The sequence below is a fragment of the Spirochaeta isovalerica genome, assembly GCF_014207565.1.
GTDB classification, from domain to species: domain Bacteria; phylum Spirochaetota; class Spirochaetia; order DSM-2461; family DSM-2461; genus Spirochaeta_F; species Spirochaeta_F isovalerica.
The window spans coordinates 57,672-98,787 of record NZ_JACHGJ010000012.1 but is presented as its reverse complement, the minus strand read 5'-3'; the positions used below and the strand labels follow the sequence as shown (position 1 = coordinate 98,787).

The following is a 41,116-nucleotide window of genomic DNA, read 5'->3' as shown; positions in this document are numbered from 1 at the left end:
ACTGCTGATACCAGGATAGAACTGAAACAGAAATCAGAAAGGAAGTCTGCATAAATATTTCAAAGATCATACTTCATCTATGTTGACACATTCCGCCCCCCCATTTTTAGTGGGCTTCATTAGTAGATTTGCCCTAGCAATCGGTGTTTTAATTCTTGGTGGAACGCCTCCTATTGCTGAATGTGGACGTTTATTATTATATGTCCAGAACCAATCAGTAGCAAGCTTTTGAGCATGTTCAATTAATTCGAAGTTCACAAGATCAAGCCATTCATGACGGACCGTTCTAATGTGATTTTTGCGAGTCACTCAGCATTGCGGACAATACGAAATCCTATTCCGAAATCCCCATAATTTGTTTTCTCAGCACTGCGGAATGTCGTTCGGGCATATTCAGGAGCATATGTTATACTTCCACCTCGTCTGACTTTTTCTCCTCCATAGGTCGTATCGATCTCTTTCTTTTCAGGACCGATGGGAAATCCGATAGGTGATGATTGATAATAAGCTTCTTTATACCAATCAAAACAGAATTCCCAGACATTTCCACTCATATCGTAAATACCCAGTTCATTTGGTTTCTTCAGGCCCGTTTCCATATTTCTATCAGTATTTTCCGAAGTCCAAGCTACTTCATTGCTGATATTTCCACCAGAAAATAAATATCCCAGACTATTATTTCCTCCCCGGGCTGCGAATTCCCATTCGGCTTCAGTGGGAAGCCGGAATCCGTTTTTAGAAAAATCACATGTCATCATAGTGTAGCAGGGATTCAAGTCAGCTTTTTCACTGAGCCAGTTGCAGAAAGCGGTCATATTCATCCAGGTTATATTTATGACCGGCATTTTACCACGGCCCCATCCATTGTCTTTGGGAAGAGATTTTTTCTTCTCCTGAGCATACAGGTCATAGAGTTCAAAAGTTATTTCATGAGCGGAAATATAAAATGAGTTTTCGATTTTCACCCTGTGCTCAGGACCTTCGTTATTGCTCCCCCCATTGCGACCCATGTCAAACTCTCCCTTTTCCACTAAAACCATTTCAAGTTTTTCGAGGGCAAGATGGATAGCTTTTTCCTCCTTGTTCAGACAACTCATTAATAGAGGGGATAGGGACAAAAGCAATAATAATTTTAAAAAGGGATTTTTTTTCTTCAGCATATTAGTAATTTTGATCAATTTGAAGAGAAGTTCAAATAAAAAATAGTACCCATAGGGTACGAGACGGATTATTGTTTTATTAGAATAATTCACATTTTCCAAATTCAGAACATAATTAATCCCACTTCGTAGGATGGAGAATGGGAAAAAGAGGACCTAACATTCGAAGTTAACATATGTATTTTAGACAATTAACAATTGAAAATAAACATTTCATCAAGGATGCTGCTGAACTGCTTCGTAAGGCATTTCCTCAATCATATTCAGATTCTGCAGATGAAGAAATTATATCGTGCCTTCAAGATGAGAAAGTCGTAATTGGCGCAATAGAAAATAATAAATTAATTGGGTTTGTTGGTGCCATACCGCAATACAACTAACTGCATGGGAATTACACCCATTAATTGTTAGTGAGTCTCATCACTTAAAGGGCATTGGAAGACAACTCTGTATAGAACTTGAAAAAATATTAAGAAGTAAAGGCTGTCTCACAATATATCTAGGTAGTGATGATGAAACAGGTAGTACTACTCTGGGGAATACTAACCTTTTTGAGGATACTTTTGAAAAAATAAAGAGCATTAAAAATATCAAAAAACACCCATATGAGTTTTACCCAAAAATTGGGTTACGGAGATTTTACATTTGAAGGAATAATCAAAAACAATCGATATGGAAATGTCAGTTATATATACTATGGCAAAAATACATCAAAAGAAATGTAATGGTTTATTGCGAATTGGTGATCTTCTTTTACAGGGTGAAGAAGTCTGTAAAACAACAGACTTAAGGCGCCCACATTCAAATATGGCAAATAATGGTTCTTTTAAAATTAAAGATATTTCGTCCATCTCAATTTCTTAATAAATTTCAAATTGTAATAATACTTACTAATCGGATAAAGCAAAACAAGCATTATAACCCATACAATATATGTATAAATAAGACTTAAGCTAAAGTGAATCGTGTCATAACCTAAAATATCACGAAAAGTAGCTGATACGAACAAGATCAAAAACAAGTGAACAATGTAGAAAAATAATGGAGTCCGGCCGAAAATTATAAATGGGTTGTTTTCTTGGGGTTTGAATCTTTCTAAAAAAATAAGCATAAGAAACATAGGTCCGATTGTCATCAGTAAATATAAAAACGATGGTGGGTATTTCTCTAAATTCAAAAAAGATATTATAGTAAAAACAAATGAGTCCTGAACCTGGAACGGAACTGGATTACCGTAGATATTGAATATTCTCAGTATTATAAATAATGCAATAAATATTAAACCTGTTATTTTAAGAAACTTTACTCTGGAAGATTGTTTCCAGAAAAAGATCTCACCTAAACTATATCCAAAAGCCATTACTCCAATCCATGGTATTAGAGGATATAAAACCATGATTTCATATTGAGAAGAAATTTTAATTACTCTGCTTTGATGTAAAATACTTAATAATAAATTTGAAAAAAGATCCGAAGATTGAAATTCTGGAATCAGGTTATGAAAACTTATTATTAACAAACCCAATAATCCGACCAATCTGGATGGGAAAAACTGTAATATAGATAATATTATCATAGAAACACCAATTACCCAAATCACTTGAAGCACAGTACCACCCCAGAAAATAGAAAGTACTGTTAATTCTAAAAGAATCAATAATAGACCTCTTTTAAAAAGTAAAGAGAAGCATAATTTGTTTGATTTTGAATGATATTTCTTTGATATGAATGCTGACATACCTGTCAGGATTACGAAAATCGGAGCGCAAAAATGTGTTATCCATCTGGTAAAAAATAAAGCTGGATAAGTATTAACAATATCTGTCGGATCGATTCCAGTTCCACCGTTCCATGAACTACGAGTGTGGTCCAAAACCATTAAAATCATTACAATAGCACGAAGAATATCAATAGATAATATTCTATTTTGCTCAAGTTCTAAAACGTAATCATTTGTTCGATTCAATTGGGAAATCCATTTGATAGCTTCATGAAGTTATAATTCTTTAATAGAATAATGCTATAGAATTAAGATATTATATCATAAATCGATATGATATATAGCCAACTATGATTTATAAATTTGCAATAAAAATCATAAAGTCCCCAAGACATCGTCGTAAGATAATAACATATATAGATCTTAGCCCCCTTTTCACCCGGAAGCAATCAGAGGTTCTGTTTTTTAAGTTGCTTTCCAGTAGCTGTGCATTACAATTTTAAATACGAAGCAGCGTATAAAGGTATTTCATATGAGCAAAAAACCTACATACCGGGAATTAGAACAACGAATCTTTGAACTTGAAAAAATAGTTTCCACCTCTGCACATAGCGCCGAGTCCAAAGAGGCGGAAATAAAAGTAGAATACATATCCTTAATGCAGCAGAGCATTAATTCTTTCATGCTCGATCAAACTTTGATTAATAATTATGAAGAACTGATAAAGTCAATTGTAGTACAAATAGATCAATTGCTGAGACCAGTTTTCACTGTATTCAATACTTTTAATCAGGAGACACATATCCTGAAAGTACAGGAAATCAAGGCAAACCATAATATCCTGAATCTGGCAGTAAAGATCGGAGGGGAAAGAATACTTTCGACCAGGACAAAGGTCGATGCGGAAATGTATGAAGATATTGCGTCTAAAAGGCTTAAAGTTATTTCAACATTATACGAGGCTACCGGCGGTACTATTTCAAAACCCATTTCATTAGCACTTGCGAAGGCAATGAAGATAAAATGTTTTTTAGGTTTTTCTTATTTAGTTGACAATCTCCTTTCTGCTACAACTCTCATTGCCCTTAAGGAAAAACCGGATGCATTCACCATGCATTTATTACAGAACTATACATATTTTACATCTCTATCAATTAAAAGAGTCCTTACGGAATCTTCGTTGAAACAGAGTGAGGCGAAATTCAGAGCAATCGTAAAGAATGCTTCACCTGTTGTTTTCACCATTAATAAAGAAGGGACTTTTCTCTTATCAGAAGGAAAGAGTCTGAAGGCTTTGGGATTGAAACCCGGACAGGTTGTCGGTATGTCAGCTTTTGAGATATATAAGGATTATCCTGCTATAACAAAAGGGATAAAAGATGCTTTAGCCGGCAGGATCTCCCGGGATGTTGTTCAGGTCGGTAATATCTTTTTTGATGTTCTATTCAGCCCGAATATAGATGATTCGGGAAATATAAACTCAATCTTAGGTATGGCTATAGATATAACCGAGCGAAAGCAGGCTGAAAAAGAACTTCAAAAAGCCAAGAATTACATCTCAAACATCATTGACTCGATGCCATCTGTTTTAATCAGTGTTGATGATAATGGCGTGGTAACGCAATGGAACAATGAAGCGGAAAACAAGACTGATTTTACGAGTAAAGAAGCTATCGATCAACCTCTTGCTCTGCTCATCCCAAGACTGGACTGTATACTAAAAAACATAGAGGAAGCAATGGAATCCGGTCGGGTTCACTCCTTTACAAGACAGGCCTACTATAACAAAGATGGTGAGAAACAATATGAAGACATTACAATCTATCCTCTTATCTCTGATGATGCTAAAGGAGCCGTCATTCGTATAGATGATGTTACTGAACAGGTTCGTGTTGAAGAGATGTTGGTTCAAAGTGAAAAATTATTATCTGTTGGTGGTTTAGCAGCTGGCATGGCCCATGAAATTAACAATCCGCTGGGCGGAATAATACAATCGGCAGCTGTTTTGCGAAGAAGATTGACTGATTCAAAAATGCCGGCGAATAAGAGAGCGGCAGAAGAATTTGATATCTCTATAAAAAAGATTATCTCATATCTGGAAGCCAGAGATGTTTTTAAGTTGCTTGACAGAATTGATGAATCGGGAATGCGAGCCGCCGGGATTGTTTCGAATATGTTAAGCTTTACCCGCAAAAGCGATATTTCTCATTCGCCTCATTACCTGGATGAGTTGTTGGATAAAAGTATAGAGCTCGCCGAAAGCGACTATAATCTGATGAAGAAATACGATTTTCGGCAAATCGAGATTTTTCGCGAATATGATGAAAATCTGCCTGCAGTACCCTGTCAATCAGGAGAAGTTCAGCAGGTATTCCTCAATATACTTCGAAACGGTGCCGAGGCGATGCTGGATCATATGACGGAGGACTCGGAGAAGAAGGCTCAGTTCACGCTGAGGATAGTTCTTGAAAAAGAAATTGTTCGCATCGAGATTGAGGATAAAGGTCCCGGTATGGATGAAAACACTCGCAAACGTATTTTTGAACCTTTCTTTACAACGAAGCAAACAGGTCAGGGTACAGGCCTGGGACTGAGCATCTCTTATTTCATAATCACAGAACACCATGGTGGTGAAATGAGTGTTATGTCCACACCCGGCGAAGGGTCAACTTTCATTATTTGTCTTCCTCTGAAAGGGAAATAATCATGAGTCATCCTAGTATGATAAAAACAAAAAGCGAAAACTTTTTTAGCATAACTGTAATGGTGTTATTTATATGTAATTCAATACTGAATATTGTTTTCGCTGATACAATTTATTTTACAAAAATATTAAAAATGCCTATTTATGGCACATCTCATTAACTGAGAATAGGAATGTAAAACAGATAGTGAAATATTTTGCTTCAGGAAAAATCTATAGTCTGATAATTATTGTTTTAGATTTCCTTTTTATTGCAAGGACAGTTTCTGGTATTATTTCTCATATAAAAGGCAACCGAATATTACCCATAACAGATCTTTCAGTAAATATTTCAGATATTGCAGAATTCTCCGTTTGGATTGCCAGTGGAGTGTCGCTGATGTTCAAAAAACAATTTGGATATTCATCGGTAATTGGAAATTTTTTTAACCAACCATGCAGTTTGTATCATGAGTTTGTAATGAATAAAAAAGAAGTTTTTTAAAATGTTATCGCAGAAATGTAAGCTGGGTATGCCTACTCTAATCGAATTGGATTCACTGTATGATAATGTGAGATTGTGCAATGAGTTAAATCTTGATTTATTAGAGATAAATATGAATCTTCCTCAATTTCAGTTGAAAGAAATGGAAGACTTGAAAATTGGCAGCCTGGAATACTCTATTCACTTACCGGAAGATCTCAACATTTGGGCCTTTAATGAAAATGTATTGGATGCTCATATTAAAACAGTCATAGATACTATTAGATTCTGTAAATTAAAGAAAATTAAGAAAATAAATATGCATATGAATCCAGGTATTTATTTCACGCTTCCTCAAAAAAAAGTTTTTCTATTTGAAAAATATTATGATACGTATATTCAAAACACAATTAATTTCGGAAAGATTGTCGAATGTGAATTGTCGGGTACTGAAATCGAAGTATTCGTAGAAAATACGGGAATATATCACTTATGGTTTATTAGAAAAGCAGTTGAGGAATTATTAAAAATTAATTGTTTTAAGCTAACCTGGGATGTCGGACATGAATTTTCCAGTGGTACAAATGATTCTGAATTTTTAGCAGCCAATAAGAAATATATAAATCATTTACACCTGCATGATGCAATCGGCAGTAACAATCATCTTCCTCTCGGTACTGGTCAAATCAATATTGATCGAATCATGGATATGGCCGGACAGTATATAAAATCAATAATATTCGAAACAAAAACAGTTGATGGACTGATCGAATCTGTGGAGTTTTATAGGAAACATATACATGACACAATTTAAATGTTTGTTATTGAATGATTTCATGTATAATTTCTGTTATGAGATTAAAAATATTATTAGGAATAATCGGATGGGTGCTGTTTCTTACTGTTGCTGTCCTTGAGTTTATTGAAATGTATAACTACAAAAGAATAAAAGTTGAGATCCTTGGATTGTCACTGCTTGCATTTGCATTGATTTTTGCATCGATTAAGATCAGGCCATCAGAATGATCCCGGGAGTGAAATCAGGTTCAGCCAGGCAAAGTCTCTTCCGGAATAAAGAGGTAGAGACACTGCAGACATAGGATGTTGTATAAATAACCAAGCTCTTCAACCATATGTGAAGATGCCGGTTTAAGAGGAAATTTTAAAGTGAAACAACTTATTGGAGAGAACAATAAAGTCAATTACGGGTGTATCGATGAACCTATTGAGTGGAATTACAGAGACTTCGTTCTCAGGGATTTCTTTAACCGGGAGATCAAAGGGCTCCGGAAAAAACGGGCTTATCATCAATTCAATTATATCGGCATCAGTGCGGGGAAATACATTGCCGGTTTTGCCATAGTGGATCTGGGGGCTGTAAAAAATGTCTTCGGCTTCCTCTATGAAATGGGCTCGGGAATCATTCTGGAATCGGACGACAAATGTCCCGGTTTTTCCCGCAAAATGGATTTCCCAAGGAATCCCGATTCGTACAAAGCCCGGTATGAAAGCAGAAGCACATCGCTTCTTATTGATAAAGATAAAGACGAAGGCGTCCTGACAATCGATTGCCATTTTAAAAAACGACTGAAAATTAAGGGGCGGTTTCCCTATTCCATGGAAAAACACAGGCCTTTGAGAGTTCTCAATCCCAATGATCCCAATCGTTTCACCTTTACGGAAAAATGCTCTCCCCTGAGAGCGGAGGATATCGAAATCTCCCTCGATGGAGAGAAACTGCCTTTTGACAAAGAGACGGTTACGGCAATATATGACTGGTCGGGGGGGTATCTGCGCCGGGAGACAATCTGGTATTGGACGGCTTTCAGTGCAATTCTGCCGGACGGGACAAGCATCGGAACGAATCTCGCCGCCTTTGTAAATGAAACTTTCTTTTCAGAAAACGCTTTCTGGATAGATAATAACAGAACGAGAGTGCCTCGTGTCATTTATGATATCGATCCTCTCGATCCATATAAACGCTGGCATGTCTACGATGAAACCGGCACCCTGGATCTGATTTTCACGCCTGAAGGCGAGAGAAGCGATAAAATTAATGGAGGTCCTCTTGCCAAAGCTATTTTCAGGCAATTCATCGGAATGTTTGAAGGCTATTTTCATCCTGAAGGTGAGAAGAGGATTGATTTCCATAATATAAAAGGATTTTGCGAGATCCATAGAGCTCTCTGGTAAGAGCGCCGCCCTTTTTTCTGGCCGCGTTTCTCTGTTACGATGCCAGGCCGAAGGTCAGGAGAATCTTCATCGGAGGGCTCTTCGCACTCGATCTTCTTATGATGCTTATATTCATACCTCTCGGCTGGATTTGATCAGGTAAGATCGCGGCTGAATATAGAAGGGCGATCCAATTTCATTCTCACGGGAGTCGGCGTGCTCTCTTCGCGGTAGAAAAGGGTTATCTCATCGGAATGCTCTTTTTTCATGCGCGAACTGACAGGTACAAACAGAATGGAATGGTTGAAGCTTCTTCTGGTAAATCCGTTGATTTCGTTCTCAAAGAGATTATAGGCTTCTCTGCGAATGTCCTTAATCCGGTTATCCACTTCCAATCTGATAAGGGGAGGGTAGCTCTGACCCGAAGCATGGGGGCACCAGTCGTACCGGAGAAGATCGATAAGGTATTCCCTGTCATCCGGGAAATGCTTCAGGCTCAGAAGAAACAGTGATTCAGCCAGTACAGGCCACTGTTTTGCCAGGGGGTTCTCAGGGGAATAAGAGCCCAACTCTTCAAAAAAAGTCCAGGGGTCGGCAAAGCGGCTCATGAGAAATCCTACAGTCCCGGGAAAATAGCCGCTGTTGTAATAACGGTTCAAATCCGCCTCTGTTCTGTAGAAACGCTGTATATCATCAAATGAAAATGATGATGTTTTTACAACTTCATAGGGCGGGAAGGGGGTAGAGACCAGTCCGAATTCCCCGGCTCTGGCAGCTAATGGTGTCCCGGGAAGTATTTTTAGAAAGCCCAGCTGAAAATCATCTGGACGGTGGTTGAGAATCTCATTAAATGAATGCCTGGCTTTTTGCGGTGTATCCAGCGGAAGAGCGACTATCTGGTCCAGGTGGGTATGAATATTTTTTAGAGAGCACAATCGATCGATATTCTCTTTCTCACCGGATCGGTTCCAGGGTCTGTCTACGGCTTTCAAAACATCTTTGTCGGTTGACTGAATCCCGACTTCGAAGAAGAACAGGCCTTCCGGGGCCTTGGCTAGTATGTTAAAGTCCTCATCTTCCAGAAAGACCGGATGGATTTCGAAATGAAAGGGAACGGGTGGATTCAGTTTGATCAGGAAATCCCAGATCTCTCTGGCGTAGGTCCTGTCGGAATTGAAGGTCCGGTCAACCATTTTGACGATCCTGGGATTGAGGTCTATCAGTTTTCTCATTTCCTTTTTTACGGTTTCAATGTTTCTGTATTCCGGTCTTTCCTGGCGGCAGGCGCTCAGGCAATAGGAACAATTGAAAAGGCAGCCCCTTGATGCTTCATAATAGACAAGACGGCCATTCAGGATTTCCCGGTCATTTTTATCATAGGGAAAGGGCACATTGTTTATAGGCGTGTGGGCGGAATAGTATACTTTCTCCCGGTAAGTCAGAAGATGGGGGATAAAGTCTTCAGCCTGTCCCGAAACAAGAATGTCCGCCCATGTCTTATCTTCCCAGTAAGCGATGTTGTGGCTAATCTCCGGGCCGCCGAGAATCATTTTTGCATCGGGTAATATTGCTTTAAGAAGAGGTATCATTTTCTCAATGTACTCTCTGTTCCATATGTATACGGAGAAAAGATAAAGCGTTCCGTTTTGAGAGGCCAGCTTCGCCAGAGCGTCGCGCCAGTTCTCATTTATCGTCAGTTCGATTAAGACCGTTTGCAAGTCCTTTTCTTTTTTCAGCATTTGTCTAATGGCGAACAGAGTGGGATTGCTATGTGATGAGCGGCTGTTTATGGCAGCCAGAATAATCTTTTTCATGTTTTTCCAAATGTTATTGTATATGAAAAATAGGAAATTTTCCTATAGATTTTGCTATCCATACAGTAGTACATTAGTATTAGATCGGGAGTAAATAGAGTAAAGCAGGTATGAGATGATAAAAGGAAAAGTCAGATTGAGCCCTCAGGGTCAGGATTATATTCACAATCCCTGTTGTTCTACAATCGTAAAATCTATTCTGGAATCAATAGACCAGTATTCTGCTGAAATCATAGATGTGGAAGATTCCATCATCAGAGTAAGGCTTCAGGAGGAAACAATTCCTGAAGAGTTTATAAGATCCAACAATTTTGCCATTCATAAAGAACATCTTATTATCTTTCAGTGATTCCCCGGCGCCTTACGAGTGCTTCATATGATCCATATACTTCAGTAGAAAAGCCGCAGTTCCTATTCCGAATATTCCGATAACCACGGGAGATGTCGAGAGGGTGAATCCTTTTGATATGGCTCCGATCAGAACCGGTCCGGCTGCCATGGCCCCATCGGAGAAGAAACGCCATAACCCGAGAAACTGTCCCGGAGATTTCTGAGGAGCCAGATCCGTTCCCAGTGTCATATTAATTCCGCTGCCCAGGCCGTTCCCGATATTAATCAAAACCATGGCCACCATAAATCCCGAAAGGGTCGCAGTCAGAGGAAGAATGAGAAAGCCTGCTGCCATAAGGACCGAAGCGGGAAAAAGTGTCCATTTTCGCCCCTTGTTATCCATGATCCATCCCGCGGGATAAAAGAACATCAACTCTACCAGCGCACCTATGCTGGTAACAATACCGAGTACGGAAATGGTGATTCCGATACTGTCAGCCCAGAGGGGGAGTATAAAATCCCGGGCGACTCTAAGCATGGAAATCCCTATGATTCCCACAATCGCAGCGGTAATGTTGCGGCGGTTCCTGGATATGTGTTCTTTCAGATAGGAAAGGGGTTCATTCGCTGATGTCGTAACGATTTTTCTGCCGCGGGGCAGCAGAATAAGTATAAGAGCGATAGCGAGAAGTACAAAACAGGCTTGAAGAAAGAACATAAGGGAATAGCCTTTCATGGTTATGAGAAATCCACCGGCTATCGGTCCTATTATCCGTGAAAGACGGAAGAGCCCCCCCATACCGGATAATACGCGGCCTCTGTACTGAATCGGAATATTATTGCGGATATAGGTCAGACGTGTCAGGTCCCAGATAGTGGCTGAAATTCCGAGAAAAAAACTCGCAATCAGGAGCATAAAGGGGGTTGATATGAGGCCTCTCATCAATGTTGATAGAAGAATTCCCGTTAGCCCCGCAATCATCAGAGGGAGAGATTTCCATCGTCCGATTATAAAACCCGCAGGTAAATTAAAGATCATAGCTCCCAGGCTTTTGCTCATGACAATCAGTCCGGACATAAATATCGTCGCGCCAAGCTCGAGCGAATACAGCGCTATGAAAGTTACGGACATCCTTAAACCGATCTCGACGAGCAGAGTCGGGATATAGATTGATATGATGAGTTTTTTTATTTCGCTGTTACTGATTTTGCCACATCCCCTGTTCTATATCGATGCGCCATACGGAGTAGTCGATTCTACCGCGGCTCCACGACAGTCTGATTTCAACATCACCTATTTCTTCTTTCAGGTCCATATCCCCGTCGGCATCGGAGTCCTCTTCCCATATATAGGTTTCCCCATCATATATCATTTCTATGCGGCATTTGAAAAGGCTTTCGGTCAGATCGGCATCAATTGCGTATTCTATTTTATGGTCTGTGCCTGACATATCCTGCCATTCTGCGCTGTGGGTTTTTCTATAAGGACCTGTCGTGCCGTTGGGATAGCGGTAGTTTTCCCGTATCAGCTGCTGCAGATCATAGATGATGGAATTGAATTGTCTCTGGTTAGCCCTGATGACCACTTCCTCTCCCGATTTGATGGAAAACGTTTCATCCCAGTCATGGAATCGCATTTCCGGAATATCCACTTCGCCGAAGGGCCAGTAATGGGTTCTGATCTCATGCTCACCCGGCTCAATCCTCTCAATGATATAGGGTGTTTTATTGTCTTCTTCCGTGTATCCGATGAATCTGTCATCGAGGTATATTTCCGCACCGGGTACCCAGCTGTAAAGCTTAACCCGTCCGGGGCTTTCGTCTTTCATGGAGATGATGGATCTGACAGAATCCTCATTGACGAAATTCATCTCCATTCCGGTCAGTTTCATGACCAGTTTCTCCGCCAGCATGTGAACCGTGTTTTCCGATGCTCCTCTTTCGCTCAGAACATATTCTTCCGCTGTGGCGGCATCGATCACCTTGATCGTTATAAGCACATCCCTGCCCAGATAGATATATTCCCCTTTCACGAGCCATTGGGCATCGAGGATTTTTCCGAATTCAACAATGTCTCCCTTGTTTTCCGTCAAACCGGAAAGACGGAGATTCTGTTCTTCGACCACTTCCTCAATTTCCGTCCGGTTAACCAGCCTGATATACTCATTCCGGGACAGATCGTAGAGAAGGAGCCCTTTGATTATGCCTCCCAGATAGTCGAGAGCAGGATCCATATTGATATTCTCAAAATCGAGAAAAGCCGTTTTGACGCCGGAACTGACGTTTTGTGAAAAGACAGAGCCGGGAAGAGCCAGCAGTAAAAATAGTATGGGGAAAAGACGTTTCATAGCTCACTATACTATGAAAAATCATTCACGATAAAGATCTTCTTTTCCCGCTGTGCGCTTTCGTTGTATAAATCTCTTATGAAAAGAAAAAATCTGATAATCTTCCTGATTTTCTCCATGATTCTCTGGGGCGGCACCTGGACTTCCGCTAAACTCGTTTCTGTCAATGCCCCTGTTGAATTGCTTATTTTCTGGAGATTTCTACCCACCGCCCTTTCAATGATCCCTTTTCTCCTGTTTTTCAAAACCGGTATTCGCGTTAAGGCACAGGAGCTTCTTCTGCTGGCTATCGGCGGCGGCGTTATCTTTATATACAATATTGGATTTTTTTCCGGTGTACGGGTCGGACTCGCCGGAGCCGGCGGCGTACTGGTTACGGGTCTCAATCCCGTTCTGACTTTTCTGCTTACAGTGATTCTCACAAAAGAAAAAGCTTCGCTCCGTCAGATTCTGGCCTTGATTATCGGTTTCGGCGGCGGGCTGATTATGCTGGAGATATGGACGTTTTCTCCGGAGCAGATTTTCAATAGCGGGAATTCCTGGTTCCTTTTTGCCTCTTTTACCTGGGCGGTTCTGACCATGCTGAGTCACCGCATACAGAGAACGGTTCATTTTCTGGTTTATGGTTTTTATATTTACCTTTTCTGTTCTCTTTACGCTCTTATTCTGGCTTTATCGAAAGGATCGCTGTCTCAGACTCCCGTCGATCTGCCTTTCTGGCTCAATATGGCTTATATTTCCATCGCCGCCACATCGCTTGCCACAACGGTGTATTTTTTGTGTACCCGCGAACTGGGCAGCCGCATTGCCAGCTCATTTATTTTTACTGTTCCAGTAAGCGCTCTGGTTTTCAGCTGGATGATTCTGGGAGAGGTTCCCGCTGTTCACACTGTTTTAGGCGGGGCATTGACTATCGCCGCCGTATATGTGATTAACAGCAGTCCGGGGAAAGGGAAGAGTCAGTAGTTTTCCTTTAGCCGACCGGACCGGCGAAAAGGTCAATCTGAAGTTTGCCGGGAATCAGTTCCGCATATACAGAATGTGAGAATCCCGACAAACGTCCAGTATTAATGAAGGGATCTCATTTCTTCAGAAACAGCAATAAGCCGCGGAAGAGCTTTCCGTTTGTCATAAGCAGCAAACCTTCCAGCATGTTTTCTGTGAATTTGTCTCCTCCCATCATAGCCAGACTTCTGAGCGGCATTTCATTAACCATACTCTCCACCATAAGCCTTGTGGAATCATCCATTTCTCCGAAACTCTGTGTAAAGTTTTTGGCAATCTGCTTCTTCATTTGCCGGCCGATAAATGTCCGGCTGATGTCGGCTATTGTCGAATTCCGGTGGTAAGGAGTGATCGGCGATTCCTGCGGAACGGGGGTGCCGAGAAGTTTTTCAAAGTCCCTGTTGCTTATGTTCTCGATATTATAAACAACTTCCCTGTAGATTCTGTCTGCGTCACTCTCAACAGCTGTATAATCCGATTCGACTGAAAGCGATTCTCTCAGTTTGATATCCCGGGAGGATGCTCCTATGAGTATTTCAAACTCTCCCGGTTCAACCTGCCAGACCCGGCTGACTGTGTCGTAAAAGGCGAAACTTCTCCTGTCGAGAACGAATGTTATTTCCTTTTCCTCACCGGCGGCCAGTTCAACCTTCTCAAATCCTTTCAATTCTTTTTCAGGTCTGTAAACGGTCGATTCTACATCTCTGACATAGAGCTGAACGATTTCCTTTCCTGTCCTGCTTCCTGTGTTTTTTACTTTGCAGCTTACATTTATAGTCTCATTATCCCCTATTTTTTTCTTAGGCAGCCTGATGTCGCTGTAGCTGAAGCTCGTATAGGAAAGTCCGTGTCCGAAGGGGAAGAGAACTTCTTTATCCGCCCTGTCGAAATAGCGGTAACCGACGTAGAGCCCTTCTTTATAGAGAACCTGCTTGGTCGATCCGGGGAAATATCTGTTCGAAGGAACATCTTTCAGTTCCCGCGGGAATGTTTCAGCTATCTTCCCCGACGGATTGACTTCTCCCAGAAGAACGTTTTTTACTGCTGTTCCTCCCCCCTGACCGCTCAGGTAGGATTCTACAATGGCTTCGCAGCGATCAATAAAAGGCAGCTCTATCGGCGAGCCGTTGGACAGGACGACGACCGCTTTCGAATCGACAGCCAGAACGGCATCGATCAGCTTGAGCTGATTCTGAGGAAGTGACATATGTTTCCGGTCAAATCCTTCTGATTCAAACGCCGGAGGCAGTCCGGCGAAAATAACAGTCTGGTCTGATTGAGAGGCAAGTGTGACGGCTTCTTTGATAAGATGGTCTTCAATAATGTCCATTTTCGTATTAAAGCCCTTGGCATATTTAACCGTGAAATCATTACCTGCGGCATTTTCAAAAGCTTTAAGGGCCGAGTCCAGCTTAGTCGGTTTTATCATGGAACTTCCGGCGCCCTGATAGCGGGGATTTTCAGCAAAATCTCCGATGATCCCGATCATGCCTTTCTTTTTCAGAGGCAGCCGGTTGTTTTCATTTTTCAGCAAGACGATGGACTGCTCCGCTACATTGACAGCCAGGTTATGATGCTCATCCTCGCTATAGCTGTATTCATCAGAAAGAACAGGTTCCGCTTTGAGAATCAGCTCCAGGATGCGCCGGACTCTTAAGTCGAGGACTGATTCATCCAGGTCTCCGCTTTTTACGGCTGCTACGATCCTGCGATCATTTATACCGCCGTTTCCCGGCATTTCCAGCTCTTCTCCCGCCTTGATTCCCTCAACTCTGTCATTGGTCGCACCCCAGTCTGTCACAACTAATCCTTCATGGCCCCATTCTTCTTTGAGAATATTTGTCAGGAGGGTTTTGCTTTCGCTGCAGAATTCTCCGTTTATCTGATTGTATGCGTTCATTACGGTCCAGGGCTGTGATTGTTTAACGGCCTTTTCAAAGCCTCCCAGATATAATTCCCTGAGTGTTCTTTCGTCAACAACAGTATCTATGGTCATGCGGCAGAATTCCTGGTTGTTAGCAGCGAAGTGCTTCAGGCTTGTTCCAATTCCCTTGCTCTGGACGCCGTTGATCAATGACGCTGCCAGTTCCCCTGCGATGTAGGGATCTTCGGAAAAGTACTCGAAATTTCTTCCGCAGAGAGGGTTTCTTTTGATATTGATACCCGGGCCGAGAAGGACAGACACTTTCTCCTGGAGACATTCTTCTCCAAGCGCCACTCCCACTTCCTCCAGAAGGTTCCGGTCCCAGGAGCTGGCCAGGGCTACAGCAGTGGGAAAACAGGTCGCGGGAACGCTGTCTCCCAGTCCCACATGGTCCCCTGATCCGGCCTGCTTTCTCAGTCCATGAGGACCGTCGGTGACCATTATCGAAGGTATGTTCAGCCGGTCTATTCCTTCGAGATTCCAGAAATCCTTTCCCGAACAGAGCGAGGCTTTCTCTTCCAGTGTCAGCTCTTTCATTAATTTATCGATTTTTTCATTCATTTGCAGTTACTCCTGTTTCTCAGTCCGTCTATCAGCAAATCCAGAAGGAGATCCGGCATTTTGTCCGTTTCGCCTTCTGTCGTTTCCACAAGCACATCGCCGCGGAGAATTATTCTCTGGTTCAGAGCTCTTACTCCGTTCAAAATGGTAACAAAGGCCAGATGGGAATCGATATCCTTGCGAATCGAACCATCTTCTTTCCCTCTTTCAATAAGGGTAATAAGCCTTTGAAAATATTCCGGTTTATCGAAAAGAATGAACTTTTTTTTCAGATCATCGGTCAGTCGAGTGCCTGAATAATAGGCATCGAACTCAGCCATCAATTTGCCTTCGAGGGTTTGCTCCCCTTCGATCCAGGTCAAGCGAATGGCTTCCTTCAGCTTGTCCAGTCCTGATTTCGACTTATCTTCTGCAAGCGCTTCGAACCGTTTCAGAAGAGTCTTTTCAAAACGGGAGAGACTTTTTTCTATAATTGTCAAAGCCAGGTCACTTTTGTCCCGGTAATAGCGATAGACTGAATTCCGGCTGAGGCCGGCTTTTTCGGCTATATCTTTTATTTGAGCCTCGAAGAATCCTTTTTCAAGAAATAGCTTTTCTGCAGCTGCAAGAATTTTCTCTCTGGTTTCATCGACTTGATAAATCATTCTTTTCTTCATAATTACCATCTTGTGTTACATGTGTAATATAACGTGTGTATTATCAGGTTTGTTCTATATATCTGTCAATATAAATACATTGCAACTTTACAGAAAGTAGACACCGTGGTATTAATTACTATAATTACTTACAGAAAGTAACTAAAATAGGAGATAAGATAATGAGCAAAGTGGCAGACGGGCAGAAATTCAATGCTGAAATGAGCAGCTGCACTCTCAAAGAAATTTTCAATCAGGATAATTCCAATCTCAATTGGCTGGCTATGGCCGATCTGAAAATACAGAACAGCCGGACAGCGGAAACAACATACAAAAAGGAAGAGGCCTTTATCGTCAATTTGAAAGGAGACGTAACCGTTTCTGTGGAAGGAAAGGATTTTAGGGTTAAACATTACGATATGCTCTATATCCCCATAGATACACCTTTTACCGTAAGTCACGCAGGGGATGAAGAAGGCTGGCTCTACATCTACAGAGCCGTGGGAGAGGTCAAGTACGAAGTCTACCATGCCGATTGGGAAGCCTGTCAGAAGGATGAGGAGAGAATCCGCCATCTCAACAGAAAGATCGTCTATAAAATGTTTGATGTTTCAGAAAATGCCAATAAATTCATGGTCGGTTACACATTCTATCAGGATAGAACACGGGCCTGGCCGCCTCATAACCATACAGACCAGGAAGAGGTTTACAGCTTTATCGAAGGTCACGGCGCTATGGAAGTATACGAAGAGGATGAGTTTAAAACTTTCGTACCCTCTGTAGAAGTCGGCGATCATATCACCATTCCCGTTCTCAACTACCATCCGGTTTTCAGCCATGAGGAGCCGCTTTGCTTCATCTGGTGCATATCCGGCGAACGCTACTGGGTGGGCGATAAGAATAAGGATTTTATGACGGCCAAAGTCGACAAACTGACCACATAAGTGATTTCCTATAATTCTTTTTTTACCAGGGGAATGAGGAAAAAGTTCGGCAGAGTGCCGATGACGTAGACGATAGCTGTTATGAAAAAGCAGAGAGCATAGTTGTTTTCGCCGATCAGAAAACCGCCTATCGCTGCCGATGCGTTCCAGAACAGCCCCCAGGCGACTGTCTGAAGGCTGTTCCAGAATCCCCTTCTGCTTTTGGGAACGAAGTCCATCATAATGGACCGGTTCAGAGGTTGGGAGGCGTTCATCAGGGCGCCTCTCGCTATAAACAGGGGAATGAGAAGCCAGAGCGGCGGGTAGAAGGCCATTCCGGCCAGGCAGGCGATGGAAAGACCCTGAACCAGAATTATCATCTGCGGGCGGCCTTTTTTAATCGAATGTTTTTGCGTGTAGATGCTGATGAGCCCGGTAATGAAAAATGATATGCCTAATATTATCTGGACGGCTATCGGTTTCAGTCCGTAAATATCCCTGAAGAATACGGGGAAAAATTTGACCGTCATTCCCGCGCCGGTTCCGATTATAAAGCTCGAGCTGATAAGAATGAGCGGAACGGCTTTCCGGCTTTTCAGTGAAAAACCGCCGGCTTTTTCATTATCGGTTTCTTCTGCCAGAATACCTTCGCTTCGATCGCCCATTTCATGGCGGTCTTTGAGAAAAATCATAATGATTATTGAAATGAGAGAGACAGCCAGACCGGCAGTCATTACCGTTTTCAAAATTCCCAGCTCCCATTTATCTCCCAGAATAAGAAAGAGAATGACATTCAGCACGGGGCCTGTTGCCAGTCCGAACTGACGGAGCATATGGATTCGGGCATAGGGACCGGAGCGCTCTCCCGAAGGGAGGGAGTTGGCCAGTATCGATTCAGCTGAAGGCTGGCTGAGTCCCTGAAAGACACCCCACAGAAACAGACCCGCCATTATGTGGTAAAGGGAAGTTGAAAATCCGATGAACAGGAGACCGCCGGTACCCACCATGGCGGCAAGAACCAGAGCTTTTTCCCGGGACCATTTGTCAGCGGCATATCCTCCGGGAATGATGGTCAGGATCAGAGCTATTCCCGTAATGGCCGATGTAATTCCCAGCAGTTCGTTGGGAGTCAGGCCGAGAATGCCCGTGCTTTTTTCCGATAGAAGAACAATATAGAGACTGAGGACATTCCCCATCCAGATTCCGCGGCCGAAAGCCTGAATCAGTGTAAACAAGTTGAATATCCGCAGATTCGGATTGGTCGTGTTCTTCATTTTATAATCCTTTTTTTACATTCTTCAGAATCATACGACATAAATTAAGGCAGTTCAACAAAGTTTGTTATAAGCTCAATGTAGAATAGATACTTGTAAATTTTCATTTAAGGAAACTGAGGAGGTTTTGATATGTTAAGAGGTATTGATCCGGTTGTCTCGCCGGAATTACTTGATGTCCTGTTCCGGATGGGCCATGGAGATGAAATCGTTCTGGCTGATGCTTTTTTTCCCGGAGACACATTCGGCAAGAGGGTTATAAGGGCGGACGGTATCAGAATCCCCCAATTGCTGAAGGGCATTCTGCCTCTGATAACCCTGGATAGCTATGTCGACAGCCCGTTGATTATGATGCAGCCTGTTGAAGGTGATGAACTCGATATGTCTGTGGAAAATGCCTATAGAAAAGCCATCGACGAAACATGGCCGGATACGCCGGCGATAGATAGAACCGAGCGCTTCGCCTTTTATGACAGAGCCAGGGAAGCTTATGCTATTGTTATGACCGGTGAAATCTCAAAATATGGCAATATTATCCTGAAGAAAGGCGTTATCAATAGATAAAGCAATATCCCGTGGTTAGGGATTGCCAACCACGGGATATTAATTGTTGGCTGATTTTCAGGCTTTGGGATCCCAGATAATGGGCTCCACATTAAAGTCTTTCATATAACGGCGCGCCAGCATAAAATAATAATCAGCCAGCCTGTTAATAAAATTTCCTATGCGCTGATCCAGTTCCACCGAACGGTGCAATTCCACAAAAAGCCGTTCGGCTCTGCGGCATACTGTCCGGCAGACATGAGCTGTCGCCACTCTCTGGTCTCCGCCGGGAATGATGAAATGAGTGAGAGGGTCGAGGCCTTCTTCCATTAAATCAATTTCTCTCTCCAGGAAAAGGGTATGCTCTTCTGTTATCTCGGGGAGAACGATCTTTTCATTCTCTTCGTCCATGGCAAGGTTCGAGCCGATGGTAAAAAGCAGGCTCTGGATCTTTTTCAGTACGCCTCTTGTCCTCTCATCGATGTCAAGTGAAGCGAGAAGTCCTGTGAAGGAGTTCAATTCGTCTATGGTTCCGTATGTGTGAATCCTGAGTTCGGATTTATAGACCCGGTGTCCGCTTACCAGGGAAGTTGTGCCTTTATCGCCGGTTTTCGTATATATTTTCATTTTTTTTGTACCTCATTTTCTGCCAGTATAGGATCATTGCTTCTTTTTTTCCAATTCTTAATTGACATAAGGAGCTTAATTTTGTATCTTCTAATCGTTAAATATATATCGATATATGACTATCGATATTGACAGTTCGGATAGGAGGTCTGATAATACTGAAAAACTTCTGAAAAGCGAGAGTTATTTAACTGATGAAAAGCATACCCCTGCCCGCTATACGCCGCTATCCACTGTATCTGAGGAGATTAAAATCCTACAGGATCGGAGGAACTATGTGGGTTTCCGCCACGACGCTGGCTGATGATCTGGGATTTTCATCGATTCTTGTCCGAAAGGATCTGGCATTAACCGGATTGGAAGGACGGCCTAAATACGGATTTGCCATCGATCCCCTGATTGAGGCGATCGAGGAGTGTCTGGGCTGGAATAACAGAACCGATGCCATTCTGGTCGGTGCGGGTAATCTCGGATCGGCGCTGCTCGGATACAGCGGGTTCTCTCAATACGGATTGGAGATAACAGCCGTTTTTGACAGCGACCCGGATAAGAGGGGAAAAAAAATCCAGGGGAAGTCCATTCTGTCTATGGACAAGCTTGCCGGTTTTATCAGCAGAACCCATATTCCCATGGCCGTTCTGACCGTACCGGCCGATTCAGCCCAGAGAACTGCGGAACTGCTTGAAGATGCGGGAATCAGGGGCATCTGGAATTTTGCGCCGGTTAAATTAAAGCTCTCCGATAAAGTCGTAGTTCAGCGAGTCGATCTGGCTTCCAGTTTTGCCGAACTTTCCTCCCGTCTGAAGAGAAATGAATTGTAATAAGCGGGAAGGTGACCAACAGTGCGGCTCATATCAAAACATATGAGCCTTTTTTATAAGTGCTATCGATAGAAATGTATCGATAGTAAAGTATCTATGAGGAGTTAGAAAATGAGTGAGAAAAAAAATGCAGATCAGGCGACTGACAGCCTTCGAAACCTGGATAAGCTGATCGAAAGCGTCAGTGCCGCCCAGACATTGTATTCTTCCTATTCTCAGGAACAGGTCGATACAATTTTCAGACTATCGGCCATCGCGGCCAACGAACAGAGAATCCGTCTTGCCAAAGAAGCTGTTGCTGAAACGGGGATGGGTATTGTCGAAGACAAAGTGATCAAAAACCATTTTGCATCGGAATTCATTTTCAACAAGTACAAAGATATGAAAACATGCGGCTTTCTCGAAGAGGACAACAGCTACGGGATTAAAAAGGTTGCCGAGCCTCTCGGGGTTATTTGCGGGATCATCCCCACGACAAATCCTACATCCACTGTCATATTCAAGGCTCTCATCGCTCTTAAAACGAGAAACGCCATTATCTTTTCTCCCCATCCCCGGGCGAGAAAATGCACGATCGAAGCGGCTAAGGTCATCAGGGAGGCTGCGGAAAAAGCAGGAGCTCCAGCCGGGTTGATCGGCTGGATCGAAGAACCGTCCATAGAGCTTTCAAATCATATAATGTCTCATAAAAAGATAGCCCTGATACTTGCGACGGGCGGTCCCGGAATGGTGAAAGCCGCCTATTCCTCCGGACGTCCTGCTATCGGAGTCGGTGCCGGAAACACGCCGGCTCTCATGGATGAAACGGCCGATGTGAAAATGGCTGTCAATTCCATCCTTATGAGCAAAACATTTGACAACGGCGTCGTCTGTGCATCGGAGCAGTCGGTTATCGTTCATCAATCCCTTTATGAAGAGGTTAAAAAAGAATTCCGGGAGAGAGGGGCGCAGCTGCTGACTGAAGATCAGACCGACAAGTTGAGAAAAGTGATTCTCGACCCCCGGCGGGGAACAATCAATCCGGGAATCGTCGGACAGAAAGCATCAAAAATAGCTGAGATAGCGGGTTTTTCCGTTCCTGAAGAAACAAAGGTTCTCATCGGGGAAGTCAAAGAGATTTCCCAAAGCGAGCCAATGGCACATGAGAAGCTGAGTCCCTGTCTGGCACTTTATAAATGCGATTCTTTTGAAGAAGGCCTGACAATGGCCCGCGATCTGGTCGTTCTGGGCGGGATCGGACATACATCGGTTCTTTATACGGACAAAAACAACCAGGACAGGATCAGGGCGTTCGGTTCCGAGATCAAAACGGGGCGCGTGCTCGTCAACATGCCTTCTTCTCAGGGCGCTATCGGCGATATTTACAACTTCAGACTCGAGCCTTCGCTGACCCTTGGCTGCGGAAGCTGGGGCGGAAATTCGGTCAGTGAAAATGTGGGGGTTAAACATCTGATGAATATTAAAACTGTAGCGGAAAGACGGGAGAATATGCTCTGGTTCAAAATCCCCTCTAAGGTGTATTTCAAGTATGGCTGTCTGCCGCTGGCTCTCCGCGAGCTCGAGGGCAGAAAACGATGCTTTATCGTGACAGACTCCTACCTTTTCGATCATGGGTTTGTGGACAGGATCATAAATGTCCTCAAGGATATCGGTATAGACTGTCAGGTGTTTCATCAGGTAAAACCGGATCCCTGCCTATCGACAATCAACCAGGGATTGGAGCAGTTGAGATCTTTCAACCCCGATGTCATTATCGGTTTCGGCGGTGGATCCCCCATGGATGCCGCGAAGATCATGTGGCTGCTTTATGAGCACCCTGAGCTGTCCTTCGAGGGACTGGCTCTCCGCTTTATGGATATAGAGAAAAGGATCTACTCTCTGCCCTCTACGGGAAAAAAAGCTTTCTTTACGGCCATACCCACCACATCCGGAACGGGATCGGAAGTGACGCCTTTTTCAGTCGTCACCGACGACAGGGCCGATATGAAGTATCCCATTGCCGATTATGCGCTGACTCCCGATATGGCTATCATCGACCCGGAGCTGGTCATGTCCATGCCGAAAAGCCTGACGGCCGCTTCGGGGATCGATGCGGTGACCCATGCCATCGAGGCGTTCTCTTCGGTTCTGGCTTCGGACTTTACGAACGGTCTGGCTCTCGAGGCCCTGAGAATACTATTCAAATACCTGCCTGTTTCCTACAGCGAAGGGGATAAAAACTCCAAAGCCAGGGAAAAAGTGCATAACGCGGCGACTATGGCGGGAATGTCTTTCGCCAACGCTTTTCTGGGAATCTGCCACTCCATGGCTCATAAGCTGGGAGCACGCTTCCATGTGCCTCACGGGGTGGCGAACGCCCTCCTTATCACTCATGTTATCGATTTCAACGCCGTGGAAAATCCTGTCAAACAGGCGGCTTTCCCTCAGTACGAATACCCGACCGCTGCTTCCCGCTATGCCCGCATAGCCGATTACCTGCAGCTGGGCGGTAAGAGCGATGGCCAGAAAGTGGCCAATTTGATCAAAGCAATTGAAGATCTTCGGCAGAAACTGGATGTACCGGCATCAATCAAACAGTATGGAATCTCCGAAAAAGATTTTCTTGAGGCGGTGGATGAGCTTTCGGAACAGGCTTTCGATGATCAGTGTACGGGTGCCAACCCCCGATATCCCATGATCAGCGAAATCAGGGATCTCTATCTCAAAGCCTATTACGGCAAGTAAAGCACAGCCGGAGAGTCCCGGGTTAGTCCTTTCCCGGGTCACTCTCCTTTTATCTGGAGGAAAGAGTATGAAAGTACAGATTGAAATTTGTATGGGCAGCTCCTGTTTTGCCCGCGGTAACAGTCGTCTCCTTTCCTTTCTTGAGGAATACATAGCCGGGGAGGGATTGGCCAGCCGGGTCGGAATAACAGGGCACCTCTGTATGGGGAATTGCTCTTCCGGGCCGGTCGTCCGTATTGACGGCATGGATTATTTTGATTTGAAGGAAGCGGATCTGGCGCGGCTTCTCGGGGAGGCTCTCGATGAGTAGCAGCAGGCAGCCTGTATATACGGAAAAGACAAAATGCCGCGATTGCTATAAATGTGTTCGCTACTGTCCTGTCAAAGCTATAAAAGTGGAGGAAAACAGCGCCAGGATCATCGATGATCTTTGCATTTACTGCGGACGATGTGTCGAGATCTGTCCCACCCATGCCAAAAAGGTTCGGAATGATGTGCCGGAAGTGAAGAAGCTTATCCGTTCAGGACGGAAGGTTGTTCTTTCTCTTGCTCCCAGCTGGACAACTGGTGTTTTCGGCTCCCGGGAGGAGTTGATAGCGGCTTTTCGCGGTTTGGGGTTTTGCGCCGTCTCGGAAACGGCTCTCGGCGCCGAACTGGTTTCCTCCTGGACGTCGGAGCAGCTGGAAAGGGAACCGGGATTGATGATTTCATCGGCCTGTCCCACTGTTAACGAGCTTTTCAGAAAGTATTATCCCCAATTTATAGACAGTTTATCCCGCGCTCCTTCCCCTCTGGAGGCTCATGCTCTTTTTTTGAAAAGACTGATGGGCGAGCGGATTGCTGTTGTATTTGCCGGCCCCTGTATCGCAAAAAAACTCGAAGCGGATAACAGGGATTCGGAGATTGACTTTGCACTCACCTTCGATGAAATGTCCGGGTGGCTGGGTGAAAGATCCCTTACTGCGGCAACGCCGCGGTCATTTGAGACTGAAGATCTGGACTTCTATCCCTGTCAGGCGGTTTCGGGATCTCTCTATGCTATGGAAGGGGGTATGATCCGCTCTCTTGGAGATATGAGCCGTAGCCCGGACCGGACAATGGTTCCCCTGTCGGGTATGACCCATATTATGGAAGCGCTGGATGAAATGGACGGCAGGGACGGAATGATGCTGGAACTCCTCTCCTGCCCCGGCGGCTGTGTCAACGGATCGGGATTTAAGAACCGGGGAAACCAGTTCGCCTATCGCAAAAAAAGTCTCATCCATTTTGAAAAAGCATTGGCCGGTTCAATTTCTTCTTCCCCCGTACTCGAAGCGGCTGAAAGTATGAATCTCCAGCTGCCGCTGAAAAGTTTTATTAGGGCTTCCGCCCATAGGGAAGCTTCTTTTACCGACGAGCTGATTGAAGAGGCTCTTTACGAACTGGGCAAGGAGAAAGAAGAAGACCGACTGGATTGCGGCGGCTGCGGTTACAATTCCTGCCGGGATTTCGCCGTGGCCTACTTGAAGAAAATGGGTGAGAAGCCCATGTGCGTTACCAATATGCGGAAGCGGGCCCAGAAGAAGGTCGATATGCTTCTCCGGACACTTCCCATGGGTGTGGTTATCGTAAATCGAAGGCACCAGATTGTCGAATGCAATAAAGGCTTCGCTTCTCTGTTCGCCGATCCCGAAACAATTTGCGATGAGGAATATGCAAAAAGGCACAGCGATTTACCTCTGATCAATTTCGTCGATCTGACATCCTGTCTCACAGATATTCTCTCAGGCAGAAAAAGCATCTTTGAGGAGAGGTTGAAGATCAATGGGAAATTTCTCAAAATCACCTTTTTCTCCATCGATAAAGGACACCTGGCGGGAGTCATCATTCAGGACATCACCACCACATCTGTAAAAAGAGAGGATGTCATCCGCAAAGCCGAAGAGGTCATCAGTAAAAATCTGCAGAACGTTCAGCAGATCGCTTCTCTTCTGGGAGAGAATGCAGCGGAAACGGAAATCATTCTCCGGTCTCTGACAGACCAGTTCCAGTTTACCGCAGCGGAGGGTAACCTTTGAGCTTTTTTATAGAAGTGGATTATTCCCAGTACTTCAAGGAGGGGCAGAGCATCGGGGGAGATGTATTTCTTCTCTCGAAAGGGGAAGAGAGGGACCGCATCATCTGTACGCTATCCGACGGACTGGGAAGCGGAGTGAAAGCGAATGTTCTGGCAAACCTTACTGCTCATATGGCTCAGAAATATGCAGCCGGCACTACCGATATGGTCAAGTCAGCTGAAATCATCATGAACACCCTGCCGGTTTGCCGCGAGAGAAAAATCAGCTATTCCACCTTTACCATTCTGCGTATGGAAAACCTCAAATCCGATAAGGTCAGGGCTTCCATCGTCGAATATGATAATCCGGGATTTCTCCTCATACGCGATGGGGCATGTCTCTGTCCTGAAAAAACCAGGCATGAATTGAAGAGACCCGGAGCGTTTAAGGATGAGAATCTTTTTCACACTGAGCTGGAACTTGAAGCGGGAGACCGGATCATTTTTTTTACCGATGGCATAACCCAGGCCGGTCTCGGCACGAAACAGCTGCCTTTGGGCTGGCGGGCCGGCAATGTGAAGAGGTATATTCTGGAACTTCTCAATAACCGACGGGAAACTTCCGCCTATGAACTGGCCTCGGCCGTTACGGCGAAAGCCAGAGCTCTGGATATTTATAAGGCGAAGGACGATATCACATGCGCCTCTGTTTATATCCGCAAACCGAGGCGGCTTATCGTATCAACCGGACCGCCTATTGATGAATCACGCGATGAAAAACTGGTTAAGGCCATTGCAGATTTTGACGGGCGGAAGGTTATAGCCGGAGGGACGACCGCCCAGATTTATTCCCGGATAACAGGAAAAAAGCTAAAGGTCGCTCTTTCTGATTGCGATGGAGATCTCCCCCCTTGCGCCTCTATGGAGGGTGTTGATCTGGTAACAGAGGGGATGCTGACCCTCAACAGGATTGCCGGTCATCTGGAGAAAAGAATCTCTTTGAATGAATTGCCGCGGAACAGTGCCGGGCAGTTTCTCAAGCTTCTGCTTGAAAGCGATCAGGTCCGGTTCCTCGTGGGAACCAAAATCAATGATGCTCACCAGGATCCCAGCATTCCCTTTGAAATCGGAATCAGGCGATCCATTATCGGACGGATCGTGAAAGCTCTCGAAGAGAATTACCTGAAAGAGACTGAACTGGAATTCATTTAGTTCACAAAAGGAGATCGGTTATGGAAAAAATAATTGTGGAAATCTGTACAGGGACGGCCTGTTTTGTCATGGGATCGGGAAAGCTTCTCGCACTGGCTGATTCTCTTCCCTCTGAGTTGAGGGATAAGGTGGAAATTCAGCCTGTTCTCTGTTGTGAGCTCTGCCGGGACTGGGCGAATTCCAAACCCCCGGTTGTTAGAGTTGCGGGAAAACTGATTGCCGGTGCCGATGAAGAACAAATTCTTCATGCCATCGGGGAGAAATTAAGAGGTGAGAGCGTATGCTGAACGAAAACAACCAGTACAGCTATTTGAGGAAGGAACTGCTTTTGCGCTTCTTCAATTTTCTCTTTGACAGTGATAATACTCTGGACATTAATAAAATCCCCTATGCCATGATCCCTTCCAAGGGTGATCCGCGTCGTTGTTGTATCTATAAAGACCGGGAGATGATTAAATACCGCCTGCTGTCTCTTATGGGGTATGATCTTTCGGGAGATTTTGATGAAAGCCCCTCTCTATTCGAGTTTTTCAGCCGCTGCGAAAAGGAAAAGGCTCCATCCTTGCCTCCGCTGTCGGTTATCTCCGCGGCCTGCAGTTCCTGCCGGAATAAACAATACCGAGTCACGGAACTGTGCCGCGGCTGTCTGGCCAGACCGTGTCAGACGATTTGCCCGGCCGGTGCGTTAACTATGAAAAACGGCAAGGCCATCATAGACGGTGAGAGGTGTGTAAACTGTGGTAAGTGCCAGAAAGCCTGTCCTTACAGCGCCATTGTCTATATCCCCGTCCCCTGTGAGGAAGTCTGTCCGGTTGGCGCCATTGTCAAAAAAGAGGGACATGCTATAGAGATAGATAGGCAAAAGTGTATTTCCTGCGGTCGCTGCACACGTTCCTGTCCTTTCGGTGCTATTGTTGAGAAAAGCCATGCCGTTCCTCTTGCCGCCGCGTTGAAGCTGAAAAAAGACATTTCGCTTATGATAGCGCCCTCTCTCTATAATCAGCTCCCCGGCAGTGACAGCCAGATACTCGAAGCACTGAAAGCCATAGGCTTCACTCGCGTTTATGAACTTCAGGAATCGGCGGAAATCGTCGCTGCAGAAGAAGGCCGGGAGCTTGTGGAGCGAATGGAAAAGGGCGAGTCCTTTATGACCACATCCTGTTGTCCCGCCTATGTGGAAACTGTGAAGAAACATATGCCCGATCTGGCTTCCCATGTCTCCCGTACACCTTCGCCCATGGTTGCGGGAGCTGAGATTCTGAAAGATCAATTTCCCCATTCGACTATCGTCTTCGCCGGTCCCTGTATGGCTAAAAAAGTCGAGGCATATGAGAATGGCATTGTGGATCTCGTTATGAATTTCGAGGAACTGGGAACTCTACTCATATCCCGTGCTGTGGAAATTCTCAATTATCCCGAAGTGGAGAGAGAGCCCGTTTTTGAGATGGGGCGCGGTTTTGCCCATTCCGGCGGTGTCGCCAGAGCTGTTGAAGCCAGTCTGGGGAGGAAGGTCGGATATGGACAGATCGACGGGATTTCATCAAAAACACTGCGTCTGATGAAAACCTGGACAAAACGGGCACCTTCGGAGCATCTCGTCGAGGTGATGGCCTGTGAGGGCGGTTGCAGCAGAGGACCCTGCTCACTTAATTCATAACGGGAACGGCTGAGATAATTTTGTCTTTGCCGTCATGTTTGGCTTTGTAGAGGAGGACATCCGTTTTTTCGATAAACTCGTTGATGCTCTCCTTGCTCAAGGTGGAAACCCCTCCGCTGAGAGTGATCTTCATATCCCTATTGTCCCATTTCAGGTTTTTAACGGATTTGCGGATTTTTTCCGCCACTTTAAAGGCCGAAACATGATCCGTATTGGGAAGAATGATAATGAATTCCTCGCCGCCGTATCGTCCGGCCACATCTTCTTCCCTTATAATATCTTTTATGGAACGGGAGACTTTCTGCAGAACCTTATCGCCCTGTTTGTGACCGAAGGTGTCATTAACCAGTTTGAAATTATCGAGATCGAACATAATCAGTGACAGATTCAGTTCATGTCTTTTCGTATAGCTAATTTCTTCAACAAGCCTTTCGTGAATGTACGAGTGATTATAGAGTTGCGTGAGACCGTCTGTGAGAGCCATCTGTTTGAGATAATCGCGATTGTGCTTGACTTCAAGATGATTGCGGACGCGGGCGATTAGCTCTGATCCGTTAAAGGGCTTGGTAATATAATCAATGGCTCCGCACTCGAAACCCTTCACTTTGTCTTCGGGAAGAATATTACCAGTGAGGAAAATGACGGGCGTATCTCTCATTTCATAGGAATTTTTCAGTTCGGTGCACAGACTGTAACCGTTCATTGCCGGCATATTGATGTCGAGGATAAAGAGGTCGAATGTTTTCAGGTCATCTCTGGCCAGAGCTTCCCTGCCGTCCGATGCGGTTTCTACAGCGTATTGTTCCTCAGTCAGAATACATTGAATGAGTTGGCTGACAGCTGGGTCATCATCAACTACCAGGATGGAAGAAAGTGTACTTTTATCGTTCACTGTTCTCTGCTCCATAATGCATATAGATATTGTCGGCTGAAATGCCTATGAAATAAGCAACTTAGGAATATCTTACAACAAATCCGTAAAATTGGGTTATTTTTTTAAAAAAAGGACCGGAAAAAAACTTTTCCGGTCCTGAATCTTCCAGTCTCTATCAGCCGATTTCCATAATCAGCTGGTCGGACGTGACCTGGTCTCCCTGGTCTACGAGAATTGACTGCACAGTTCCCGAACAGGGAGCGAATACGGCATTTTCCATTTTCATAGCTTCCAGCACAGCGACTTCATCGCCTTCTTCAACCTCATCGCCTTCTTTGACGCTGATTCTCAGCATAAGTCCCGGCATGGGGGCGGTTACGGGTTTTCCCGAGCCGGCCGGCGCTGAAGGTTGTTTCATGCTCTCCTCATCGATGCCCTCGCTGACGCCGATATCGTAGCTCTTGCCGTTGACAAGGGCTTTGTCTCCTTCGAAGCGAACGGCATATTTTTTACCGTTCACCGTTACGGTGTAGCCCTCTTCGGCACCGGCGGATTTCTTTTCGATCTTTCTGATGTTCTCTACCGCCTTGCCCTGGAGGAAGGCAATTCCTTTTTCCCGGCATGTGGCGGCGATAAAGATGTTTTCATCGGTAATATCCAGGTCGTTTTTGATAAGGGCCATTTCTGCCGCTTTACGTCCCAGATTGGGGTTGGCGTCGTTGATTTCAAGAACCGTTTTTGTCGTCGGCTCGAGTTTGAGCTGCTGGCTGGCTATCTTTACGATATCCGCATCGGGCTCAACAGGCGTTTTGCCGAAGTAGCCGAGTACCATTTTCCCGTATCCGTCGGCGATCTTCTGCCAGTTGCCGAACATGGTGTTGTTGAATGCCTGCTGGAAGTAGAACTGCGAAACAGGTGTAACCGATGTACCGAAACCGCCTTTGGCGACGGCTTTTCCCATGAATTTGGTAATTTCCTCGTATTTGTCCAGAAGATTGTTATCTCTCAGCATCTGGGTATTGGCTGTAAGAGCTCCTCCGGGCATCGGGGAGAGGGGGATGGTGGGTTCCACTTTCTTGGCTTCGGGAGGCATGAAATAATCAGCCATGCATTCTTTGAAAATCTCTTCTGCTTCGAATATTTTAACGGGATCGATACCGAGATCCCAGTCCGTTCCCTGAAGGGCGTGATACATAGTCATAATGTCGGGCTGACAGGTTCCGCCCGATACGGGAGCCATGGACAGATCGATCTGGTTGGCTCCGGCTTCCATCGCCGCTTTGTTCTGGATGATGGAGATCCCGGCAGTTTCATGTGTATGGAAAACGATTCTCACATCTTCGCCGAGAAGCTGTCTCGCCTGCTTGATTGTGTCGTACACTTTGTGGGGAACAGAGGTTCCCGATGCGTCTTTGAAACAAACCGAATCGAAAGGAATATTCGCTTCGAGGATTTTTCTCAGAGTGTCTACATAGAATTCGGGAGTGTGGGCTCCGGAACATCCCGGGGGAAGTTCCATCATGGTGACACAGACTTCGTGCTTCAGGCCCGCATCGACTATACACTGTCCTGAATAAATAAGATTGTTTACATCGTTCAATGCGTCAAAGTTACGAATAGTTGTCATTCCGTGCTTTTTGAAAAGGTCGGCATGCAGTTTGATTATATCGCTCGGCTGTGAATCGAGGCCGACGACATTGACACCTCTGGACAGAGTCTGGAGGTTCGCGTCGGGACCCGCTGCGACTCGGAACTGATCCATCATATCAAAGGCGTCTTCATTGCAATAGAAATACAATGACTGAAAGCGTGCACCGCCTCCCGCTTCGAAGTGTGTGATCCCTGCATCTCTGGCCGCTTCCACAGCGGGGAGGAAATCTTTTGTCAGCACTCTGGCACCGTAAACCGACTGAAAACCGTCTCGGAATGCGGTATTCATAAACTCAATTCTCTTTTTCATATGTAAACCCTCTAATTGTGTATCGAAAACGGCCTTCCTGTAGAAAAACCGATATCATTATATACGAACAATTATTTTATGTAACTACAGCGGAGATGGGAAAAAAGGTATTTCATAAATAAATGTTGAATAATTCAACCAACATTGTTTTCTCTGGTGATTTTTTTTTGATATTTCAGGAATTTTCATGTATTTACTTGTTTTTTTTCTGTATAATGATGGCTTGTATTCATTTTTGACACGGTGCAGGTTTTGACCAGATGACATATAAATTATTAAAAGATTCCGATAGTGCGGGATACCTCTTTGAACATGCGGCAGGCGATCCTTTCGGCTTAAGAATCTACACTTTGAAAAACGGTCTTAAAGTCTTTATCAGCACGAACCTGGAAAAGCCCCGTATCAAGTCCAGAATCATAGTCAGGACGGGATCTGTCAACGATCCCGCTGATTCGACAGGAATGGCTCATTATCTGGAACATATGATGTTTAAAGGCACTCCTTCCATCGGAGCTCTGGATTGGGAGAAGGAAAGAGTTCTTCTGCAGGATCTGGAAGACCTTTACGAAGAATATTGTGCTGCCCCGGGCGAACAGGAGCGGAAAGATCTGCTTAAGAAGATCGACGATTTATCGGTTCAGCTTTCTTCGCTGGCTCTGCCCGGAGAACTGGACAGGATCTTTACCCATATCGGAGCCCGCTATACCAACGCCCATACAGGATTTGAGGAAACGGTATACAATAACGATATCCCCGCCGGGGAACTCGAGCGGTGGCTGACAATTGAAAAGGAGCGTTTTTTCAATCCCGTTTTCCGCTTTTTCCCTACGGAACTGGAAGTCGTCTACGAAGAGTTCAACCAGGAACAGGATGATGATTTTCAGAAGGTCAGCAATCTGCTCATGTCTTCTTTGTTTCCCAACCATCCCTACGGCAGCCGCACCATACTGGGAACAGGTGAACACCTTCGCCGTCCTTCCCTGAAAAAGCTGAAAGAATACTATAAGCAATGGTACATTCCTTCCAATATGGCCATCGCTCTTTCCGGCGATCTTGATATTGAAGCTTCCATAAGAGAAATCGACAGAATCTGGGGAGATATTCCGGCCGGAGAGCTGCCGGTGCATGAACCGGTGGTGGAGGAACCGCTGAAAGGGCCTGTCCGCAAATCGACATACGGTCCCGACGCCGCATTCTCCACTGTCGGATTCAGATTCGACGGTGCCGGTTCCGAGGATGATCTTTATCTCACTTTGATTGATATGATGCTCAATAACAGCCAGGCCGGACTTTTCGACCTGAAGCTCGTACAGAATCAGAAACTGCTGGAAGCGGGGACATCCTATTTATCGTGCCGCGATTACAGCTGGTTTATCATGTACGGCCTTCCCCGGCACAACCAGTCTCTCGACCATGTAGCCGTCCTGCTGCTCGAGCAGATAGAAACGTTGAGACAGGGAGATTTCGAAGACTGGATGATCGATTCGGTGGCCAATTACTTTGAGATTTCAAGAACCCAGGATCTGGAGTCCAATATGGTCGTCGACTCCTATGCCGATGCTTTTATCAGCGGGACTTCATGGGATGATTACCTGAATAAAATTGAAAAGATCCGCGCTGTAACCAAGGAAAACCTCGTCAATTTCGTCAAATCCCGGTTCAGCGACAATTTTATCCTGATTCAGAAGAAAAAAGGGAAGGGGAAAGCGTCGGAGCTGATGGAAAAGCCTGAGTTTTCCCCTTTGAAAATTCGCCATGGCATAGAATCGGAATACTTTTCAAAAATCAAGCAGGAAAAGACGAGAAGGCTCAAACCGGAGTTTGTCAATTTCGAAGAAGCCATAGTACGGAGAAAGACAATCCAGGGATTGACAATCAACTGCATCGGAAACCAGAGCAACGATCTTTTTGAATTCCAGTACATTTTCGAAATCGGAAGAAATCACAGTAAAAAACTGGCGCTGGCTGCGTCATATCTCAATTATATCGGGACATCGCTTTATTCTCCTTCGAGTCTTCAGCAGGAGTGCTTCCGGCTGGGACTGGAAATGGGAATCAATACCGATTCCAGCCGGACTTATATTTACCTCTATGGCCGGGACCGCTATTTCGACAAGGGGATCGATCTTCTGGAGCATCTGCTCTCCAAAGCCAAAGCCGATAAAAAGTCCTATAAGAAATTCATAAAAGGGATTCTTCAGAAAAGGCGTGATGCCAAGCTCAGCAAAAGGACCATTCTCAACGGAGCCATGTACGCCTGGGGGCGTTACGGCAAGGATTCTCCCTTTACGGATATTCTCTCCGCACGGGAGCTTTCATCTATTTCTCCCGATGAGCTCACTTCCCTGATTCGCGAACTGTATCGTTTTAAACACAGCGTTTTTTATTACGGACCCCGGTCGTGCCGGAATATTGAGACTATCGTGGAGCAGCGTCATAGAATCAAGAATCTTCCCGAACCCAATCCGGCCGAAAAAGTGTATGCGGAACAGGAATCGGACAGAAACAGAGTTTACTTTGTCGATTACGATATGGCTCAGGCTGAGGTCCTGCTCATTTCCAAACAGAAGCAGTTTCAGGAAGAACTTATGGCCATGGCCTATGTCTTCAATGAATTTTACGGCAGCGGCATGAACTCCATTGTCTTCCAGGAAATACGGGAAGCCCGGGGATTGGCCTATTCCGCCTATTCGGCATACACCACTCCGGGACGAAGAGACAAGTCCCACTATATACACGCTTTTATCGGAACCCAGGTTCATAAGCTGGAAGAGGCTCTGAGTGCCATGTTCGGTTTGATGAATGATATTCCCGACGCGGAAATTTCCTTTGAAGCCGCCCGCGAGTCCATTTTGAAAAATCTGGAAACAGAAAGAATTCTCAACAATGATCTGTTCTGGACCTATCTGGAAAACAACGATATGGGCATCCACCGGGATTATCGCGAGGATATATACAACCGGATTAAAAAAATGACCTTTGACGAGGTGAAGGACTTCTTTTCCAATAATATAAAAGGTAAAAAATTCACAGTCCTTGTCATTGGGAACCGTAAGGAGATTGATTTTAATTCCCTTCGCAATTATGGTGAAGTTACGGAATTAAAACTCAAAGATATCTTTAACTATTGATGAGGAGTACGATAATGAAAAAGGCTGTTTTATTAACTTTTTTTCTGCTGGCGGGAATGATTCTATTTGCAGCGGAACCCATTACGGGTTTGTGGAAAAGCGTTGATGACAACACAGGCCTGCCCAAGTCAATATCTCTTATTTATGAGAGGGACGGACTGGTTTACGGCAGAATCCTGGCGACCTTCGATGAACAGGGAAAGATGCTTGATTCCATTATGAATCCCGTGGAAAAAGCGGTTAATGTCGCCGGCGAGCCTTATTATTCAGGGCTCGATTTTATCTGGGAAATGGAAGACCGGGGCCGCAGGTGGAGCCGTGGTAAAATCATGGATCCCGAGCCGGCGAAAATCTATTCCTGCGACATGTGGATTAAAGACGGGAATCTGATAGTGAGAGGGAAGATCGGGCCTTTCGGAAGAAATCAGGAATGGCTTCCCGCTTCTCTGGAAAGAGATCTGCCGGCCGGTTTCGTCCTGCCGCGTACACTGGTTCCATCGATTCCCCAAGCGAAATAGACAGGAAAAATATCTGATGGATGATTTTGGAAAGACGGTTTGTTGACATATTCAACAAATTGCTGGAATAATGATTCCGTCAGTTAAAATAAAGAAGGTGTGTACATGAATTTTTTTGAGAAGGGACTGCAGAACATCGCTTTGAATGATGGCTACAGTCTGTCTATCGCGGGTATGAGTATCGTATTCCTGGCGCTTGTCGTTATCGCTGCGATAATCAAGCTGTTACCCGTGTTTCTGGTTGTTCTGGATAAGATTATTCCGGAAAAACATATCGAACCGAACAGCGGAACCCGCAGAAGCGCCGACGACGGTGCTGCTGTTGCCGCCATTGCCGCTGCCATCTACAAAAAAAAGCAGAAAGTCGGATAAGGGAGTTATAAATTATGGAAATGTTTAAGAGCTTTTTATCTTCGACTGGTTTTTTTCAGATGTCCCCGGGCAACGTGATTATGATTCTGATCGGAATCACTTTCATCACTCTTGCCATTGCCAAACACTTTGAACCACTCCTTCTACTTCCTATCGGTTTCGGTATCATTGCAGGTAATATACCTTTCGCGGCCGGAATGGCTGTCGGGGTATACGATCAGGGTTCTGTCCTGAGCTATATCTACTTCGGCGTCAGCCAGGGTGTTTTCCCTCCTCTTATATTCCTCGGGATCGGCGCCATGACGGATTTTTCCTACATGCTTTCAAACCCCAAGCTTATTCTTCTCGGGGGAGCGGCGCAGATCGGTATCTTTCTGACTATCGCCGGAGCTATGTTTCTCGGATTCTCCGGAGCTGAAGCCGGTGCTATCGGTATCATCGGAGGAGCGGACGGTCCTACATCCATTTTCCTTTCGTCAAAACTGGCTCCCCATCTTCTCGGGGCTATTGCCATCGCCGCTTATTCCTACATGGCCCTTGTTCCGGTTATCCAGCCGCCGATCATGAAGCTGCTGACAACAAAAAAGGAACGGCTCATAAGAATGACTCCTCCCAGGATTGTTTCAAAAAGAGAAAAGATTTTCTTCCCCATTATCGGCTTTATTGTAACGGCTCTTATCGTACCCGGTTCATTGACTCTGCTTGGAATGCTCTTCTTCGGAAACCTTCTTAAAGAGAGCTTTGTGACCGAGCGCCTGGCTGAAACGGCCAGAACATCGATGATTGATATCGTTACAATCCTTCTGGGCTTTTCTGTCGGGGCCAGTACCCAGGCAGTCAGAATGGTTGAAGAGGGGGGAGTTATGGTTAACAAAGGTTTTCTGACTCCCCAGTCTCTGATGATTTTCGGTTTGGGAGCATTTTCATTCGCCATAGCCACAGCCGGCGGGGTGCTTTTTGCCAAGTTTATGAATCTTTTCCTGAAAGAAAAGATTAATCCGCTGGTCGGAGCTGCCGGAGTTTCCGCTGTACCTGACTCTGCCCGGGTTGTCCAGACAGTCGGACAGAGTGAAGATCCGAACAATCATCTGCTCATGCATGCCATGGCTCCCAACGTAGCGGGAGTCATCGGGTCTGCCATTGCCGCCGGTATACTCTGGTCGGTACTGGTTCCGGCGTAATAAATATTTGAGATTTTTTAATCAAACATAGAGGGAAGCCCATTCCAGGGCTTCCTTTTCTGTTTTAAAGACCTTGTTATGGATTTTCGCTTTGCTCATTACGGAAGTGAAGATCTTTACAACTGCTGAAAAGATAAGGTTGTCGCCGAAACTGACGGCAATGTCGATAAAGGAATCTTTGCCTATGGTATCGACGACATAAATTCTGGCTTTCATATCGATGGAAGATATCCGGCTGTTGTCGACAACCAGGATAAGATTCCCCTTTTCCTGTTTGTCCTTGTACTTTTTAAGAAATTCGAAGAAGGCTTTAGCCGCCTGAGTTGTCACCCGCCCATCGGGATAAAATACGAGAATCCCTTTGTTTTTTTCAATAAGTTGCGCTTTAAAATCCTTTGATTCGTAAAACCAGATCGGGTAGCTGTTCATGGAATCCATTATATACCTGCTATAAAAAAAGGGGGAAGCCGCCTTAGGCGGATTCCCCTGAAAAAGTTTAAAATTAATCTACAGTAAAGTCTATTGGGCAGGGTAGAGAATGATTTCCATAAGGTTTTTTCCGGAGAGGTATTTTGATGCGGCACCGGAAATATCGCCGGTAGTCAGTGAACCGTACATTTCTTCCTTATTGATTATCGTGTCTCTGTTGTAACCGTAATACCAGACATTTTCCATCTGGGAAAGCCACCAGCTGTTCTTCTGAAGGGATTCTCCGTAAGAAACGAGCTGAGCTTCCATCACATCATGAACTATCTGGTCGTCCACATCTCCTTCCATCAACTTATTTATTTCCCCTATAACCATGTTTTTCAGTTCTTCTGTTCTTTCGGGATCACAGCTGAAAGTGAAGCGGAAGCTGTAGTCCTCTACGGGGTATCTGGCCGGTGAGAATCGTATGCCTATGCCGTATACGCCGCTGGCTTCTTCCCGGACAACTCTTGTCAGCTGAGTCTGTAGATAGGATTCCAGAGACAAAGTCTTGTAGAGTTCCTCTCTATTCCAGTCAAAATCTCCGGAATATATGAGGGACACCATGCTGACAGGTTCGATACCCGCTGCCAGGGATTCGGATATTTTGCCTTCGGCATAACGGATATTCCTGTCTTCCCAGCTCTCCTCTCTACCGGTAGAGGGAAGCGCCCCCAGATATGTAGAAATCAGAGGTTCAATGTCTTCGAGGGTAAAGTTACCGGTAAAAAAGAATGTGAAATCGCTGAAATCTGAGAATCTGTCTTTGTAGAATTCCAATGCATCGCTCTGGCTCACTTCTGTCAGTCGTTCGGCCGTAAGGGGTCTGGTGCGGAAATGATCCGAAGCCATGGTCGAGGTTATGAGATCAGAGTAGCGCTGCCGCGGATCGGAATCCCTGTTGGCAAGAGAGTCGGCTACGCGACCTATGAAAGGGGTCCATGCGCTCTCGTCGTAACGGGGTGCTGTTGCTGTCAGGTAAAGTAGCTGGAACATTGTCTCCAGATCGGCGGGACGGGCTGAACCGCTGAAACCTTCCTTTAAGTCGCTGAAATAGGGAGAGACTCCTGCCTGTTTGCCGGCCAGCTGCTTTTCCAGCTCGACAGCATTAAAATCTCCGATTCCGTTGATCGAAGGAAGCGAAGAGGCAAAAAGAGCCGAGAGATAATTTTCATCTTCTGCTTTTGAAGTTCCCCCCCGGCTGTATCCGGTAAAAAGAATTTCATCCTTCTTGAAATCCGTCGGCTTCAATACTATTTTGATACCATTTTCCAGGGTCCACTGAGTGATCCCCGTATCTTTGTAAAACTCCCTGTTTATCACCGGTGTTCCGGCGGGGATCGAAGAAAGTAGATCGCGGCTGCTGAAGTTATCCTCATAGGGAGATATCTCGCTGTTTCTCACCTTTGTGAAAATTTCTGTCAGCGATTCCTCATCAGGAAGTTCCAGCCCCTCTCTTGCGGGAGCTGTGACCATAACAACTCTGTTTTCTCTGCTGAGAAGTTCTTCCGCCAACCCATCTATATCCTCCATGGTAATAGAGGGGAGATAGCGGTTGTAAAGGTCAACTTCGGTTTCAATGCCCGGCAAAGGGAGACCGTTCATAAAAGCCTGTACCATGTCTTCGGCAAAATAGACCGATTCAAGATTGTCCCTTTCGCTGTAGTAACGCTCAATGCGGCTGGCCAGTTCTTTTTTCGCTCTGTCCAGTTCTCCCTGAGTAAAACCGTAACGGCGTGCACGTTCCGCTTCGCTGAGAACGGCTGAAAGGCCCTTTTCCAGCTTCCCGTCAGCCGTCTGGGCTCCTATTGAGCTGAAATCAGTCGCTCTGGCATAAGAAGTCGTATATGCGAAGCTCTGGATGAAGGGGGGATTCTCACTGCGGGCCAATTCGTCCAGCCTGCTGTTGAGCATATTGAAGAACAGCATTTCGGCCGTTTTGCCCCGGTAATCCGATGGGATGCGCATCTGTTCCTGTTTGTATTTTGTCAGAACTTCAATCATTGATGATGTGGCTTCGGGATCGCTTTCTATGGAGAATAGTGTTTCGCTGTGCCCCGGGACATTGAATTCATCTCTTTCCCGGCTGATCTCCGGATTCGTATAGGGAGAAAAGGTCTGTTTAATAACCTCTTCTATCTTTCTGCCGTCAAAATCCCCTACAGCAATTACAGCCATCATATCCGGACGGTACCAGTCGCGGTAAAAGCGGGTAAGGCTCTCATGGGAACAGCCTTCGATAACATCGGTCAGGCCTATGGGAAGCCTCTCTCCATAGCGTGAGTCTTTAAAGAGAACGGGGAAGGCTTTATCGAGCATTCTGGCACGGGCGCCCCGTCCCAGTCTCCATTCTTCGAGAATGACGCCTCTTTCTTTTTCGATTTCGACCGGATCGAAGGTGAGATGGAATGCCCACTGATTGAGAACGTCCAGTCCGGTCAGCAGCTGTTCCTCCACATCCGTGCGGACCTGCAGTTTGTAAACGGTCTCATCGAATGAGGTATGGGCGTTTATATCCGGGCCGAACTCCAGGCCCAGAGACTGAAGGTAGGCGATAAGATCATTTTTGGAATACTCGTCGGTGCCGTTGAAGGCCATATGTTCCACAAAATGGGCCAGGCCGCGCTGGTCTTCATCTTCCAGTACCGACCCGGCTTTGACCGCCAGCCGCAATATGGCCCGGTCTTCAGGGTAGTCATTTTCAAGGATGTAATAAGACAGTCCGTTATCCAGAACGCCTTTGATTATGTCGGGATCGTCGGGAATAATCCCTTCCGACGTCCCTTTCGCCTGAAGAAAAACCGCAGGAATCAGCAGCATAATCAACAGATATATAGTTAGTTTTTTTCTCATTTAAGTCTCCTCGGATTATGCTAAAACTATACACCACAATTAATCTCATTCGAATAAAAAAAAAGATTTTCATACCGACCCGGATCCGGGAAGGTATGAAAACCTCAATGTTAAGCCTGGCGACTGATTTTATTTTACAAGAGAGAACAGAGCGTCAAGAGCCTCTGTGTAAGTCTTGTAATTCGCTCCTTTTACGCCGTTTTCATCGACATAATCGGGCTGGATGTTATCCCATGTGTACATGAGCTCTATCTGTCCGAGGATAGGATCGGGATTGCCTGAGGCGTCCTTGTTGTCTTTGTTGTAGACGAAAACGTAGGGAACCCACAATTTGTTGGCAACGATTTCTTCACCGGCCTCATTGGTGTATCTGATTCCTTTCTCAAGCGGTGTCTCTGTAATAATGCCGGGGAAGTATTTCCTGACCATATCCACATAGAGGTAGGCAAAGGGGTTGTTCGAGTCACGGAGATTGTATTTGCTGTTGTCAAATCTGGTATCGTAGTTATAGACCGTGTCTATATTGTATTTCTTCGCGTATTCGTTGACGTACTTTATGACGGCCCGTGTGTTTCCGCACCAGGGACCACCGAATATGAAAACGTAGGTTCCTTCGCTGTCCAGTATTCTTGTCGTCTCAACATAGGAAGCGGTTTCGATTACCCAGGGCTTGTCCGATTCATCGAGAATCGTTGTGCCGGCCTTGGCATTGTATGCTGTGGAGAAGTAGTCGAAGTCAGTCATGTAGTCGAGCTGGGCCACGCCGTCTTTGGAGATGTAATCGAAGAGAGGACGTATGGTCCGGCGGTAGGCTTCGATTTTTTCCTCGTCGTCTTTTCCATCGGTCTGAAAATCGTCTTCCCATACAAACATTTCCTCGTATTGGGCCACGATGGGAGCGGGATTGCCGTTGGCGTCTTTGTTGTCCTTGTTGTAAACCATCAGAAACGGGACATACATTTTGTTGGCCAGAGCTTCTTCGCCCGCTTCGTTCGTATAGCGGATACCGCTTTTCTCTCTATCGGCTATGGTGACGATATTGGGAAGATAAGTATTAACCATGTCTACGTAGAGGTGTCTGAATTCGTTGTTGTTATCTCTTAAATG

At 45.2% G+C, this 41,116-nt stretch carries 36 protein-coding genes (1 of these 36 running past the window's edge); 21 read left to right on the top strand and 15 right to left on the bottom strand.

Annotated elements, in window-relative coordinates; all coding sequences use genetic code 11:
• Positions 1-66: 66 nt before the first annotated feature.
• Both HNR50_RS22895 and HNR50_RS20725 read right to left on the bottom strand, forming a co-directional pair.
• Entirely contained in the window at positions 67-309 is a 243-nt protein-coding gene (locus tag HNR50_RS22895; protein ID WP_425506750.1) for an integrase core domain-containing protein, read from the bottom strand.
• Complete coding sequence (locus HNR50_RS20725; RefSeq protein WP_184748722.1) at positions 306-1,097, bottom strand: formylglycine-generating enzyme family protein; 792 nt, start codon at positions 1,095-1,097, stop codon at positions 306-308. The genes HNR50_RS22895 and HNR50_RS20725 overlap by 4 nt, the downstream gene beginning before the upstream one ends.
• A gap of 239 nt (positions 1,098-1,336) precedes the next feature.
• Between HNR50_RS20725 and HNR50_RS20720 the strand changes: the two genes are divergently transcribed.
• A complete protein-coding gene (locus HNR50_RS20720) occupies positions 1,337-1,540 on the top strand; it encodes a hypothetical protein (protein ID WP_184748721.1) in 204 nt (67 codons plus the stop codon).
• A complete protein-coding gene (locus HNR50_RS22890; protein WP_184748723.1) occupies positions 1,501-1,809 on the top strand; it encodes a GNAT family N-acetyltransferase in 309 nt (102 codons plus the stop codon). Before HNR50_RS20720 ends, HNR50_RS22890 begins: the two co-directional genes overlap by 40 nt.
• A 183-nt stretch (positions 1,810-1,992) precedes the next feature.
• Here the strand turns inward: HNR50_RS22890 and HNR50_RS20710 are convergent, their stop codons facing one another.
• The gene (locus HNR50_RS20710) at positions 1,993-3,126 is read right to left on the bottom strand and encodes an acetyltransferase domain-containing protein (RefSeq protein WP_184748720.1); all 1,134 of its coding nucleotides are present in this window, start codon (positions 3,124-3,126) and stop codon (positions 1,993-1,995) included.
• Between the two features lie 286 nt (positions 3,127-3,412).
• Here HNR50_RS20710 and HNR50_RS20705 point away from each other — a divergent pair, with 286 nt between their 5' ends.
• The 4 genes from HNR50_RS20705 to HNR50_RS20690 all read left to right on the top strand — a co-directional run bounded on the left by HNR50_RS20705 (position 3,413) and on the right by HNR50_RS20690 (position 8,240).
• Complete coding sequence (locus HNR50_RS20705) at positions 3,413-5,584, top strand: PAS domain S-box protein (protein ID WP_184748719.1); 2,172 nt, start codon at positions 3,413-3,415, stop codon at positions 5,582-5,584.
• Positions 5,585-6,114: 530 nt separating this feature from the next.
• Positions 6,115-6,861, top strand: coding sequence for a sugar phosphate isomerase/epimerase family protein (locus HNR50_RS20700; RefSeq protein WP_184748718.1), 747 nt, complete (start codon positions 6,115-6,117; stop codon positions 6,859-6,861).
• 38 nt (positions 6,862-6,899) lie between these two features.
• Positions 6,900-7,073 (top strand): hypothetical protein, encoded by a 174-nt coding sequence (locus tag HNR50_RS20695; protein WP_184748717.1) that lies wholly within the window; start codon positions 6,900-6,902, stop codon positions 7,071-7,073.
• Positions 7,074-7,214: 141 nt separating this feature from the next.
• Positions 7,215-8,240 (top strand): DUF2804 family protein, encoded by a 1,026-nt coding sequence (locus tag HNR50_RS20690; RefSeq protein ID WP_184748716.1) that lies wholly within the window; start codon positions 7,215-7,217, stop codon positions 8,238-8,240.
• A 134-nt stretch (positions 8,241-8,374) separates the two neighbouring features.
• Here HNR50_RS20690 and HNR50_RS20685 read toward each other — a convergent pair whose 3' ends face one another.
• Positions 8,375-10,033 (bottom strand): B12-binding domain-containing radical SAM protein, encoded by a 1,659-nt coding sequence (locus tag HNR50_RS20685; RefSeq protein ID WP_184748715.1) that lies wholly within the window; start codon positions 10,031-10,033, stop codon positions 8,375-8,377.
• Positions 10,034-10,148: 115 nt separating this feature from the next.
• Between HNR50_RS20685 and HNR50_RS20680 the strand changes: the two genes are divergently transcribed.
• On the top strand, positions 10,149-10,382 hold the full coding sequence (locus HNR50_RS20680; RefSeq protein ID WP_184748714.1) for a hypothetical protein: 234 nt from the start codon (positions 10,149-10,151) through the stop codon (positions 10,380-10,382).
• Between the two features lie 12 nt (positions 10,383-10,394).
• Here HNR50_RS20680 and HNR50_RS20675 read toward each other — a convergent pair whose 3' ends face one another.
• Positions 10,395-11,507 (bottom strand): MFS transporter, encoded by a 1,113-nt coding sequence (locus tag HNR50_RS20675; RefSeq protein ID WP_484592920.1) that lies wholly within the window; start codon positions 11,505-11,507, stop codon positions 10,395-10,397.
• A 55-nt stretch (positions 11,508-11,562) separates the two neighbouring features.
• Entirely contained in the window at positions 11,563-12,711 is a 1,149-nt protein-coding gene (locus HNR50_RS20670) for a peptidase associated/transthyretin-like domain-containing protein (RefSeq protein WP_184748712.1), read from the bottom strand.
• Positions 12,712-12,789: 78 nt separating this feature from the next.
• On the opposite strand from HNR50_RS20670, the gene HNR50_RS20665 reads away from it, so the two are divergent.
• Complete coding sequence (locus HNR50_RS20665; RefSeq protein WP_184748711.1) at positions 12,790-13,677, top strand: DMT family transporter; 888 nt, start codon at positions 12,790-12,792, stop codon at positions 13,675-13,677.
• A 115-nt stretch (positions 13,678-13,792) separates the two neighbouring features.
• Here HNR50_RS20665 and HNR50_RS20660 read toward each other — a convergent pair whose 3' ends face one another.
• The gene (locus HNR50_RS20660) at positions 13,793-16,201 is read right to left on the bottom strand and encodes a glycoside hydrolase family 3 C-terminal domain-containing protein (RefSeq protein ID WP_184748710.1); all 2,409 of its coding nucleotides are present in this window, start codon (positions 16,199-16,201) and stop codon (positions 13,793-13,795) included.
• Positions 16,198-16,857 (bottom strand): TetR/AcrR family transcriptional regulator, encoded by a 660-nt coding sequence (locus tag HNR50_RS20655; protein WP_184748709.1) that lies wholly within the window; start codon positions 16,855-16,857, stop codon positions 16,198-16,200. Before HNR50_RS20655 ends, HNR50_RS20660 begins: the two co-directional genes overlap by 4 nt.
• Before the next feature lie 161 nt (positions 16,858-17,018).
• On the opposite strand from HNR50_RS20655, the gene HNR50_RS20650 reads away from it, so the two are divergent.
• Positions 17,019-17,780 (top strand): 5-deoxy-glucuronate isomerase, encoded by a 762-nt coding sequence (locus HNR50_RS20650; RefSeq protein ID WP_184748708.1) that lies wholly within the window; start codon positions 17,019-17,021, stop codon positions 17,778-17,780.
• A gap of 8 nt (positions 17,781-17,788) precedes the next feature.
• On the opposite strand, the gene HNR50_RS20645 is transcribed toward HNR50_RS20650, so the two are convergent.
• Positions 17,789-19,033: an MFS transporter gene (locus HNR50_RS20645; RefSeq protein ID WP_184748707.1), complete on the bottom strand. Its 1,245-nt coding sequence runs from the start codon at positions 19,031-19,033 to the stop codon at positions 17,789-17,791.
• 132 nt (positions 19,034-19,165) lie between these two features.
• Here HNR50_RS20645 and fucU point away from each other — a divergent pair, with 132 nt between their 5' ends.
• A complete protein-coding gene (gene fucU / locus HNR50_RS20640) occupies positions 19,166-19,597 on the top strand; it encodes an L-fucose mutarotase (protein WP_184748706.1) in 432 nt (143 codons plus the stop codon).
• Positions 19,598-19,654: 57 nt separating this feature from the next.
• Here the strand turns inward: fucU and HNR50_RS20635 are convergent, their stop codons facing one another.
• Positions 19,655-20,203 (bottom strand): cob(I)yrinic acid a,c-diamide adenosyltransferase, encoded by a 549-nt coding sequence (locus HNR50_RS20635; protein WP_184748705.1) that lies wholly within the window; start codon positions 20,201-20,203, stop codon positions 19,655-19,657.
• A 194-nt stretch (positions 20,204-20,397) separates the two neighbouring features.
• Here HNR50_RS20635 and HNR50_RS20630 point away from each other — a divergent pair, with 194 nt between their 5' ends.
• The 7 genes from HNR50_RS20630 (at position 20,398) to HNR50_RS20600 (ending at position 28,652) form a co-directional block, all read left to right on the top strand.
• On the top strand, positions 20,398-21,024 hold the full coding sequence (locus HNR50_RS20630) for a redox-sensing transcriptional repressor Rex (RefSeq protein WP_184748704.1): 627 nt from the start codon (positions 20,398-20,400) through the stop codon (positions 21,022-21,024).
• A 111-nt stretch (positions 21,025-21,135) separates the two neighbouring features.
• Complete coding sequence (gene adhE / locus HNR50_RS20625) at positions 21,136-23,748, top strand: bifunctional acetaldehyde-CoA/alcohol dehydrogenase (protein WP_184748703.1); 2,613 nt, start codon at positions 21,136-21,138, stop codon at positions 23,746-23,748.
• A 67-nt stretch (positions 23,749-23,815) separates the two neighbouring features.
• On the top strand, positions 23,816-24,058 hold the full coding sequence (locus tag HNR50_RS20620; protein WP_184748702.1) for a (2Fe-2S) ferredoxin domain-containing protein: 243 nt from the start codon (positions 23,816-23,818) through the stop codon (positions 24,056-24,058).
• The gene (locus HNR50_RS20615; RefSeq protein WP_184748701.1) at positions 24,051-25,805 is read left to right on the top strand and encodes a [Fe-Fe] hydrogenase large subunit C-terminal domain-containing protein; all 1,755 of its coding nucleotides are present in this window, start codon (positions 24,051-24,053) and stop codon (positions 25,803-25,805) included. The genes HNR50_RS20620 and HNR50_RS20615 overlap by 8 nt, the downstream gene beginning before the upstream one ends.
• Positions 25,802-26,995 (top strand): SpoIIE family protein phosphatase, encoded by a 1,194-nt coding sequence (locus HNR50_RS20610; RefSeq protein ID WP_184748700.1) that lies wholly within the window; start codon positions 25,802-25,804, stop codon positions 26,993-26,995. The genes HNR50_RS20615 and HNR50_RS20610 overlap by 4 nt, the downstream gene beginning before the upstream one ends.
• A 20-nt stretch (positions 26,996-27,015) precedes the next feature.
• Complete coding sequence (locus tag HNR50_RS20605; protein WP_184748699.1) at positions 27,016-27,282, top strand: NADH-quinone oxidoreductase subunit NuoE family protein; 267 nt, start codon at positions 27,016-27,018, stop codon at positions 27,280-27,282.
• Positions 27,276-28,652, top strand: a complete 1,377-nt coding sequence (locus HNR50_RS20600; protein WP_184748698.1) for a monomeric [FeFe] hydrogenase — start codon at positions 27,276-27,278, stop codon at positions 28,650-28,652. Before HNR50_RS20605 ends, HNR50_RS20600 begins: the two co-directional genes overlap by 7 nt.
• Here the strand turns inward: HNR50_RS20600 and HNR50_RS20595 are convergent.
• A complete protein-coding gene (locus tag HNR50_RS20595) occupies positions 28,642-29,544 on the bottom strand; it encodes a diguanylate cyclase (RefSeq protein ID WP_184748697.1) in 903 nt (300 codons plus the stop codon). The genes HNR50_RS20600 and HNR50_RS20595 overlap by 11 nt on opposite strands.
• A 157-nt stretch (positions 29,545-29,701) precedes the next feature.
• Positions 29,702-31,486: a biotin/lipoyl-containing protein gene (locus HNR50_RS20590; protein ID WP_184748696.1), complete on the bottom strand. Its 1,785-nt coding sequence runs from the start codon at positions 31,484-31,486 to the stop codon at positions 29,702-29,704.
• Between the two features lie 260 nt (positions 31,487-31,746).
• Here HNR50_RS20590 and HNR50_RS20585 point away from each other — a divergent pair, with 260 nt between their 5' ends.
• From HNR50_RS20585 to HNR50_RS20570, 4 genes are all read left to right on the top strand, one after another.
• The gene (locus HNR50_RS20585; protein WP_184748695.1) at positions 31,747-34,617 is read left to right on the top strand and encodes a M16 family metallopeptidase; all 2,871 of its coding nucleotides are present in this window, start codon (positions 31,747-31,749) and stop codon (positions 34,615-34,617) included.
• Positions 34,618-34,631: 14 nt separating this feature from the next.
• On the top strand, positions 34,632-35,135 hold the full coding sequence (locus HNR50_RS20580; RefSeq protein WP_184748694.1) for a DUF2147 domain-containing protein: 504 nt from the start codon (positions 34,632-34,634) through the stop codon (positions 35,133-35,135).
• 105 nt (positions 35,136-35,240) lie between these two features.
• Entirely contained in the window at positions 35,241-35,507 is a 267-nt protein-coding gene (locus HNR50_RS20575) for an OadG family protein (RefSeq protein ID WP_184748693.1), read from the top strand.
• A gap of 14 nt (positions 35,508-35,521) precedes the next feature.
• Complete coding sequence (locus tag HNR50_RS20570) at positions 35,522-36,688, top strand: sodium ion-translocating decarboxylase subunit beta (protein ID WP_184748692.1); 1,167 nt, start codon at positions 35,522-35,524, stop codon at positions 36,686-36,688.
• A gap of 21 nt (positions 36,689-36,709) precedes the next feature.
• On the opposite strand, the gene HNR50_RS20565 is transcribed toward HNR50_RS20570, so the two are convergent.
• The 3 genes from HNR50_RS20565 to HNR50_RS20555 all read right to left on the bottom strand — a co-directional run.
• Positions 36,710-37,117, bottom strand: coding sequence for a DUF7793 family protein (locus HNR50_RS20565; protein ID WP_184748691.1), 408 nt, complete (start codon positions 37,115-37,117; stop codon positions 36,710-36,712).
• Positions 37,118-37,207: 90 nt separating this feature from the next.
• Complete coding sequence (locus HNR50_RS20560) at positions 37,208-40,009, bottom strand: M16 family metallopeptidase (RefSeq protein WP_184748690.1); 2,802 nt, start codon at positions 40,007-40,009, stop codon at positions 37,208-37,210.
• A gap of 129 nt (positions 40,010-40,138) precedes the next feature.
• A protein-coding gene (locus HNR50_RS20555) for a hypothetical protein (protein WP_184748689.1) crosses the window boundary here: on the bottom strand, positions 40,139-41,116 show its 3' portion. It continues 414 nt past the right edge of the window; 978 of the gene's 1,392 nt are visible here — the last part of the coding sequence; its start codon lies beyond the right edge, outside the window; its stop codon occupies positions 40,139-40,141.

Coding starts and splice junctions, on each gene's coding strand:
- fucU (WP_184748706.1), top strand. CDS start 19,166: ATGTTAAGAGGTATTGATCCGGTTGTCTCGCCGGAATTACTTGATGTC.
- HNR50_RS20565 (WP_184748691.1), bottom strand. CDS start 37,117: ATGAACAGCTACCCGATCTGGTTTTACGAATCAAAGGATTTTAAAGCG.
- HNR50_RS20570 (WP_184748692.1), top strand. CDS start 35,522: ATGGAAATGTTTAAGAGCTTTTTATCTTCGACTGGTTTTTTTCAGATG.
- HNR50_RS20600 (WP_184748698.1), top strand. CDS start 27,276: ATGCTGAACGAAAACAACCAGTACAGCTATTTGAGGAAGGAACTGCTT.
- HNR50_RS20615 (WP_184748701.1), top strand. CDS start 24,051: ATGAGTAGCAGCAGGCAGCCTGTATATACGGAAAAGACAAAATGCCGC.
- HNR50_RS20605 (WP_184748699.1), top strand. CDS start 27,016: ATGGAAAAAATAATTGTGGAAATCTGTACAGGGACGGCCTGTTTTGTC.
- HNR50_RS20695 (WP_184748717.1), top strand. CDS start 6,900: ATGAGATTAAAAATATTATTAGGAATAATCGGATGGGTGCTGTTTCTT.
- HNR50_RS20725 (WP_184748722.1), bottom strand. CDS start 1,097: ATGAGTTGTCTGAACAAGGAGGAAAAAGCTATCCATCTTGCCCTCGAA.
- HNR50_RS20635 (WP_184748705.1), bottom strand. CDS start 20,203: ATGAAAATATATACGAAAACCGGCGATAAAGGCACAACTTCCCTGGTA.
- HNR50_RS20665 (WP_184748711.1), top strand. CDS start 12,790: ATGAAAAGAAAAAATCTGATAATCTTCCTGATTTTCTCCATGATTCTC.
- HNR50_RS20650 (WP_184748708.1), top strand. CDS start 17,019: ATGAGCAAAGTGGCAGACGGGCAGAAATTCAATGCTGAAATGAGCAGC.
- HNR50_RS20590 (WP_184748696.1), bottom strand. CDS start 31,486: ATGAAAAAGAGAATTGAGTTTATGAATACCGCATTCCGAGACGGTTTT.
- HNR50_RS20685 (WP_184748715.1), bottom strand. CDS start 10,033: ATGAAAAAGATTATTCTGGCTGCCATAAACAGCCGCTCATCACATAGC.
- HNR50_RS20575 (WP_184748693.1), top strand. CDS start 35,241: ATGAATTTTTTTGAGAAGGGACTGCAGAACATCGCTTTGAATGATGGC.
- HNR50_RS20645 (WP_184748707.1), bottom strand. CDS start 19,033: ATGAAGAACACGACCAATCCGAATCTGCGGATATTCAACTTGTTTACA.
- adhE (WP_184748703.1), top strand. CDS start 21,136: ATGAGTGAGAAAAAAAATGCAGATCAGGCGACTGACAGCCTTCGAAAC.
- HNR50_RS20655 (WP_184748709.1), bottom strand. CDS start 16,857: ATGAAGAAAAGAATGATTTATCAAGTCGATGAAACCAGAGAGAAAATT.
- HNR50_RS20560 (WP_184748690.1), bottom strand. CDS start 40,009: ATGAGAAAAAAACTAACTATATATCTGTTGATTATGCTGCTGATTCCT.
- HNR50_RS20630 (WP_184748704.1), top strand. CDS start 20,398: ATGAAAAGCATACCCCTGCCCGCTATACGCCGCTATCCACTGTATCTG.
- HNR50_RS20680 (WP_184748714.1), top strand. CDS start 10,149: ATGATAAAAGGAAAAGTCAGATTGAGCCCTCAGGGTCAGGATTATATT.
- HNR50_RS20620 (WP_184748702.1), top strand. CDS start 23,816: ATGAAAGTACAGATTGAAATTTGTATGGGCAGCTCCTGTTTTGCCCGC.
- HNR50_RS20585 (WP_184748695.1), top strand. CDS start 31,747: ATGACATATAAATTATTAAAAGATTCCGATAGTGCGGGATACCTCTTT.
- HNR50_RS20720 (WP_184748721.1), top strand. CDS start 1,337: ATGTATTTTAGACAATTAACAATTGAAAATAAACATTTCATCAAGGAT.
- HNR50_RS20660 (WP_184748710.1), bottom strand. CDS start 16,201: ATGAATGAAAAAATCGATAAATTAATGAAAGAGCTGACACTGGAAGAG.
- HNR50_RS20670 (WP_184748712.1), bottom strand. CDS start 12,711: ATGAAACGTCTTTTCCCCATACTATTTTTACTGCTGGCTCTTCCCGGC.
- HNR50_RS20705 (WP_184748719.1), top strand. CDS start 3,413: ATGAGCAAAAAACCTACATACCGGGAATTAGAACAACGAATCTTTGAA.
- HNR50_RS20580 (WP_184748694.1), top strand. CDS start 34,632: ATGAAAAAGGCTGTTTTATTAACTTTTTTTCTGCTGGCGGGAATGATT.